Origin of the sequence: Streptomyces sp. NPDC056061, assembly GCF_042266885.1 — a bacterium.
Lineage (GTDB): Bacteria > Actinomycetota > Actinomycetes > Streptomycetales > Streptomycetaceae > Streptomyces.
This window is the reverse complement of the sequence record NZ_JBHJWQ010000026.1, coordinates 54,551-109,484: the sequence shown is the minus strand read 5'-3', so window position 1 is coordinate 109,484 and position 54,934 is coordinate 54,551. Positions and strand designations below refer to the sequence as shown.

Annotated in this window: 56 protein-coding genes, 1 tRNA gene and 5 pseudogenes (2 of these 62 cut by a window edge); 32 read left to right on the top strand and 30 right to left on the bottom strand. The window is 70.9% G+C overall.

What is annotated here, in order from left to right:
• On the bottom strand, positions 1–1,010 hold the 5' portion of the coding sequence (gene cdgB / locus ACFC79_RS29695) for a diguanylate cyclase CdgB (RefSeq protein ID WP_376246311.1). 634 nt of this gene lie to the left of the window's left edge; 1,010 of the gene's 1,644 nt are visible here — the first part of the coding sequence; its start codon is at positions 1,008–1,010; its stop codon lies beyond the left edge, outside the window.
• Positions 1,011–1,500: 490 nt separating this feature from the next.
• Here cdgB and ACFC79_RS29690 point away from each other — a divergent pair, with 490 nt between their 5' ends.
• A complete protein-coding gene (locus ACFC79_RS29690; protein ID WP_376246308.1) occupies positions 1,501–2,007 on the top strand; it encodes a flavin reductase family protein in 507 nt (168 codons plus the stop codon).
• Positions 2,008–2,216: 209 nt separating this feature from the next.
• On the opposite strand, the gene arfB is transcribed toward ACFC79_RS29690, so the two are convergent.
• A complete protein-coding gene (gene arfB / locus ACFC79_RS29685) occupies positions 2,217–2,651 on the bottom strand; it encodes an alternative ribosome rescue aminoacyl-tRNA hydrolase ArfB (protein ID WP_376246305.1) in 435 nt (144 codons plus the stop codon).
• Between the two features lie 198 nt (positions 2,652–2,849).
• Here arfB and ACFC79_RS29680 point away from each other — a divergent pair, with 198 nt between their 5' ends.
• Positions 2,850–3,425, top strand: a complete 576-nt coding sequence (locus tag ACFC79_RS29680) for a TerD family protein (protein ID WP_376246302.1) — start codon at positions 2,850–2,852, stop codon at positions 3,423–3,425.
• Between the two features lie 405 nt (positions 3,426–3,830).
• Complete coding sequence (locus ACFC79_RS29675; RefSeq protein WP_376246300.1) at positions 3,831–5,411, top strand: M4 family metallopeptidase; 1,581 nt, start codon at positions 3,831–3,833, stop codon at positions 5,409–5,411.
• Between the two features lie 86 nt (positions 5,412–5,497).
• Here the strand turns inward: ACFC79_RS29675 and ACFC79_RS29670 are convergent, their stop codons facing one another.
• On the bottom strand, positions 5,498–6,910 hold the full coding sequence (locus ACFC79_RS29670) for a M1 family metallopeptidase (protein WP_376246297.1): 1,413 nt from the start codon (positions 6,908–6,910) through the stop codon (positions 5,498–5,500).
• A gap of 245 nt (positions 6,911–7,155) precedes the next feature.
• Positions 7,156–7,227 (bottom strand): annotated as a pseudogene (locus ACFC79_RS29665) (heme-binding protein); the annotation flags it as partial.
• A 127-nt stretch (positions 7,228–7,354) separates the two neighbouring features.
• Here ACFC79_RS29665 and ACFC79_RS29660 point away from each other — a divergent pair.
• A pseudogene (locus ACFC79_RS29660) lies at positions 7,355–9,552 on the top strand (Tn3 family transposase).
• Complete coding sequence (locus ACFC79_RS29655) at positions 9,522–10,253, top strand: Tn3 family transposase (protein ID WP_376246294.1); 732 nt, start codon at positions 9,522–9,524, stop codon at positions 10,251–10,253. The pseudogene ACFC79_RS29660 and the gene ACFC79_RS29655 overlap by 31 nt, the downstream one beginning before the upstream one ends.
• Before the next feature lie 50 nt (positions 10,254–10,303).
• Here ACFC79_RS29655 and ACFC79_RS29650 read toward each other — a convergent pair whose 3' ends face one another.
• On the bottom strand, positions 10,304–10,933 hold the full coding sequence (locus ACFC79_RS29650) for a type III effector protein (RefSeq protein WP_376246291.1): 630 nt from the start codon (positions 10,931–10,933) through the stop codon (positions 10,304–10,306).
• A gap of 128 nt (positions 10,934–11,061) precedes the next feature.
• Here ACFC79_RS29650 and ACFC79_RS29645 point away from each other — a divergent pair, with 128 nt between their 5' ends.
• The 4 genes from ACFC79_RS29645 (at position 11,062) to ACFC79_RS29630 (ending at position 13,880) form a co-directional block, all read left to right on the top strand.
• The gene (locus ACFC79_RS29645) at positions 11,062–11,493 is read left to right on the top strand and encodes an Hsp20/alpha crystallin family protein (protein WP_216341952.1); all 432 of its coding nucleotides are present in this window, start codon (positions 11,062–11,064) and stop codon (positions 11,491–11,493) included.
• Positions 11,494–11,591: 98 nt separating this feature from the next.
• Complete coding sequence (locus ACFC79_RS29640) at positions 11,592–11,987, top strand: DUF2267 domain-containing protein (RefSeq protein WP_376246288.1); 396 nt, start codon at positions 11,592–11,594, stop codon at positions 11,985–11,987.
• 60 nt (positions 11,988–12,047) lie between these two features.
• A complete protein-coding gene (locus ACFC79_RS29635) occupies positions 12,048–12,491 on the top strand; it encodes a DUF2267 domain-containing protein (protein ID WP_376246285.1) in 444 nt (147 codons plus the stop codon).
• A 381-nt stretch (positions 12,492–12,872) separates the two neighbouring features.
• Positions 12,873–13,880 (top strand): recombinase family protein, encoded by a 1,008-nt coding sequence (locus ACFC79_RS29630; protein WP_376246283.1) that lies wholly within the window; start codon positions 12,873–12,875, stop codon positions 13,878–13,880.
• Here the strand turns inward: ACFC79_RS29630 and ACFC79_RS29625 are convergent.
• A pseudogene (locus ACFC79_RS29625) lies at positions 13,866–14,411 on the bottom strand (heme-binding protein). The gene ACFC79_RS29630 and the pseudogene ACFC79_RS29625 overlap by 15 nt on opposite strands.
• A gap of 568 nt (positions 14,412–14,979) precedes the next feature.
• On the opposite strand from ACFC79_RS29625, the gene ACFC79_RS29620 reads away from it, so the two are divergent.
• Both ACFC79_RS29620 and ACFC79_RS29615 read left to right on the top strand, forming a co-directional pair.
• Positions 14,980–16,311 (top strand): sensor histidine kinase, encoded by a 1,332-nt coding sequence (locus tag ACFC79_RS29620; protein ID WP_376246330.1) that lies wholly within the window; start codon positions 14,980–14,982, stop codon positions 16,309–16,311.
• A pseudogene (locus ACFC79_RS29615) lies at positions 16,308–16,937 on the top strand (response regulator). The gene ACFC79_RS29620 and the pseudogene ACFC79_RS29615 overlap by 4 nt, the downstream one beginning before the upstream one ends.
• Before the next feature lie 16 nt (positions 16,938–16,953).
• Here the strand turns inward: ACFC79_RS29615 and ACFC79_RS29610 are convergent.
• Both ACFC79_RS29610 and ACFC79_RS29605 read right to left on the bottom strand, forming a co-directional pair.
• Positions 16,954–17,322 carry a hypothetical protein gene (locus ACFC79_RS29610; RefSeq protein ID WP_376246280.1) on the bottom strand — a complete coding sequence of 123 codons (369 nt, stop codon included), beginning with the start codon at positions 17,320–17,322 and terminating at the stop codon, positions 16,954–16,956.
• Complete coding sequence (locus ACFC79_RS29605; protein WP_376246277.1) at positions 17,315–18,307, bottom strand: hypothetical protein; 993 nt, start codon at positions 18,305–18,307, stop codon at positions 17,315–17,317. Before ACFC79_RS29605 ends, ACFC79_RS29610 begins: the two co-directional genes overlap by 8 nt.
• Before the next feature lie 118 nt (positions 18,308–18,425).
• Between ACFC79_RS29605 and ACFC79_RS29600 the strand changes: the two genes are divergently transcribed.
• Positions 18,426–18,923: a hypothetical protein gene (locus ACFC79_RS29600; protein ID WP_376246275.1), complete on the top strand. Its 498-nt coding sequence runs from the start codon at positions 18,426–18,428 to the stop codon at positions 18,921–18,923.
• A 142-nt stretch (positions 18,924–19,065) separates the two neighbouring features.
• Here the strand turns inward: ACFC79_RS29600 and ACFC79_RS29595 are convergent, their stop codons facing one another.
• The 3 genes from ACFC79_RS29595 to ACFC79_RS29585 form a co-directional block, all read right to left on the bottom strand.
• Entirely contained in the window at positions 19,066–19,746 is a 681-nt protein-coding gene (locus tag ACFC79_RS29595; protein WP_376246272.1) for a pentapeptide repeat-containing protein, read from the bottom strand.
• 101 nt (positions 19,747–19,847) lie between these two features.
• The gene (locus ACFC79_RS29590) at positions 19,848–20,324 is read right to left on the bottom strand and encodes a GNAT family N-acetyltransferase (RefSeq protein WP_376246270.1); all 477 of its coding nucleotides are present in this window, start codon (positions 20,322–20,324) and stop codon (positions 19,848–19,850) included.
• Positions 20,325–20,397: 73 nt separating this feature from the next.
• Positions 20,398–21,357, bottom strand: a complete 960-nt coding sequence (locus ACFC79_RS29585; RefSeq protein ID WP_376246327.1) for an aminoglycoside phosphotransferase family protein — start codon at positions 21,355–21,357, stop codon at positions 20,398–20,400.
• 24 nt (positions 21,358–21,381) lie between these two features.
• Between ACFC79_RS29585 and ACFC79_RS29580 the strand changes: the two are divergent.
• Together ACFC79_RS29580 and ACFC79_RS29575 are read left to right on the top strand one after the other, a co-directional pair.
• Positions 21,382–22,023, top strand: a pseudogene (locus ACFC79_RS29580) (rhomboid-like protein); the annotation flags it as partial.
• A gap of 254 nt (positions 22,024–22,277) precedes the next feature.
• Positions 22,278–23,678, top strand: coding sequence for an NAD(P)/FAD-dependent oxidoreductase (locus ACFC79_RS29575; RefSeq protein WP_376246267.1), 1,401 nt, complete (start codon positions 22,278–22,280; stop codon positions 23,676–23,678).
• Between the two features lie 148 nt (positions 23,679–23,826).
• On the opposite strand, the gene ACFC79_RS29570 is transcribed toward ACFC79_RS29575, so the two are convergent.
• From ACFC79_RS29570 to ACFC79_RS29560, 3 genes are all read right to left on the bottom strand, one after another.
• The gene (locus ACFC79_RS29570) at positions 23,827–24,252 is read right to left on the bottom strand and encodes a hypothetical protein (protein ID WP_376246265.1); all 426 of its coding nucleotides are present in this window, start codon (positions 24,250–24,252) and stop codon (positions 23,827–23,829) included.
• A 40-nt stretch (positions 24,253–24,292) separates the two neighbouring features.
• Positions 24,293–25,639, bottom strand: a complete 1,347-nt coding sequence (locus tag ACFC79_RS29565) for a hypothetical protein (RefSeq protein ID WP_376246262.1) — start codon at positions 25,637–25,639, stop codon at positions 24,293–24,295.
• Between the two features lie 358 nt (positions 25,640–25,997).
• Positions 25,998–26,657, bottom strand: a complete 660-nt coding sequence (locus tag ACFC79_RS29560; protein ID WP_376246259.1) for a hypothetical protein — start codon at positions 26,655–26,657, stop codon at positions 25,998–26,000.
• Between the two features lie 170 nt (positions 26,658–26,827).
• Between ACFC79_RS29560 and ACFC79_RS29555 the strand changes: the two genes are divergently transcribed.
• The 8 genes from ACFC79_RS29555 to ACFC79_RS29520 all read left to right on the top strand — a co-directional run bounded on the left by ACFC79_RS29555 (position 26,828) and on the right by ACFC79_RS29520 (position 31,768).
• Positions 26,828–27,319, top strand: a complete 492-nt coding sequence (locus ACFC79_RS29555) for a hypothetical protein (RefSeq protein ID WP_376246256.1) — start codon at positions 26,828–26,830, stop codon at positions 27,317–27,319.
• 342 nt (positions 27,320–27,661) lie between these two features.
• Positions 27,662–28,180, top strand: coding sequence for an inorganic diphosphatase (locus tag ACFC79_RS29550; protein WP_376246253.1), 519 nt, complete (start codon positions 27,662–27,664; stop codon positions 28,178–28,180).
• Positions 28,181–28,470: 290 nt separating this feature from the next.
• Entirely contained in the window at positions 28,471–29,001 is a 531-nt protein-coding gene (crcB, locus tag ACFC79_RS29545; protein ID WP_376246324.1) for a fluoride efflux transporter CrcB, read from the top strand.
• The gene (locus ACFC79_RS29540; protein WP_376246251.1) at positions 28,998–29,345 is read left to right on the top strand and encodes a DUF190 domain-containing protein; all 348 of its coding nucleotides are present in this window, start codon (positions 28,998–29,000) and stop codon (positions 29,343–29,345) included. The genes crcB (ACFC79_RS29545) and ACFC79_RS29540 overlap by 4 nt, the downstream gene beginning before the upstream one ends.
• Positions 29,342–29,716: a fluoride efflux transporter CrcB gene (gene crcB / locus ACFC79_RS29535; protein ID WP_376246248.1), complete on the top strand. Its 375-nt coding sequence runs from the start codon at positions 29,342–29,344 to the stop codon at positions 29,714–29,716. The genes ACFC79_RS29540 and crcB (ACFC79_RS29535) overlap by 4 nt, the downstream gene beginning before the upstream one ends.
• A 107-nt stretch (positions 29,717–29,823) precedes the next feature.
• Entirely contained in the window at positions 29,824–30,162 is a 339-nt protein-coding gene (locus ACFC79_RS29530; protein ID WP_376246246.1) for a PadR family transcriptional regulator, read from the top strand.
• Positions 30,159–31,121: a hypothetical protein gene (locus ACFC79_RS29525; protein WP_376246243.1), complete on the top strand. Its 963-nt coding sequence runs from the start codon at positions 30,159–30,161 to the stop codon at positions 31,119–31,121. Before ACFC79_RS29530 ends, ACFC79_RS29525 begins: the two co-directional genes overlap by 4 nt.
• Positions 31,122–31,354: 233 nt before the next feature.
• Positions 31,355–31,768, top strand: coding sequence for an NUDIX hydrolase (locus ACFC79_RS29520; protein WP_376246241.1), 414 nt, complete (start codon positions 31,355–31,357; stop codon positions 31,766–31,768).
• A gap of 168 nt (positions 31,769–31,936) precedes the next feature.
• On the opposite strand, the gene ACFC79_RS29515 is transcribed toward ACFC79_RS29520, so the two are convergent.
• A tRNA-Thr gene (locus tag ACFC79_RS29515) sits at positions 31,937–32,010 on the bottom strand.
• Positions 32,011–32,193: 183 nt separating this feature from the next.
• Here ACFC79_RS29515 and ACFC79_RS29510 point away from each other — a divergent pair.
• The 3 genes from ACFC79_RS29510 to ACFC79_RS29500 all read left to right on the top strand — a co-directional run bounded on the left by ACFC79_RS29510 (position 32,194) and on the right by ACFC79_RS29500 (position 34,849).
• Positions 32,194–33,330, top strand: a complete 1,137-nt coding sequence (locus tag ACFC79_RS29510) for an ABC transporter ATP-binding protein (protein WP_376246238.1) — start codon at positions 32,194–32,196, stop codon at positions 33,328–33,330.
• A 237-nt stretch (positions 33,331–33,567) separates the two neighbouring features.
• Complete coding sequence (locus tag ACFC79_RS29505) at positions 33,568–33,981, top strand: hypothetical protein (RefSeq protein WP_376246235.1); 414 nt, start codon at positions 33,568–33,570, stop codon at positions 33,979–33,981.
• 157 nt (positions 33,982–34,138) lie between these two features.
• Complete coding sequence (locus tag ACFC79_RS29500; protein WP_376246232.1) at positions 34,139–34,849, top strand: NDP-sugar synthase; 711 nt, start codon at positions 34,139–34,141, stop codon at positions 34,847–34,849.
• Positions 34,850–34,998: 149 nt separating this feature from the next.
• Here the strand turns inward: ACFC79_RS29500 and ACFC79_RS29495 are convergent, their stop codons facing one another.
• From ACFC79_RS29495 to ACFC79_RS29465, 7 genes are all read right to left on the bottom strand, one after another.
• A complete protein-coding gene (locus ACFC79_RS29495; RefSeq protein ID WP_376246229.1) occupies positions 34,999–36,702 on the bottom strand; it encodes a DoxX family membrane protein in 1,704 nt (567 codons plus the stop codon).
• A gap of 114 nt (positions 36,703–36,816) precedes the next feature.
• Entirely contained in the window at positions 36,817–37,773 is a 957-nt protein-coding gene (rlmB, locus tag ACFC79_RS29490) for a 23S rRNA (guanosine(2251)-2'-O)-methyltransferase RlmB (protein WP_376246226.1), read from the bottom strand.
• 82 nt (positions 37,774–37,855) lie between these two features.
• Positions 37,856–39,259, bottom strand: coding sequence for a cysteine--tRNA ligase (cysS, locus tag ACFC79_RS29485; protein ID WP_376246223.1), 1,404 nt, complete (start codon positions 39,257–39,259; stop codon positions 37,856–37,858).
• 94 nt (positions 39,260–39,353) lie between these two features.
• Complete coding sequence (locus ACFC79_RS29480) at positions 39,354–39,758, bottom strand: PPOX class F420-dependent oxidoreductase (protein WP_376246221.1); 405 nt, start codon at positions 39,756–39,758, stop codon at positions 39,354–39,356.
• Between the two features lie 245 nt (positions 39,759–40,003).
• Entirely contained in the window at positions 40,004–40,552 is a 549-nt protein-coding gene (gene ispF, locus ACFC79_RS29475) for a 2-C-methyl-D-erythritol 2,4-cyclodiphosphate synthase (protein ID WP_376246218.1), read from the bottom strand.
• Positions 40,542–41,288 (bottom strand): 2-C-methyl-D-erythritol 4-phosphate cytidylyltransferase, encoded by a 747-nt coding sequence (ispD, locus tag ACFC79_RS29470; RefSeq protein WP_376246216.1) that lies wholly within the window; start codon positions 41,286–41,288, stop codon positions 40,542–40,544. Before ispD ends, ispF begins: the two co-directional genes overlap by 11 nt.
• A gap of 528 nt (positions 41,289–41,816) precedes the next feature.
• Positions 41,817–42,299 carry a CarD family transcriptional regulator gene (locus ACFC79_RS29465; protein WP_003953493.1) on the bottom strand — a complete coding sequence of 161 codons (483 nt, stop codon included), beginning with the start codon at positions 42,297–42,299 and terminating at the stop codon, positions 41,817–41,819.
• Between the two features lie 678 nt (positions 42,300–42,977).
• Here ACFC79_RS29465 and ACFC79_RS29460 point away from each other — a divergent pair.
• On the top strand, positions 42,978–43,634 hold the full coding sequence (locus ACFC79_RS29460; protein ID WP_376246213.1) for a DUF461 domain-containing protein: 657 nt from the start codon (positions 42,978–42,980) through the stop codon (positions 43,632–43,634).
• Between the two features lie 111 nt (positions 43,635–43,745).
• Here ACFC79_RS29460 and ACFC79_RS29455 read toward each other — a convergent pair whose 3' ends face one another.
• On the bottom strand, positions 43,746–44,426 hold the full coding sequence (locus tag ACFC79_RS29455) for a response regulator transcription factor (RefSeq protein WP_030977814.1): 681 nt from the start codon (positions 44,424–44,426) through the stop codon (positions 43,746–43,748).
• On the bottom strand, positions 44,423–45,697 hold the full coding sequence (locus ACFC79_RS29450; protein ID WP_376246210.1) for a sensor histidine kinase: 1,275 nt from the start codon (positions 45,695–45,697) through the stop codon (positions 44,423–44,425). The genes ACFC79_RS29455 and ACFC79_RS29450 overlap by 4 nt, the downstream gene beginning before the upstream one ends.
• A gap of 198 nt (positions 45,698–45,895) precedes the next feature.
• On the opposite strand from ACFC79_RS29450, the gene phoU reads away from it, so the two are divergent.
• Both phoU and ACFC79_RS29440 read left to right on the top strand, forming a co-directional pair.
• Positions 45,896–46,573: a phosphate signaling complex protein PhoU gene (phoU, locus tag ACFC79_RS29445; protein ID WP_376246207.1), complete on the top strand. Its 678-nt coding sequence runs from the start codon at positions 45,896–45,898 to the stop codon at positions 46,571–46,573.
• Positions 46,574–46,813: 240 nt separating this feature from the next.
• Entirely contained in the window at positions 46,814–46,963 is a 150-nt protein-coding gene (locus tag ACFC79_RS29440; RefSeq protein WP_187438691.1) for a hypothetical protein, read from the top strand.
• A 244-nt stretch (positions 46,964–47,207) separates the two neighbouring features.
• On the opposite strand, the gene ACFC79_RS29435 is transcribed toward ACFC79_RS29440, so the two are convergent.
• Entirely contained in the window at positions 47,208–48,581 is a 1,374-nt protein-coding gene (locus ACFC79_RS29435) for an MDR family MFS transporter (RefSeq protein WP_376246203.1), read from the bottom strand.
• A 196-nt stretch (positions 48,582–48,777) separates the two neighbouring features.
• On the opposite strand from ACFC79_RS29435, the gene ACFC79_RS29430 reads away from it, so the two are divergent.
• Positions 48,778–49,539: a phosphoglyceromutase gene (locus ACFC79_RS29430; protein WP_376246200.1), complete on the top strand. Its 762-nt coding sequence runs from the start codon at positions 48,778–48,780 to the stop codon at positions 49,537–49,539.
• 100 nt (positions 49,540–49,639) lie between these two features.
• Here ACFC79_RS29430 and ACFC79_RS29425 read toward each other — a convergent pair whose 3' ends face one another.
• A complete protein-coding gene (locus tag ACFC79_RS29425; protein WP_376246197.1) occupies positions 49,640–49,996 on the bottom strand; it encodes a hypothetical protein in 357 nt (118 codons plus the stop codon).
• Between the two features lie 190 nt (positions 49,997–50,186).
• Positions 50,187–50,783, bottom strand: a complete 597-nt coding sequence (locus ACFC79_RS29420) for an AAA family ATPase (RefSeq protein ID WP_376246194.1) — start codon at positions 50,781–50,783, stop codon at positions 50,187–50,189.
• Between the two features lie 189 nt (positions 50,784–50,972).
• On the opposite strand from ACFC79_RS29420, the gene ACFC79_RS29415 reads away from it, so the two are divergent.
• Positions 50,973–51,221 (top strand): hypothetical protein, encoded by a 249-nt coding sequence (locus ACFC79_RS29415; protein WP_376246191.1) that lies wholly within the window; start codon positions 50,973–50,975, stop codon positions 51,219–51,221.
• Positions 51,218–51,460 (top strand): hypothetical protein, encoded by a 243-nt coding sequence (locus tag ACFC79_RS29410; RefSeq protein WP_376246188.1) that lies wholly within the window; start codon positions 51,218–51,220, stop codon positions 51,458–51,460. The genes ACFC79_RS29415 and ACFC79_RS29410 overlap by 4 nt, the downstream gene beginning before the upstream one ends.
• A gap of 144 nt (positions 51,461–51,604) precedes the next feature.
• Here the strand turns inward: ACFC79_RS29410 and ACFC79_RS29405 are convergent, their stop codons facing one another.
• On the bottom strand, positions 51,605–52,393 hold the full coding sequence (locus tag ACFC79_RS29405) for a hypothetical protein (RefSeq protein ID WP_376246186.1): 789 nt from the start codon (positions 52,391–52,393) through the stop codon (positions 51,605–51,607).
• Positions 52,394–52,576: 183 nt separating this feature from the next.
• Here ACFC79_RS29405 and ACFC79_RS29400 point away from each other — a divergent pair, with 183 nt between their 5' ends.
• Positions 52,577–53,590: a phosphotransferase family protein gene (locus tag ACFC79_RS29400; RefSeq protein WP_376246183.1), complete on the top strand. Its 1,014-nt coding sequence runs from the start codon at positions 52,577–52,579 to the stop codon at positions 53,588–53,590.
• A 144-nt stretch (positions 53,591–53,734) separates the two neighbouring features.
• On the opposite strand, the gene ACFC79_RS29395 is transcribed toward ACFC79_RS29400, so the two are convergent.
• The gene (locus tag ACFC79_RS29395) at positions 53,735–54,208 is read right to left on the bottom strand and encodes a YbjN domain-containing protein (protein WP_376246322.1); all 474 of its coding nucleotides are present in this window, start codon (positions 54,206–54,208) and stop codon (positions 53,735–53,737) included.
• Positions 54,209–54,368: 160 nt separating this feature from the next.
• Positions 54,369–54,934: the 3' portion of a D-inositol-3-phosphate glycosyltransferase gene (mshA, locus tag ACFC79_RS29390; protein WP_376246181.1), read on the bottom strand. 775 nt of this gene lie beyond the right edge of the window; 566 of the gene's 1,341 nt are visible here — the last part of the coding sequence; its start codon lies off the right edge, out of view — the gene reads right to left on this strand; it ends in the stop codon at positions 54,369–54,371.

Here is a 54,934-nt window from a genome sequence, read left to right as displayed (position 1 = left end):
TGCGAGGCACGGTGCGCGAGATTCAGCTCGTGGCGCTTCCGCTCCTCTATGTCCTCGACGTGGGTGAGCAGGAAGCGCGGGCCGTCCCGGGTGTCCGCGACCACGGAATTGCGCAGCGACACCCACAGGTAGCTGCCGTCCCGCCGCCCCAGCCGCAGCTCGGCCCGGCCGCCCTCGGCCGAGGTCCGCAGCAGGGTGCCGATGTCCTCGGGGTGGACGAGATCGGCGAAGGAGTAGCGGCGGAGCACGGAGGCGGGGCGCCCGAGCAGCCTGCACAGGGCGTCGTTGGTCCGCAGCAGCCTGCCGTGCTGGTCGCCGCCCATCTCGGCGATGGCCATGCCGCTGGGCGCGTACTCGAAGGCCTGGCGGAAGGACTCCTCGCTGGCCCGCAGCGCCTGCTGCTCCCGCTCCAGACGGACCAGGGCGCGCTGCATGTTTGCTCTGAGGCGGGCGTTGCTTATCGCAATGGCCGCCTGCGACGCGTACATCTGGAGCGCCTCCCGACCCCAGGCGCCGGGACGGCGCCCGTTGCGCGGACGGTCGACGGATATGACGCCCAGCAGGTCGCGTCCGCCACCCGGGGCATACATCGGGGCGTAGAGACGGTCCTCGGGGTGCCACTCGTCCTCGAAGCGCGGCTCCGGCCCGTCGGTGTGCCACTGCGGCACGTCGTCGCCGAGGAGGACCCAGCCGTCCGTGTGCGGGATGAAGCGGAGCTCGCCCCATTCCTCGCCCATGGACAGCCTGCGCTCCCAGGACGAGCGCGAGCCGACGCGGCCGGTGATCAAGGCTTCTGCGGCACTGTTGCCGGCGAACGCGGCGACGACGAGGTCCCCGTCCTGACGGACCATGTTCACGCAGCCGAGTCCGTATCCGAGGCCGAAAACGATTCCGTCGGCCACGGTCTGCAGCGTGTCGGCCAGGCTCCGTGCCGTATTGAGGTCGGCCACGGCCTGGTGCAGTTGCCGCAGCGCCGCAAGACGGACGTACGGCTCCGACTCGGCCTCCATTGTTCGCACTCCCCGAGACCTCGACAGCACTCCAGGTTCAAATCGGCACACTTGATGACGTACGTGGATGACCCACTTGGATGACTTAGACGGCTTAGATGACTTACTTAATGAAGTGTCACGGCCACTGAATCACAGTGAGCTGTGCCGCCGGTACACAGGGTCAGCAATAATTGCTCTCTGTGACTCAAGTCACAACAGATGGTAAAGAGAGGGAAGTCAACATACCGGGCGGCCCGTTCTTTATTGAACGCAAATCCGCCGCGTCGGCGCCGCCCCGCCTCCGTCCGCCACCCACCCTCCGGCCACCGCGGCACGCACCCGGACCGCCACACCGAGTGACCGCGGCACCCCGTCGCGGCCAGAGGTCCTAGGACCAGGTTCGGCCCCTGGCCCGATGCCCGTACCCATCGGCCGCGACTAGCGTGCCTGTGTGTTGCAGACAAAGCCTCCCGCCCCGCGTACCGTTCCCGTCCCCCATGCTGAGGGGGTGAGCAACGATGAGTTCCGAGCCGCGCTGTCCCGGCTGGCCGCCGGAGTCGTGCTGGTCACGGCCGAGGAGCCGCCGCTGGACGAGAACGGACTCGGCGAGGACGTCGGGATGACGGCGACCGCCTTCATGTCGGTGTCGTTGGATCCGCCGCTGGTCATGGTGAGCCTGCGCAACGACTCGCGGATGGACGACCTGCTGGCGGAACAGCCGCTGTGGGCCGTCTCCGTGCTCGCCGAGAGCCAGCGGCACATCGCCGGTCGGTTCGCGATGAAGGGCCGGATCAGCGACCGGCTGCTGTTCGAGGACATCCCCTACCGGCGGGGCGAGTTCACCCGCGCACCCCTGGTCGGCGGTGCGTTGGCCACACTGGAGTGCCGCACCGAGCAGCGGGTCCCGGCGGGCGATCACATGCTGGTGATCGGCCGGGTGCTGAGCGCGGACCTGCCCAGCGGGGACGGTGCGCCGCTGATGTACTTCCGGGGGCGGTACCGGCGGCTGGGGTGAGACGGCGGGGGACGGTGCGGGGGCGGGACGGTGTGTGTGAGTGCGGTCCGGCACTCGCGCGGAGGCGGCCCGTCGCAGGCGGGAGCCGTCGCGTGCGGGGGGCGGTCCGTCGCCCGGACGGGGACGTGTGCGAGGGGTGCGGTCCGTCGCCCGGACGTGTGCGGGGACGGGGACGGGTACGACGTGTGCGGGGGCAGGGACGGGGACGGTCACCAATCGCGGCCGGAGCGGCCGCGCTTCGTCTCGCCGCGCTGCTTCTTCTCGCGCAGTCGGCGCTCGTTGATGCCGCGCGGGATCCTGGTCCTGCGGCGCGGCTTGGGGGGCGGCGCGGTGGCCTCGGCCAGCAGGGCGGCGAGCCGCACGAGAGCCGTCTCCCGGTTGCGCCACTGGGAACGGTGCTCGGACGCCCGTACCGCGACGACACCGTCCACGAGCCTGCTCTCCAGCCGCTGGAGCGCCCGCTCCTTCCACACCTCGGGGAGCGCCTCGGTCGCCGCGAGGTCGAAGCGGAGCTCCACCTGGGAGTCGCTGGTGTTGACGTGCTGTCCGCCGGGCCCGGAGGAGCGCGAGAAACGCCACATGAGCTCGGCCTCCGGCAGGGAGACCGAACCGCGGATGACATAGGGCCCGGACATGGCACCCATGTTCCCCGGCCCACCCGGTGTTCGTCACCTTCTTTTGCCGCACGGGTCCGCCCCGGGCGCCGTCCCGGGGCTGCCGCCCGAACTCGGTAAAGAAAGTAAAGGGAGCAGGAACCTCCCGGTCCCCTGCTCGCGTTATGACGAGTGACGGTAGCTTCGTGATGACATGAAGCCCGCACTCGACGATGAAAGGGACTTCCCATGGCTGTAAGCCTGTCCAAGGGCGGCAACGTCTCGCTCACCAAGGAGGCCCCGGGCCTGACCGCCGTCACGGTCGGCCTCGGCTGGGACGTCCGTACCACCACCGGCACCGACTTCGACCTCGACGCCTCGGCGATCGCGGTCGACGCGGCCGGCAAGGTCGTCTCCGACGGCCACTTCGTCTTCTTCAACAACAAGTCGACGCCGGACCAGACCATCGTCCACACCGGTGACAACGTCACGGGCCAGGGCGAGGGCGACGACGAGCAGATCAACGTCAACCTGGCGGGCCTGCCCGCCGAGGTCGACAAGATCGTCTTCCCGGTCTCGATCTACGACGCCGAGAGCCGCAGCCAGAACTTCGGCCAGGTGCGCAACGCGTTCATCCGCATCATCAACCAGGCCGGCGGCACGGAGATCGCCCGTTACGACCTGAGCGAGGACGCCGCCACCGAGACCGCCATGGTCTTCGGCGAGCTCTACCGCAACGGCGCGGAGTGGAAGTTCCGCGCGGTCGGCCAGGGTTACGCCTCGGGCCTTGCCGGTATCGCCCAGGACTTCGGCGTCAACATCTGACGCCTCCGGGCCCGGCGGGCCCGCGTCCATCCGGGAGCCCCCGGCCGTACGTCCTGCGGCCGGGGGCTCCCGTACGTCCACCGCCGGACGCCTGCGGCCCGTACCCCGCCCCACGCCCCCGTTCCTGACGTCCCTGTTCCTGACGCCCCCGTTCCCGGCGTCCCTGTTCCCGAAGTCCCCGCTCCCGGCGGGCGCGTTCCCGACGCCCCCCGTTCCCGGCGGGCGGAATGCACACACGCTCTACGCATCTTGCACGCTTCGCCGAATAGCGAACACAAACGAACCCCAGTCGGACAAGAAGTAGTCAAATAAATGTGAGGCATTTGTTAGCACACCGTCAATCTTGGTCATTCAATGGCACGCTCTCCGCTCGTAACCCCCCACGGAACGAGCAACGGAGAACACATGACCCCCCACATGAACACCCGTCGCGCCGCTGCCCTGGCCGCCGCGGCCGCGATGGTCGTCATAGGCGTCCAGACCGGCTCCGCAAGTGCCGCCCCCGACCAGGGACGTGACGCCACCTCCGCCACTCGCAGCGCCGTCGACCTCGGCGCGAACACTGCCTCACTGCGCACCGCCGCCATCAAGTCGGCCCAGGCCGACACCGCTTCGGCCGCCGCGTCGCTCGGCCTCGGCGGACAGGAGAAGCTGATCGTCCGTGACGTGATCAAGGACGCGAACGGCACCGTCCACACCCGCTACGAGCGCACCTACGCGGGCCTCCCGGTCCTCGGCGGCGACCTCGTCACGCACACCGCCGGCAACGGGAAGCTCAAGGGCGTCACCAAGGCGACCAAGGCCAAGATCTCCGTCCCGTCCACCACGGCGAAGATCAAGACCGCGGCGAGCGCCCGCAAGGTGATCTGGGCGAGCGACGGCAAGCCCGTCCTCGCCTTCGAGTCGGTGCGCAAGGGCGTGCAGAAGGACGGCACGCCGAGCCGGATGCACATCATCACCGACGCCACCACCGGCAAGGAGCTCCGCCGCTTCGAGTCCATCGAGACGGGTGTCGGCAACAGCCAGTACAGCGGCAAGGTCGACCTGACCACCACCAAGTCCGGTTCCGGCTACGAGCTGACCGACGGCGACCGCGGCGGCCACAAGACGTACGACCTCAACCAGGGCCAGAGCGGCACCGGTTCGCTGGTCACGGACGACGACGACACCTGGGGCGACGGCACCGGCAACGACCGCCAGACCGCGGCCGTCGACGCCGCCTACGGTGCCGCGCAGACCTGGGACTTCTACAAGTCGGCGTTCGGCCGCGACGGCATCGCCGGTGACGGCAAGGCCGCGTACTCGCGGGTGCACTACGGCAACGCCTACGTCAACGCGTTCTGGGACGACAGCTGCTTCTGCATGACGTACGGCGACGGCGCCGACAACAAGAGCGCCCTCACCGCACTCGACGTCGCCGGGCACGAGATGAGCCACGGCCTGACCGCGTCCACCGCCAACCTCAACTACTACGGCGAGTCCGGCGGTCTGAACGAGGCGACCAGCGACATCATCGGCACCGCCGTCGAGTTCGCCGCCGACAACAGCACCGACGTCGGCGACTACCTCATCGGCGAGGAGATCGACATCAACGGCGACGGCACGCCGCTGCGCTACATGGACAAGCCCAGCAAGGACGGCGCCTCCGCGGACTCCTGGGACAGCAGCGTCGGCGACCTCGACGTGCACTACTCCTCCGGTGTCGCCAACCACTTCTTCTACCTGCTGTCCGAGGGCAGCGGCGCGAAGACGATCAACGGCGTCGACTACGACTCCCCGACCGCCGACGGCTCCACCGTCACCGGCATAGGCCGGGACAAGGCCGTCCAGATCTGGTACAAGGCGCTCTCCGAGTACATGACGTCGAGCACCGACTACGCGGACGCCCGCTCGGCGACCGAGAAGGCGGCGACCGACCTGTACGGTGCCGACAGCGCCGAGCTCAAGGCCGTCGGCGCCGCCTGGGACGGTGTCAACGTGAAGTAACACCCCCGGAGCGAGCGGGACACGCAGCGCAGAACGCAGCGAGGAACGCAGCAGGGAAACGCAGTGCGGAACACCACGGGAGCCGGTCAGCCCTTCGAGGCGGGCCGGCTCCTCCCGTACAGCCAGGTGTCCCACAGCCCGGTCAGGTCCTTGCCGGTCGTCCGCTCCACGTAGGCGGTGAAGTCGGCGGTCGAGGCGTTGCCGTGCCGGTGGGCCTTCGTCCACCCCTGGACGAGCGCGAAGAAGCGCCGGTCGTCCCCGACGGCCTGCCGGATCTTGTGGACGACCATCGCACCGCGCCCGTACACCGGTGCCCGCGAGATGTCCGCGGCGGTGGGCGGATCTGAGGGCGGGAAGGCCCAGTTGGCGTCCTCGTCGAATGCCTCGTCGAACCGTTCCCCGACCGGGCGGTCCCTCTCGTCCTCCTCCCACAGCCACTCCGCGTAGGTCGCGAATCCCTCGTTGAGCCACATGTCCCGCCAACTCTTCGGCGTGACGGAGTTCCCGAACCACTGGTGCGCCATCTCGTGGACCAGCAGCCCGGCATCCGGCGGACCGGGGAAGAACGGGCGGTTCTGGGTCTCCAGCGCGTATCCGGCGTCCCCGTCCCGCCCGACGATCGCACCGGTGGCGGAGAACGGGTACGGGCCGAAGCGGTCCGCCTCCCACTTCACGATCTCGGGCACCCGGGCCAGGACCGGCGCGCTCTGCGCCGCCACCGTCGTGTCGGCGGCGGTGAACACCTCGATGCCGTCCGGGGTGGTCGACGTCTTCGTGTCGAAGCGGCCGACGGCCACCGTGGCGAGATAGCTCGCCATCGGTTCGGCGACGTGCCAGTGGTACGTGCCGGAGCCTCCCGCGCCGGTGGTGCGGGAGGCCAGCACTCCGTTGGAGACAGCCGTGAGGCCGCGGGGGACGGTGACGGTGATGTCGTACGTCGCCTTGTCGCTCGGGTGGTTGTTGCCGGGGAACCAGGCCATGGAACCGGCCGGCTCGCCGAGCCCGACGCCCCCGTCCTCCGTCCGGAGCCAGCCCTCCTCCGAGGAGTCGGGGTCGGTGAGGGTCCTGGGCGAACCGGAGTAGCGGACCACCGTACGGAACGTGTCGCCCTTGCGGAGCGGTTCGCCGTCCTCGGTCGCGGGTCGCAGCGTCAGCTCGTCACCGGCCCGGTTGACGGCGGCCCGTCGGCCGTCGACGGTCGCGCTCTGCACGGTGAGCCCGGACAGGTCCAGGTTGAAGGCGCTCAGATCCTGGGTGGCGCGTGCAGTGATCGTGGCGGTGCCGCGCAGCCGGTGCGCATGCGGGTCGATGTCGAGCACGAGGTCGTAGTGCGTGACGTCGTAGCCGCCGTTGCCGAGCTTCGGAAAGTACGGATCGCGCAGGCCGGACGCGCCTGGGGTGCCCCGGACCCCGCCCGAGCACCCCGTGGAGACCGCAAGAACCAGCAGGGCGAGGGCGGCGGAGCACACATTGCGACGTACGCGTGTTCGCTGATCCACACCCGCGATCGTAGGGGCTGCCGCGTGGCCCCGCCCTTTCGCGGACGAGCCGGTCCGGCCCCCGGGCGGCGCGGACATCTGGTCGGAGGACGGCTACGGGTCGGAGGGCGTTCCCGTCCACTCCTGGCGTGCTGGGGTCTGTCCGGCTGTCCGGCTGTCCGGCTGTCCGGCTGTCCGGTGGATCCTGTCGCGGTCGTGGGCCGGACAGACCCCCGAGGGTGTTCCGGTGTGCGGGGGTGTTGCGCCTACCGGGCCAGGGCGGCGACGCCGACCTGGGCGAACTTCTCGTCGAGGTCACCACTGGGGGCATCGGCAACGGCCCTGTTCTCCCGAAGCTGCCGCGAAGTGACAAGTAGCTCTCTGTAGCGGATCTGGCGTGTGCTTGTCCGCGTTTTCGATCTTCTGGGTTCATCGGGGGCCGTGCTCAGCGACGTTGGTCCGGTCATGACGACCGCCGAGGAGATCCCGGCGCCGGCGGTGGCGTACGTCGCCCAGCAGGTGAAGGTGCCCGCCGAGGAGTGGGCCGCGTACGACTGGGCGGGGCGGGCGATCAAGCGGCACCGGGTGGAGATCCGGGGCGCATTTGGCTTCCGCGAGTGCACGGAGGAGGACCAGGCCCAACTTGCCGAGTGGCTGGCGGTGGAGCTGTGCGGGGTGGAGCTGTCGAGGGACCGGCTGGCGGGGGCCGTGGTGGCCCGCTGCCGCAAGGACAGGCTGGAGCCGCCCACGCCGGGGCGTATCACCCGCCTGGTGGGGTCGGCGGTCAACACCTTCGAGGAACGGTTCTGCGCGAACACGGTGGGCCGGCTGTCGGCGGCGACCCGGTCCCAGCTGGATGACCTTATCGCCGAGGACGCCGACGCGAGCGAGGACAGCACGGGCGGCGGGGGCACGTTCTTCACCGAGCTGAAGGCCGACCCGGGCGCGCTGGGACTGGACAGCCTCCTGACGGAGGTGAACAAGCTCCAGCGGGTGCGCGCGCTGGAGCTGCCGCCGGAGCTGTTCGGGGACGTGTCGGAGAAGCTGGTGGCCGCCTGGCGGGCACGGGCGTCGAAGGAGTACCCCTCGGACCTGCGCGCGGCTGCCGGCCCGGTGCGCTACACGCTGCTGTCCACGCTGTGCCACGTGCGGGAGACGGAGATCACCGACTCGCTGGTGGAGCTGTTCATCCAGCTCGTGCAGAAGATCAACACACGGGCGGAGAAGAAGGTCGAGGGCGAGTTCAACAAGGAGATGAAGCGGGTCCGCGGCAAGGAGGGCATCTTGCTGCGGCTGGCGGAGGCGGCGGTCGCCGAGCCGGGCGGCACGGTCCGCAAGGTGATCTATCCGGTGGCCGGGGAGTCCATGCTGAAGGCCTTGGCGGCGGAGGCCGCGGCGAACGAGGCCCGTTACCGGGCCCGGGTGCGGACGGTGCTGCGCTCGTCGTATTCCAACCACTGGCGGCGGATGCTCTCGCCGCTGCTGAACGCGTTGGAGCTGAAGTGCAACAACACCGCCTACCGGCCGGTGATGGACGCGATCGACCTGCTCAAGCGGTACCTGGACCAACCCATCGCCAAGGAGGGCGCGTTCTTCGACGAGGCGGAGAAGATCCCGCTGGCGGGGGTGGTGCGCGATGCGTGGCGCAAGGCGGTGGTGGATGAGCGCGGACGGGTCGAGCGCATCCCGTACGAGCTGTGCGTGCTCGTCTCGCTGCGGGACGCGCTGCGGCGGCGGGAGATCTGGGTGCCGGGCGCGAACCGGTGGCAGAACCCGGAGGACGATCTGCCACCGGACTTCGAGGACAACCGCGATGTCCACTACGACGCGATCCGCCAGCCGCAGGACCCGGAGAAGTTCATCGGGGCCCTTCAGAAGCGGCTGCGCGAGGCCCTGACTCGCTTCGACACGGCGCCGGAACTGGGCACTACGGGCGGGGTGGACATCGTCCGCCGGAACGGCGAGCCGTGGATCAAGGTCTCGCCTCTGGGCAAGCAGGAGGAGCCGGAGAACCTGGTTGCGCTGAAGGCGGAGATCGAACGCCGCTGGGGCACCATCGACCTGATCGACATCCTTAATGAGGCCGAGTTCGCCACCGGCTTCACCGGCGAATTCACCTCGGTTGCCACACGCGAGGCGGTACCGAAGGCGGTGCTGCGGCGCCGGCTGCTGCTGGTGCTGTTCGCCCTGGGTACGAACATGGGCATCAAGCGGGTCGCGGTCACCGGCAAGCACGGCGAGAGCGAGGCCGTACTGCGGCGGGTCGGCACCTGTTCGTCAACCGGGCCAACCTGCGCTCCGCGCTGGTGCGGCTCGTCAACTCCACCTTCGCCGCCCGCGATGCGGCGTGGTGGGGCGAGGGCACCGCCTGCGCGAGCGACTCCAAGAAGTTCGGCTCCTGGTCCTCGAACTTCATGACCGAGTGGCACCAGCGCTACCGCGGCCCCGGGGTGATGATCTACTGGCACGTCGAGAAGAAGTCGCTGTGCGTCTACAGCCAGCTCAAATCCTGCTCGGCCTCCGAGGTCGCCGCGATGATCGAGGGCGTGCTGCGGCACTGCACGGACGTGGAGATCGACCGGCAGTACACCGACACGCACGGCGCCTCCATCGTCGGGTTTACCTCGCCCACATGCTCGGCTTCAACCTGCTGCCCAGGCTGAAGAACGTCGGATCGGCGCGGCTGTACCGGCCGGCGGCCGGGGAGGACGACACCTGGTCGAACCTGGCGCCGGTGCTGTCGGCCAAGACGATCGACTGGGACCTGATCCGCCAGCAGTACGACCAGATCGTGAAGTACACCACCGCCCTGCGCCTGGGCACCGCTGAGGCCGAGCAGGTCCTGCGACGCTTCACCCGCGGCGGACCCAAGCACCCCACCTACCGGGCGATCGAGGAACTCGGGCGGGCGGCACGTACGGCGTTCATCTGCGACTACCTCGCGGACGCTGACCTGCGCCGCGAGATCAACGACGGGCTCCAGGTCGTGGAGAACTGGAACAGCGCCAACCACGACCTGTTCTACGGCAAGGACGGCGACCTGACCGGCTCCGACAAGGAGTCGCAGGAGGTCTCCATGCTCGCCCTGCACCTGCTCCAGTCCGCGCTGGTGCACGTCAACACCCTGCTCCTCCAGGACATCCTGAGCGAGGAGAAGTGGCAGAAGCGGCTCACCGACGCCGACCGGCGGGCCCTGTCCCCGCTGTTCTGGACGCACGTGAACCCCTACGGCCGGTTCGAGCTGGACATGAACTCCCACCTCGACCTTGCCGCCGCGGTGGCCACGCTGCCGGGCCCCCGCACCCCGCCCGAGGCGGAAACCGCACGGTCGGCGGCGGCCGGTGCGGCCGGGTCGGCATCCTGAAGACCCACAGGCCCGGCGCTGTCGGCGGGCGGCTGGACCGTTGACCCGTACTACGGGGCTGTGAGCGTGTCGAGCCGGGCGGCGAGATCGGGGTGGGCGGCGGCCAGGTGGGGGCGGGCGGCGGCCAGGGGGGCGATGAGGTCGGCAGGATCGTCGTGGGCGAGGGCCGCGTGAAGCTCGCTGAACGAGCGGCGGGCGGCGGCGGGCAGGTCGGTGAGTGCGGTGATCTGGCCGGCGATACGGCGCAGGTCGGCCGCGTTGCGGCGGGCCCAGGCGGCGGTGGTGCGGTCGGCGGCCCGGGCCTGGCGGGTGGCCGTCACGCGCTGTTCACCGGTGCTCCCCACCGGGCCGGGGCGGCCGCGCAGGTAGCGGCGCTCGGCGGCCTGGCGGCTGGCGACGCCGAGGGGCGGGGCGAGGTCGGCCCAGCTGGCGCCCGCGTCGCGGGCGGTTTCGATCAGGCCGGTTTCCCATCCGGCGAGCTGCTCGCGGACCTGCCGCAGCAGCATCAGCGAGGCCAGGGCCTGCTCCGGGCCCGGCCCGGCATCGGAAGTGTTCGGAGCCTCCTGCTGGGCTTCGCGCAAGGCGTCGTCTATGGCGTTGAGGGCCGCCGCGGCGGCGAGGAACGACGCCGGGCTGTGGGCGTCGGTGCCGGTCGTGGACGGCTGCTCGGCCGGGGTCACGGACACCTCCCTGGGTTTGTCATCGAGCTGACGACATCGTGTTTGTCATCCATTGGATGACATGTTACAACGGTGTCAGTGAGGCGCATTGGCAGTAACTGCCTGAACCTGCTGGAGGTGTTTTCCCGATGTTGATGCGCACTGACCCCTTCCGTGAGCTGGACCGGCTGACGCAGCAGCTGCTGGGCCCGGGGACCTGGTCGAGGCCGTCGGCGATGCCGATGGACGCCTACCGCGAGGGCGACGAGTACGTGGTGGCCTTCGACCTTCCCGGCGTCAGCGCCGACGCGATCGACATCGACGTCGAACGGAACATGCTCACCGTCAAGGCCGAGCGTCGGCCGGTGGCGAAGGCCGACGACGTGCAGATGGAACTGTCCGAGCGGCCGCTGGGCGTCTTCTCCCGCCAGATCGTGCTCGCCGACACCCTCGACACCGAGCACATCAAGGCCGACTACGACGCGGGCGTGCTCACCCTGCGCATCCCGATCGCCGAGCGCGCCAAGCCCCGCAAGATCTCCATCGGCGTCGGGACCGGCCACAAGGAGATCTCCGGCTGACACCGGCCGGACAGGTGCGGAGGACGGGCACCTGATCTCCCCCTCACCCGCCCTCCGCACCCCTACGGGCATCCGAACCAGAAGGGGTGGCGGCCGGGATGACTCTGCGACACGAAGCGTTCCTCGACCACGTCAAGGAACGCGGCGAGTACGGCACTGTAGAGGAAGCCGAGCGCGCGGCCCGCGTAGTGCTCGCCCTGCTCGGCGCACACCTGGTCGGCGAGGTCCGCGCCCAGCTCGCGGCACGCCTGCCGGAGGAATTCGCTCTCATCCTGCTCAACCCGCTCCAGAGTGCCGAGCCGCTGCCGCCGGAGCGGTTCGTGCGGGCGACTGCGGCCTGGATCGAGGGCGCCACCGAGCAGACCGCGACCTGGGACGTCAGCGCCGTGCTGTCCACGGTCGCCGACACCGCGGGCGACGACCTGCTGGGGCAGATCCTGCTCCAGCTCCCGGTCGGCTACGACCTCCTCTTCGGCCGCCCCCAGCCCACCTGACCACCGGTGCCGTACACCGGCACCCCCCCGACCCCGGCTTGACGAAAGGCATGCACCGCAGTGATCACCGACGTGCGCGTACCGCTTGAGCACCAGCAGCCGTACTCGACGGCGTATGAGCAGATGCTGGAGAAGGTCCGCTACGAAGGCGCCTACCCCACCCGCGAGCGAGCTGAGGAAGCCGTCCGCCTGGTCCTTTCGGGGCTGGGACGCCAGCTGACCGGCGACGAACGCGTCGACCTGGCCGCCTGCCTGCCCCTGGAGGCCGCACGCGTCCTGACCGCACAGATTCCCGACACCCAGCCGCTGACCGGCTGGGCCTTCGTCAAGGACCTCGCCGCCCGCTCCGGCGCCTCCCTGGCCACCACCCGCTGGGACACCGGCTCCGTCTTCGCCGCTGTCACCGCCCACGCTGGCCCCGACCTCATCACCCGCATCCTCCACCAGCTCCCCACCGGCTGGGCCCTGCTGTTCGGCCAAGCCGAACTCAACCCGGCCGCGTAAAAACGGGCACCCGGCACCCGGAGCCGCAACATGAGCCGCTCCGGGCCGGCGCTTGGTGAAGTCCCCCGATCCGCGCGATCGGGGGACTTCCGCCTTTGCTGGTCACCATCCCGGCCCGTCGGCCGCTCCGTCGCCCCCGGACGAGCCGGGCGCACTGATGCGCGAGCCCAGGGAAGATCGCTCACTGCCCCTCGCCCGACGTGTAACTGTGCGTGGCGACCGGCACGGACCGTGATTCTCATAAACGGTCCTTTGCGCGAGCAAGATCAATCACGGGGCGCCGAACCCTCATCGCACCCGGATTCGTTCGCAGAACCCGTTCTCACTTAAAAGTGGGACAGACTCCCTTCTGAGACTTGCATTGTGCGAAAATCCGGGCCCATGACGGACCCTCAGCGGCCTTCCCCGACCGACCGGTCGGACGCCGACGACGTCGAACAGCACACCTGCCCGAAGTGTGACGCCCAGCCCGGCTCGCCCTGCCGCTCGCGCGGCGGCGCGGTCGCCTCCGCCTACCACACCCGCCGCTTCACCATGGTGCCCCGGCTGAAGAAGGCGCTGCGGGTGCCGACCCCGGCGGACCGCGGTCCGGGGCGGCCGTGGCGGCCGGGCACCCCGCCGTCGGCGCCGGCCGACCCGGACCTACCGAGCGCGGACATCCGCATCGGATACGCGCGGTGCTCGCCCCTCGGGCAGGAACTCGACTCCCAGCTCGACGCGCTTAGCAAGCACGGCATCCCGAGGGACAAGATCTTCAGCGAGAAGATCAGCACCCGCGTCCGCGTCCGCCCCCGGTTCGAGGAGGCGCTGAGGATGGTGCGGGAGGTCAAGGCGCACGCCCCGCACTGCCGGGTCATCTTCACCGTGTACGAGATGAAGCGGCTCGGACGTGACGCCGCCGAGCTCACCGCGCTCGCCGACCACCTCACCGCGCATGGCCTGGTGCTGGAGATGCTGGCCGGGCCCCTGCCCGGCATCTACGACCCCACCGGGCCTGGCAAGCTACTGTTCGCGTTCTTCGCCGCGATGGCGGAGACCGAGAGGGAGAACATTCGGGAGTCGACGCTGGAGGGGCTCGACACCGCGGCCCGCAAGGGCAAGCACGGCGGCCGGCCGCCGGTCATCACCGAGGACATGCTGCATACCGTGCTGCGGCGCCGCGCGGGCGGCGAGTCCGTCGAGCAGATCCAGCCCGATCTGATCATCCCCACCGGCAAGCGCAAGGGTCAGAACCCCTCCGTCGCCAGCATCTACCGGGCACTCGCCGAGCACGAGAAACGGGCGGCGTACCCCGAAGCCGTCGCCCAGGCGCACGACGACTTCGCCGCCCTCACCGGCAGCGAGGTTCCTGAACCTCACACAGAAGCCAAGGCCCTAACGACACGCTGAGTTACTTGTCACTTCGCGGAAGCTTCGGGAGAACAGGGCCGCAACGCCGATGGCCGCCACCGGGGCGCCCTTGACCTGGACCGGGGCGCCGCCCGCGAGGAACAGGGTGCCGGGGATGTCCTTGAGCGTCGGGGCCTGCTCCAGCCGCTCGGCCAGTTCGGAGGTGGGAGCGTTTCAGGAGACCGCCGTGAACGCCTTCTTCGCCGCGGCCTCGTAGGACTGCGGGCCCGCGCCGTCGCCGCGCAGCGTGACGATGGTGTTGCCGTTGCGGTCGACGACGGCGACGGAGACCCGCTGGTTCTCCTTCTTCGCGGCGTCGAGGGTTGCCTGCGCGGCCCTGGTGGCGGCGGCCACCGTCAGGTGGGTGGTCTGCTGGAGGTTGCGGTTCGAGGTGTCGGCCTTGACGGCGGCCGCGGGCGCGGCGGCCGGGCTGGAGGCACTGGCGGACATCGCACCGAAGGTTCCGGCGCCGACGGCGGCCACGGCGACGGCACCGGTCAGGACACGAGCACGCAGCGACAGCTTCTTCATGGTGGACTCCTTCTACGAATTCGTGATTCGGTGAACTCGGATTTCGACGCATTCGGGATTCGACGAAGAATCCGGACTCGACGAGGAATCGAGACTCGGCGGAGAGCCGGGTTTCGGCGGAAAGCCGGGTTTCGGCGAATTCGACGGCAGTGGACGAGCTCCTTGCGCTCTGCCATCGATCCTCCGGCCGGTTCCGCCCCTGCGCGGTCGACGAACCGGCTCGATCCGACGCGCGGATCGGCCGACGGCGCCATCGGCCGATCGGTTGATGCGGGTGTGGCCGTCCCGGGTGACCATGGGTGTGTCTGTGCAGGTCAACAGCATCGACATGAAAGTGAGCAGCGAGGGGCGCGAGGTGAAGGAGCACCAAACCCGGTCGGCACCCGGCCCCGATGAGGGGCGGACGGGCGACGGAACCGCGGGGTGGCCGGACCACGGTGCCGCGGGAAGGCCCGACACCGTGTCCGACCGCCATTCCGGCGTCGCGGCCGACAGGTGTGCCGCAGATGCCGATACGCACAGGGCGGACACGATCACCGCTACGCACGGGACGGACGGCTTCAGCGGCATGCACGGGGCGGATGCCTTCGCCGATACGCACGGGACGGACGACTCCGACGACCCGGATGCCCGACGGCTCATGTTCCTGATGCACGCCGCGTTCTTCATGCTCCTCGGCGCCTCGCTGGCCCGCTTCCTGCTGCGGCACCCGGGCGAGGCACGTACCCCGTGGATCATCGCGCTGTCGGTCGCCCTGGCCGTGCTCTACGTGCTCGGGCCGGTGCTCGGATCGCGTCCGACACCGCGCAGCCTGGTGTGGCTGGGGGTGCTGGTCGCCGTGTGGATGGTGGTGGTCGTCCTCGCGCCGAGCTTCGCCTGGTGTGCGGTCCCGCTCTTCTACACCGGGCTGCGGATTCTCCCGCCACGGGCCGCGCTCGCACTCGTCGCCCTGCTCACGCTCCTCGTCGTCGCCGCACAACTGCGCCTGGCCGGCGGCTTCGACCCGAACCTGGTGCTCGCCCCGCCCGCCGTGGCAGCCGTCGCAACGGCGGTCTTTGTCCATATGCAGCGCCAGGCCGTGCGCCAGCGCGAACTGTCCGAGCGGCAGCGCGAACTGTCCGAGCGGCAGCGCGAACTGATCGACGACCTGCTGCGCACCCGCCGCGAACTCGCCGCCACCGAACGTCGCGAAGGCACCCTCGCCGAACGTCAGCGGCTCTCGATGGAGATCCACGACACCCTCGCCCAGGGCCTGTCCAGTCAGCAGATGCTGCTCCAGGCCGCCGACCGGACCTGGGACGCCGATCCGGCCACCGCCCGTCGCCACATCCGTACGGCGACGGGCATCGCGGAGTGCAATCTCGCCGAGGCCCGCCGCTTCGTCCACGACCTGGCACCGGCCGACCTGGCTGAGGGCGGCGGGCTGGAGGCGGCCCTGCGCACGCTGGCCGCCCGTGAGACGGCACAGGCGCAGGGGCGGCTCAGCGTCCGCTGCCATGTGGAGGGGGAACAGGTGGAGGGGGAACAGCACGCCGTGCTGCCCGACCGCGTGCAGTCCGCCCTGTTGCGCATCGCCCAAGGGGCGCTTGCCAACGTCAAGGAGCACGCACACGCGACGGAGGCTGCCCTGACGCTGACCCATCTCGACGACCAAATCGTCCTGGACGTCGCCGACGACGGCCAGGGCTTCGTGCCGGCCGGCAGCACCGAACGCACCGCGGGCGTACGCGGCCACGGACTGCCCGCGATGCGGGCCAGGCTGCGGCAGCTCGGCGGCACGCTGACGATCGAGTCGGCCCCGGGCGAGGGTACGGTGCTGTCCGCCGCCGTCCCGCTCACCCCGGCACCCGCCCCTGCCCCCGCACCCACTCCCGCTCCGGCCCCGGAGGACCTCGCATGAACGCGCCGCCGCCCGTCCGCATCCTGCTCTGCGACGACCACGCGGTGGTACGTGCCGAACTGCTCGCCCTCCTCGGCAGCGAACCGGACATCGAGGTCGTCGGGGAGGCGGGCAGCGGGTAGGAGGCCGTCGCCCTTGCCGCCAGGCTCGGCCCCGACGTCGTTCTGATGGATCTCCAGCTCGGCGAGGGCATCGACGGTGTCGAAGCCACCCGCCGGATCTCCGCCACCGGCGTCCACGTGCTGGTCCTCACCACGTACGACACGGATGCCGACATCACCCGTGCCATCGAGGCGGGCGCCACCGGCTACCTGCTGAAGGCCGAACGGCCGGAGGAACTCTTCGCCGCCATCCGCTCGGCCGCCCAGGGCCGCACCACCCTCTCCCCGCCCGTGGCCAGTCGCGTCATGGCCCGGATGCGCAGCCCCCGGCCCACTCTCACCGAGCGCGAACTCGACATCCTGGCCCAGCTCTCCCAGGGCCTGGGCAACCGGGACATCGCCCGCGCCCTGTTCATCAGCGAGGCCACGGTCAAGACCCACCTGGGCCGCATCTACGACAAACTCGGCATCGATACCCGCGCGGGCGCCGTCGCCGTGGCGAAGGAACAGCGGCTGTTGCCGTGACCGGTCTCCCGGCGGCTCAGTCGCGGTGCTCGAAGAGTTCATCGACGGCCGACGCGGTGATCGCACGGTCGAACCATGTGCCCAGCACCTCCAGGTCCCGGCACGCATCGATCCGTTCCCGGGCCTCTTCCGTAACGGCCACGCCACGCCACGCCAGGATGTACGACACGAGCCGCGCCCGCTCGGCCACCTGAGCCTCCGCCATGACCTCCGCCATGACCTCCGCCCGCCCCTCCCGCCGTCCTTCCTCGCGGAAGCTCTCGGCGACGTAGCCGCGGAAGTGGCTGAGACACCTGCAGACCGAGCCCTCCGGGGGCGCCACCGGCTGAGAGGGCAGGGGCGCCGGCCCCGACGGGACCGGCGGGACCAGCGGCAGGTCAGTCACGGCCCAGGAGTTCATCGGTCGTCTTCGCCGTGAACGCCCGGTCGACCCAGAGGTCGAGCGTCCGCAGGTCACGGCACGAACCGATCCGCTCCCGGACGGCGTCGCTCACGTCCACACCCCGGTGGTCCAGCAGTCGCAGCACACTCTGGGCACGCTCCTTCGCGACGCCTTCCTCACGTCCTTCCTCACGTCCCTCCTCACGCCCCACTTGACGTCCTTCTTCGCGCCCCTCCTCACGCCCCTCTTCACGCCCCTCTTCACGCCCTTCTTCGCGTCCTTCTTCACGCCCCTCGTTGCGGAAGCTCTCGGCGACGATGCCGCGGAAGTGGCTGAGGCTCGTGCTCATCAAATTCCTCCAGATCTCGCGGGCCGGAGTGTCACCCAGACCAGCCTCGGTGAATTCGGCGAAGACCGCCGCAGCATCGGCGTCCGTGGTCTCAAGCGCCACGGCCAGGGCTTTCAGTATGGCAGCGATGTCCCGATCATTACCATGTGTGATCGCCGAGAACACGGCCATCGGGATGTCCTCGGCGGCCTGCACGGCATCCGTCACGAAAGGTACGTTGTGCGGCCCCAGGACCAGCGGGAAGACAGCGAGGCTCGGGTGCTTCTCCAGCCCGATACGAATCGGTTCGGCCGCCCATTCGGCGGTCGACTTGTCCCGGCAGACGACCAGCAGCACCGGCGGATACCGGAACTTCGCGTACAGGTGAGCCAGGTAATACGCCCAGCTGCTCCGCTTCTCCGGGTCCTTCCTGCCCTGTGCTTCGATCGCCAGTAAGTAGCAACTGCCGCCCACGACGTCGATCCGCAGCAGCGTGTCCACATGCCGTTCGATCGGACGCATCTCGGTCAGGTCCGTGTCCATGAGAGAGACAGCGACCGGTTCCGGGAAGGGAACGCCCAGCGCCCGGAAAGCACTGGTGAACAGCGTCGGATTCTCCTGGAAAATCCGATGCTGCGCTTCATGAGGTGAACTGACCATGGACAAAAAACTATGCACTCGGCATATGCCAAAGCCGCTTTTTCGCCTGCCTACCACCCGATCGAGATCACCGGCCGCCCCGTCGTTGACGGCCCCGTGGGCGTGGGACCATCGAACCGTGCTCGACATCGGCTACTCCCTCTCCAGGCGCTTCCCCGATCCGCCGCAGACCGACTACCGCCGCGCGGACGTCCACGCCCTGCGGCACGACCTGTTCTCCGGGGACGTCTACCTCGCGGACACCAAGGCGGACCGCGAACTGTCCACAGCCTGGGGATGGGTGCCGGTGCTCGACTTCGCGTGGGCGCTGTGCGACATCGTCGAGCGGATCGACCAGGATCCGCGCGGCAGCCGCTCGCACCGGCGGCAGTACGCCGAGCTGGACTTCACCGAGTCGTCCGACGTGATGTACTTCGAGCGCCGCTTCGGCTGGGTGGACATCGAGGCCGACTGGATGCCGGGCGACGAGCCCCCGCTCACCTTCAGCCACTCGCTGCTGCGCCGCGAGGCCCGCGATTTCCTGCACGACCTGATCGCGGACCTGGCCGACCTGCACGACGGCCTCGCCGACAACCCCGCGATCTGGGACCTCCAGGCTCGTTTCCCCCGCATCTGACCTGCTTCCGTGCCCGAGCCGTACCCACCCCGTACCCGAGCCGTACCCACCCCGGGCGCGCCCCGTACCCACCCCGGGCACGGGGCGAATCGCCCGTGCCCGCACCTGCGCGTGCACCCCACGCCCCGCCCCGCTCCCTCGGTTACGCCTCCACCCGCACCCCGATCTGCGCGGCGAACGCCGGCGCCAGCTCCATCAGCTGGGACGGACTGATCACCGCCCCCGACAGCCGCTCCACGCCCCGGGCGATGTCCAGCTCGGCAACCGCCCGCAGGTCCACCGACTCCATCCGGGCGGAGCTGAAGTCGGCCCGTCTCAGCACGCAGTCACGGAACTCCACCCGCACGAGCTGCGCCCCCGCGAAATCCGGCTCGGACAGCACGCAGCCCTCGAACACCACGTCCTTGAGCCGTGCCTTCCGCAGGTTCAGATAATCGATCTTCCCGCCGCGCACCAACACCCGCTCCAGCACCGCGCCGTGCAACTGCACCCCGCCCAACCGCGCGTCCACCACCTCCACGTCGCGCAGCGACGCGCCCGCGAGGTCCGTACCCACTCCCCGCACACCGGTCAGCACCGAGTCGATGAAGCGGGCGTTGCCCAGATCCGCTCGGTCCAGGGCACAGCCGTCCAGCGCGCAGTCCATGAACCGGGCCCCCGGGCCCGACTCGTCCGCGAGGTCCGTCCCGCCGAAGCGCAGGCCGTCGTAGTCCCCGTCCGGCGCCAGGCCCTCACCGCCGTACGGCACCAGCGGGGGCAGCCGCACCTCGGGCCGCCGGGCCGCCGCCACGGTGTCCTGCTTCTTCCTGCTGTTCTGCGCCATGGGGTCCATCGTGGCCCACGGCACCGACAACGAACGGCGGCACCGACACACGGCTCCGCAGGCCGAGCCGGTCCGCGGCCCACCGTGCGCCGGTCCGCGACCTACCGCGCGCCGAGTTCCGCCAACGCCTTGTCCGTCAACCGGTACACCGTCCACCCGTCCTGCGGGCGCGCGCCCAGGGACTCGTAGAACGCGATGGAGGGGGCGTTCCAGTTCAGCACCGACCACTCCAGGCGCTGGTAGCCGCGCTCCGCGCAGATCCGCGCCAGCTCCGTCAGAAGCGCCTTTCCGTGCCCGCCGCCCCGCCGCTCCGGCCGTACGTACAGGTCTTCCAGATAGATTCCGTGCACCCCGCGCCAGGTGGAGAAGTTCAGGAACCACAGTGCGAAGCCGATCACCTCGCCGTCGTCGTCCGACTCGGCGATGTGCGCGTACGCGGCGGGCCGGTCGCCGAACAACGCCTCGCGCAGCTGCTCCTCGGTGGCGTTCGCCTCGTGCAGGGCCTTCTCGTAGTCGGCCAGCTCACGGATCATCGCGTGGATGGCAGGAACGTCGGCCGGTGTGGCGGTACGAATCATGAGGGCAGCGTAACGACCTGGGGAGCAACGGGGATCGGGCTCCCTCCTGCTCCCCGGGTCGTAGGCGCGCCCCTCACCGACCCCGTCCCCGCCCTCGTCCCCGCCCCAGCAACTGCCGCGCGATCTCCGCCTGTTCCGGTGCCAGCTGCCGATCCCCGTCCTCAACCGCCCACAGCCCGTTCTGCAGCAGTCGGCCCAGCGTCCAGGCCCGCGCCCGCTCCCGGTCCAGGCCCAGCACGTCGGTCATCAGGTCGAACCGCCACCGCACCGCCACCACGTCGAACCGATTGACCAGCGCCGGAAGCAGTTCGAACGCCGGATCGCCCACCAGCGGCTTCGGATCGATGGCCACCCACCGGCCCCGGCCCGCCCCGCCCCTCTCCCCTTCCTCCTCGCCGGCCAGCACGTTCCCGTAGTGCAGGTCCCAGTGCAGCAGCCGGTCCCCCGGCTCCGCCGCGACCTCCCGCACCGCCGCCGCGCAGTCCGCCAGCAGCCGCCGCTCCTCCGCGTCCGCCAGCGCGGACACCGCCTGCGGCGTCCGGGCCACCATCCGCACCGCGACGTCCCCGAGCCGCCGCAGCCCGCATCCTGCCGGAGCCGGTACGGACGACAGCCCGGCGAGCACCCCGGCCAGAACCCGCACCGCCTCCCGCCCGTCCGCCACCTCCGCCAGCGATCGCCGCCCGTCCAGCCGCTCCAGCAACAGCGTCCCCGTCGCCGCGTCGTGGTCGAGCAGGGCCACGGCCCCCGCGCCCGCCTCGCCCCACACCCGCAGCGCGACCGGCTCCCCCGCCGTCTCCTCGTCCACCGGCTGGAGCTTCAGAGCCGCCCGGCGGCCGTCCGCCACCCGCACCACCGGAAGCACCAGCGCGCACACCCCGTGGAACGCCGCGCCGTCGCGCCGGAGCCCCCACCGTTCCAGGAACTCGGCCGCCCGCCCCGGCAACGCCGCGAGAAACGCCCGCCCGGCCGCCCCGTTGTACTTGGACTGGGTGGCGATCAGTTCGTCCGGAATGTCGATCACGCGGACGATCCCAGAACCGTGCGTCAATCGGATATGCCCCCCAGCAGCCCCGCCCCGCCCGCCCGGTCGGCCGACAGCATCGGCTCGCGGCTCCGCGGCATCGGCTCATGGATCCGCCGCGCGCCCGGCACGTACCTCTGGCTGGCCGCGCTCTTCGTCACCACCGTGATCGTCCACCAGATGTCGCCGGACTTCGAGGAGGAGTTCCTGCGGCAGCGGTCCACCAACATCCACGAGCTCTCCCAGGACCCGGTGCGCGTTCTGATCGCCAGCGCCTTCTGGATCGACGGCGGCCGGTGGCTCCCCTCCGCCGTGCTCTACACCGTCTTCCACGCCCGCGCCGAACACTGGCTCGGCACCTTGCGCTGGCTCGCCGTGGCCCTCTCCGCGCACGTCCTCGCCTCCCTCTTCAGCGAGGGCGCCCTGGCCTGGGCGATCCGGCACGGACACGTACCGCAGTCCGCGGCCAACACGCTCGACATCGGCATCAGCTACGCGCTCGCGGGAGTCGTCGCCGTCCTCACCTACCGGGTGCCGGCGCCCTGGCGGCACGTGTACCTCTTCGCCGTCCTCGTCTTCTACGGCGTCCCGCTCATCGCCGGCCGCTCCTTCACCGACCTCGGGCACTTCATCGCCGTGCTCATCGGCCTCGCCTGCTACCCCCTGACCCGCAACAGGCCCGACCCCGGAACCGGCCCGCAGCCGTCCGGTCGCGGCCCGTGCACCGGAGCCGACACGGGACGAAAACCCCTCCGGCGCAGTAACCTCCCGCTCCGGAGAAAGCTGGGGAGGTCGGGAAGCCGGGGAAGATCGGAACAAGCCGGAGAACTCCGGAACACCGGGGGAACCGGAGGAACCGGCGGCACGCACGTCAGCACGCATCCGCACACACCATCGCAGGTCTTCACACCGGACGAAGCAGGGGCAGCATGAGCACCGTCAGCACCGTCAACGGCGGCATATCCTTCTGGTACGCGGACCAGGGCACGCCGCCCGCCCGGGAGCCCCTGCCCGGCGACAGCAGCGCCGATGTCTGCATCGTGGGCGGCGGCTATACCGGGCTGTGGACGGCGTACTACCTCAAGAAGGCCGTCCCCTTCCTCAACATCACCGTCCTCGAAGCCAAGTTCTGCGGCTACGGTGCCTCCGGGCGCAACGGCGGCTGGCTCTACAACGGCATCGCCGGGCGCGACCGCTACGCGAAGCTGCACGGCCACGAGGCCGCCGTCCGGCTCCAGCAGGCGATGAACGACACCGTCGACGAGGTTGTGCGCATCGCCGCCGAGGAGGACATCGACGCCGATGTCCACCAGGGCGGGGTACTCGAAGTCGCTTACACACCGGCACAGTTGGCCCGGCTCAAGGACTTCCACTCAGTCGAGGTCGCCTTCGGCGAGACGGACCGCGTACTGCACGGCGCTCGCGAGACCTGCGCGCGCGTCAACGTCACCGGTGCCGTCGGCTCCACCTGGACCCCGCACGGTGCGCGGCTGCACCCGGTCAAACTCGTCAAGGGCCTGGCCTCGACGGTCGAGGCGCTCGGCGTCACCATCCACGAGTCGACGCCCGTCACCGCCATCGAGCCCAAGCACGCCCGCACCCCGTACGGCACCGTCCGCGCCCCGTACGTCCTGCGGTGCACCGAGGGCTTCACCGCGAACCTCAAGGGCCAGAGACGCACCTGGCTCCCCATGAACTCCTCGATGATCGCCACCGAGCCGCTTCCCCCGACCCTCTGGGACGCCATCGGCTGGGAGGGCCGCGAGACCCTCGGTGACATGGCCCATGCCTACATGTACGCCCAGCGCACCGCCGACGACCGCATCGCGCTCGGCGGACGCGGCGTCCCGTACCACTTCGGCTCGGCCACCGACAACGACGGCCGCACCCAGCGCGCGACCATCGAGGCGCTGCGCGACATCCTCGTCCGCCTCTTCCCCGTCACCGCGGGTGTCCGCATCGACCACGCGTGGTCGGGGGTCCTCGGCGTCCCCCGCGACTGGTGCGCCACGGTGGCCCTCGACCGCTCCACCGGCCTCGGCTGGGCCGGCGGCTACGTCGGCTCCGGCGTCGCCACCACCAACCTCGCCGCCCGTACCCTGCGCGACCTGATCCAGCAGGACTCCGGTCAGTCCGGCCCCACCGAACTGACCACGCTGCCCTGGGTCGGCCACAAGGTCCGCAAATGGGAACCCGAACCCTTCCGCTGGCTCGGCGTGCACGGCATGTACGCCGCCTACCGGGCCGCCGACCGCAGGGAACTCAGCTCGCCCCGCCCCGGCACCGACCCGGTCGCGAAGGCGGCGGACCGGCTGGCCGGACGGCACTGAACCCCGCGCCACGAGCCCCGGCAGAAACCCACGGCCCCGGCAGAGACGCACGGACCCGACGGAGCCCCACGGCCCCCGACGGACGAACGGTCCTCCGCCACCGGAGGGGTGGCGGAGGACCGGGTGGGTCAACGGGGCGGGAACCGCGTCACTGCACGCTGCAGGCGCTCTTCCCGTGGCAGGACTCGGGCTTGGGCTTCGGCTCGGAGCAGTGCTTGCCATGGCACGGCTTCTTCTTCTGGACGTCGATGCGGGCCTGGTCCTGGGGAGACCGGACGGTGCCGCCCTCGGCCGTGGCCACCGCGGTGTTGGTCACCCTGCCGCGTTCCGCGTCGGCGCGGGTGACGGTGTAGGTACCGGTGCAGGTGGTGCTGTCACCGGGCTGCCCGGCCGGCGCGAGGGTGGTCGCCTCGCAGGTCACCCCCGTCACGTGGTCGTCGTTGATGGCTAGCGCAGTCAGTTCCTGGGGGCCGGTGTTGGTGACGGTGTACGTGTACGTCACCTCGTCGCCGGGCACGTACACGCGGCTGTCGTCGGCCGACTTCTCCAGGCGGAGCCCGGGGCCGGACTGCACGGGAAGGGTGACGTCGTCCGGGGGCGATTCGACCGGTGTCTCACCGGCCTGCCCGTGCGCGACGGCGGTGTTCGTGACCGAGCCCCGTTGTGCGTCGGCCTCGGTGACGGTGCACCTGCCGGTGCAGGTACACCGTCTCGCCGACGCCGAGCGTGGTCCGTGGGCAGGTGATGCCGGTGACCCGGTCGTCGGTGACCCGCACGTTCGTCAGCGGAACGCTGCCGCTGTTGGTCACCACGTACTGGTAGGGCACCTCCGTGCCCGGCGTCAGCGGGGTCGGCAGCGGCGGTTCCGCCGCGACCTGCTTGACCAGGTTGAGCTGGGGCAGCGGGGCCGCCGGATGGACGCTGACGTTCCGGATGAGGTGGACGTCGGTGAACAGGCCGGTCGACGCGGCGAAGCCGAACTTGTAGCTGGAGGGCACTGGTTGGGGCGCCGGGGTCGACAGGACCTGCTGGACGCCGCGACCGTCGTGGAAGTCGATCGAGACCGTGACCACCGGGTCGGGCGACGGGGACACCTCGACGGTCACCGTGCGGCGCGACGGCTCCAGCAGCGCCTCGGCCTCCTCGGGGGTGGACCCGGGCGGCAGGGACGTCGTGGGTCCCTGCAACTGCCCCGGCAGTGTGGAGGGCCAGGGTCCCGTCGTCGAGAAGTTGCTGGTCGTCGCGGTGAGGAAGCAGTAGCCCTCGGTGCCGTTGCCCGGGCCCCGAAGGGTCACCATGTTCGGTCCGGGCGCCGGGACGTGGAAGGACGTACCGGCCGGGGAACGGGTGGCGCAGCCGTTGCCGCGGTGTTCCCAGTCGCCGAAGTAGTTGCCGAGCACGTCCAGGCCGACACCCAGGTAGCCGTGGTCGACGCCCGGCAGGAGGGTGGCGTTCGGGTCGTCGTCGGGAAGCTTCTGCGCGTAGCCGAGACTGCCGCCGAAGGCGCCGGGCGCGGTCAGCGACGCGGCGCCGTCGATGAGGAAGAACGAGATGCCGTCGGCCGGCGGATTGGTCGTACCGCCGTACTGCCACTGGTCGAAGGTGGTGACCAGCCCCTGGTTGGCGGGGACCGCGTGGTTGTACAGCACCGCCGCCGACTGGTCGTTGGACGCGTCGGTCAGCCGCAGGTAGCCGTGCGGCGCGGCGTTGTCCGGCGGGACCGGACCGGTGGCGCCGGCCGGGCAGCCGGTGAGCGGATGCGTGCCGGGGCCGGGAGCGGGGGCCTGGGGCGCACCCGTCAGGCAGGCGGGGCCGAATGCCTCGAATTCCGCGTCCGCCTCGGCCCCGGTGAACGTCTCGTCCACCAGTGGCACGCCCGCGGGCTGAGCGGCCGCCGTCTGCCCCGGCAGCCCCAGCCCGGCGGCCACCATGGCGAGGACGCCGATCCCGCCCGCCGTCAACCGACTCAGTCTGCTGGGCCCACGGCTTCTGCCTCTGCCCGGGGCACGGAAATGTCTCGGTCTCATGCCGGGAAAGACAGGGACGCATCGCGGCGACCGGACATGACACGTCCCGTGTCCGGCCACCGCCCTACGTCCGGCGTACGCATCCGAATGACGGCCCGCACCAACAGGGCGATCACGCGGATAACTCGACTTTTACGCCCGGCAGTTGGCCGTCGACACCACCGCCGACCCGGGGGACGACCTCCGCCCGCCGGATCGACGCCCCTCCTCCTGACGCGCCGTCATACTCCTCACCACGCCCCCCTCCGGCCCCCTCCGGCCCCCGTCCGGCGTTCATCGGCCGGCGCGCGAATCAGGCCTTGGTGGTGCAGATCGCGTTGTACGGCCGACCGGGGCTCGGGAACAGCTCGATCGGGTTGTCGGTGCCCGAGGGGCACTCCTCGGGCTTCTTCGTCAGGGCGAGCACCTTGAACACGCCGCTCTTCCCGCTGCCGCAGGGCACTTCCTTCGCCTGGTCGTTCACGCAGTCGCCCTTCACCAGCTGGCCACCACCCGCCCCGGCATCACCGGGGTGGGCGCCGGTCAGGTTCCGGCCGCAGACGGTCTTGCTGGGTATACCGGCGCTCGCGCTGGAACCGAAGGAGACCTTCACCGAGATGATCACGTCCGTGCCGGCCGGACACTGGATCGAATCGGCGAAGATGGCCCCGTCCTTGATCTCCAGGGCCTTGATCGTGGCCTTGGAGTCGTCGCAGTCGAGCGCCTGGTAGGCGTCCTTCGACTCCTTCTCGTCGGGCCCGGCACAGTCGCCGACCTTCCAGTCCTTGGGCTTGTGGTCGGCGGACGCCGAGGAGTCGGTCCCGTTGCAGGCCGTGGCGGCCCCGAGGACGAGTGCGACGAGCAACGCCGCCTTCGAGCACTCCCGGAGAGTCCGGCGAGGGCCGCGTCGCCGCGCGGAGACATCGCCTTCCGGGCCGGCGCTCAGGGGGTGCGTGCTGCCATGGACTCTCATGCTGCTCCTTGGATCCGGGATGCGACAGGGCCCGCGTGGCGCTCGGTACGGCCTCGCGCGGCGACCCGCGCGCGTAAGGACGACATAAAAGTGCACGGCGGTTCCGGCACCCGGGAGACTGGGTCGCCCAACCGCCGAAGGAAGAAAGCAGAGAAGAGAGTGGGGGGCGCATGACGACCTGGGGACTGGTCATGGAGACGACCGTGGGCTCCGCCGAGCGCAAGCACACCGAGGCGTGCGTGCTCGCGCACGTGGACGGAACGCGCGAGGAGGCCCTGCTGGAGCTGGAGCGACGCGCCCGGAGCCATACGCCGGATCACCCCTGGAGCCCGAAGCGGCGTCGGCTCTTCCGGGAGAACGACGGCTTCCTCCTGGTGCTCGACGGCGCCTGGCGTTCGTTCAGCACCCGGTTCACCGTGGCGGAGCTCCTGGAGGACAGCGACGCGCCCGAACCGGAACCCGAACCGGAGCCCGAGCCGGAACCGGAACCGGAACCTCGAACCTATTTCGCCGACGCGACGACACCCACCCCCTCACCGGCGAGATCCGCCCGACGGAGCGCCGGACGGGCGGCCGAGCCCCCGGCCGAGCAGCATGTGGAACGGGACGCGGACGGAGTGCCCGTACGACCGGCCTGGCTGGGACGCGCCGACCTGTCGTGACGCCACCGGGCCGGGCGGCGACCCTCGCCCCCGGAGCCGCCGCATCCCTTCGCCCTCACGAATTCATCCGCGTTTCCCCGCTTTTCCCTACATTCCCCTACATATGCCCCGATCGGGCGTACCGAGCCCCTGCCGTGCTGCCGGGAGCCGGGGAGGAGACCGACGATGTACGGGAGGCGCGCAGGGAGACGTGCGCCTCGCGGGCCGGCGACGGCGCTCGCCCGGCAGCGTCCCGGACCACAGGTCCCGTCGGCCCCGGCCGTCACGCCGCCCGCGTGACAACCGCCGCGCGCGTCCGGCGCACCCCGCACGATCACGGCCGGCACGGCCCAGGAGGCGGTCATGGAGTTCGACGTGATGGTGGAGATCCCCCGGGGATCCCGCAACAAGTACGAGATGGACCACACGCTGCACCGCATCCGACTGGACCGGATGCTGTTCACCTCCACCAAGTACCCCGCGGACTACGGCTACATCGAGGGAACGCTGGGCCGCGACGGCGATCCGCTCGACGCCCTCGTGCTGGTCGGCGAACCGACGTTCCCCGGCTGCGTCATCGAGTGCCGGGCCGTCGGCATGTACCTCATGCGGGACGAGAAGGGCCCCGACGAGAAGGTCCTCTGCGTCCCCGCCCACGATCCGCGCCACGCCGCCGTGCGGGACATCGACGACATCCCGACGTTCGACAAGCTGGAGATCACCCACTTCTTCGACGTCTACAAGGACCTCGAACCCGGCAAGTCCGTCGAGGGATCCCATTGGGAGGGACGGGACTCCGCCTACGCGGAGATCGAGGCGTCGCGCGTCCGCGCCCGGGAAGCGCACGCCGCGGGAACCGGACCGGCCGCACCCCGGCCCTGAACCCCGCCGCCGCCTCGCCGTGACTCCGCCGTACGGCCCGGGAGGTTACGGCCCGAGGAGCAAGAGGGAGCTGGCGCCGTCTTGCTTCCCCGGTCGTTACCGGTTGCGGCACCCGGTAGCCTGGTCGCAGCGGTGGCCTCGCGGCCGTCGCACGGCGGTGGGGCCCGCCGTACCCGAACCGCGGCGACGGCGCCGCCAACGGTCCCTACTTGCGAAGCGCACCGTACGTGTTCCCGTACGGTCCCGTGCCCGGCGAGTAGGAGACCCCCGTGGAAGAGCCCCGGACCCCGATGCTGAACGACCCCGCCGACCCCGCGGACCCCTCAGATCGCGCGGATCCCGCAGACCCCGCGAACCCCACGGCTCCCGACCCGGCCCCCGACGCCGGTGTCCGGGCCCCCGACCGGCGCGGGCCGACGCAACCCCGCCAGGGACCCGTGATCGCCGTCGTCTCGCTCGGCGGCGCGATCGGGGCGTCCGCGCGCTACGGGGCATCGCTGCTGTGGCCCACGGCGCCCGACGCCTTCCCCTGGACGACCCTGATCGTCAACATCGTCGGCTGCGCGGTCATCGGCGTCTTCATGGTGGTGATCACCGACGTCCGGGCGGCGCACCGGCTGGTGCGCCCCTTCTTCGGCACCGGCGTCCTCGGCGGATTCACCACCTTCTCCACCTACGCCGTCGACGTCCAGCGCCTGGTGGACGGACGGGAAGCCGGTACCGGCCTGGCCTACCTGGCCCTCACCGTGTTCGCCGCCCTGGCCGCCGTCTGGCTCGCGGTCGCCGCGACGCGCCGCGTCCTCACCTGGAGGCAGCCGTGAGACTCACCGGCTCTGCACTGCGTGTGACCGTCTTCGTCGGCGAGACGGACATGTGGCACCACAAGCCCGTCTACACCGAGATCGTCCACCGTGCCCGCCGCGCCGGCCTGGCCGGCGCCTCCGTCTTCCGCGGCATCGAGGGGTTCGGGGCGTCCTCCCTCATCCACACGGTCCGGCTGCTGTCCCTGAGCGAGGACCTGCCGGTCGCCGTCGTGATCGTGGACACCGAGGAACGCGTCCGGGCCTTCCTCCCGCAACTCGACGAACTCGTCGCGCAGGGCCTGGTCATCCTCGACGCCTGCGAGGTCATCCGCTACACCGGCCGCGACAAGGGGGAACAGTGAACTGGCTGCTCGTGATCGCGGGGGCCATGGTCGGCGCCCCGCTGCGCTACCTCACCGACCGCACCGTCCAGTCCCGCCACGACAGCCTCTTCCCGTGGGGCACCTTCACCATCAACGTCGCGGGCTCCCTGATCCTCGGACTGGTCACCGGAGCCGCCGCGGCCGGGGCGGCCTCCGCCCACGTACAGCTCCTGCTCGGCACCGGCCTGTGCGGCGCCCTGACGACGTACTCGACCTTCTCCTACGAGACGCTGCGCCTCGCCGAGGACGGGGCGCGCTTCTACGCGGTGGCCAATGTCGTGGCGAGCGTGGCGGCCGGGCTCGGGGCCGCGTTCACCGGCGCGGCCCTCGCCCGCGCCCTCTGGCCCTGACCGCCCCGCACCTGCACCCGTGCCCGGGTGCTCCACGCCGGTGTACTCCACGCCGGTGTGCTCCACGCTCGTGACATTGGTGTGCGGCGCACAGTATTGTGCGGTGCGTGCCCACCGAGGAACCACCCCTGAGCCAGGCCCAGGAACTGCGCCGCGGCACGGTCGTGCTGGCCTGTCTGACACTGCTCCGGACACCGCAGTACGGCTACGCGCTCCTGGTGACGTTGAACGACGCCGGGGTCACCGTCGACGGCAACACGCTCTATCCGCTGCTGCGCCGGCTAGAGAAGCAGGGCCTGCTCACCAGCGAATGGAACACCGATGAGTCGCGGCCCCGGAAGTTCTACCGGGTGAGCCCCGAAGGCGCCCGGGTGCAGACCGGGCTCGTCCGCGAGTGGCAGGACCTCGTCGCCTCGATCGCACGACTCACCAAGGAGAACGGATGAGTACGACCTCGCTGACCGAGCGCTATGTGCAGGAGGTCGTCCGGCGCATTCCGGCCGGCCAACGTGACGACATGGCCGAGGAATTACGCACCACGATCGCCGACACCGTCGAAGCACGGGACGCCACCGATGCCGCAGCCGCGGAGCGCGAGGTGCTGACGGAGATGGGCGACCCGATCCGCCAGGCCGCCCGGTACGCGGGCCGGCCGATGGCACTGATCGGGCCGGAGTTCTACCCGGCGTACGTACGGCTGGTGACGCTTCTGCTGACGACCGTGCTGCCCGCGGTCACCGGCATCACCGTGGCGCTCGACATCCTCGACGACAACGGCCTCGGCTCGGCGATCGGCACCGGCATCGGCACGGTGTTCGCGGTCGGCGGCCAGATGATCGCCTGGCCGACCCTGGTGTTCGCCCTGGTCGAACGGGGCCGGAGCAAGGACGGACGGGCTGCGGCGAAGGCCAGGCCGTGGACCCCCGACGACCTGCCCGAACCCCGGCAGCGGGACACCACCGGCACGGCGGCGGCCTGCGCCTCGGTGGTCTGGCACGCCCTGCTGGCCGGGACGATCGTCTGGCAGCACGTCGCCGAGCCGTACCGGGCGAGCGGCACCGGCCGGGAGGCCGAGCACCTGCAGATCCTCGACCCCGGTCTGTGGTCCGGCTGGATCTGGCCGGTCCTGGCTGGACTCGTCGGGCTCGTGACCGTCGAGCTGGTCCGGATCGCCACACGCGGCTGGACAATCCGGACGGCCGGCTGGTACACCGCAGCCCAGGCCGCTGTCACGCTGCCCCTCGCCTCGCTGCTCCACCACCAGGCGTTCTTCAACCAGGACTTCCTGACCGACTTCAACAAGGACTGGACGACTCCGAACGCGTTCTACGACGCCGTCGCACTCGTCGTCCTCGCCTCCGGCGCGGCCTCGGTGGTCAGGCGCTTCCGTTCCGCCCGGGGCTGAGTGCGCCCCGGGCCCGAGTGCCACTCCGACGACCGAGTTCACCGAGCGCGCACGCATCGGTCGGCTCCCGGACCGCACCCACCGCATGAACCCGCTCCTCGCAGCCCGAATATCCGCCCTCCCCCGTACGGGAAGCAGGCCCCATGAAGCCCGAGTAGCCTGAAATCCGGCACTTCGCTCCCTGCCGTCGAGACGTCCTCCCCACCGGTCCTGGCAGTCCAGGAGGCGTAGACGTGACCCCACAGAACGCAGAGCAGCAGTCAGGCATCGCCGTGGCCGTCGTCGTCCGGGAGGGGCGCGTGCTCATGGTGTGCCGCCGGGTCGGCGAGGGGCGGCTCTCATGGCAGTTCCCGGCCGGTGAGGTCGGGCCCGGCGAGACCCCCGAGGACACCGCCGTGCGGGAGACCCGGGAGGAGACCGGCCTGGACGTGGCCGCCGTGAAGTCGCTCGGCGGGCGGGCCCATCCGGTGTCGGACCGTCTGATGTCGTACACGGCGTGCGAGGTGGTGGGCGGTACCGCCCACGTCGCGGACACCGAGGAACTGGCCGAGCTCGCCTGGGTCGCCCACGGCGAGATCCCGCAGTACGTGCCCCACGAGCTGTTCGGGCCGGTACAGGAGTACCTGGACGCGGCCCTGCAATCCTGACCGGCCCTGCGAGTTCTTCGTACCGTCCCCACGGGCCCCGGCCGAAGCCCCAGCTGAGACCGGAACCGAGACCGCAGACACCCGCGCGGCCCGCTCCCGACGCCGCCGCCGCGTCCGCTGAACGAAAGAAGCCCAGCTCGGAGCGCATCCGATCTGGGCTTCTCGCCGAGCCCCCTGTCGGATTCGAACCGACGACCTACGCATTACAAGTGCGTTGCTCTGGCCAGCTGAGCTAAGGAGGCGTGCCGGAGCAGTGTAACCAACACCGCCGCGTGCCAGGTTCCGGATTTTCCCTCCCTTCGAACTGCTGACAGATTCCACATGTCCAGGTAGCGTCGCTGGGGATTCGCCCAAGTGGACCAGACCACTCCACTCCCTACTCGGATCGTCCGGCACGTTCCTGCCGGTGGAGGAGAAGATTCAGCATGGCCAGTGTCACGTTCGACAAGGCGTCCCGCGTCTACCCCGGCTCCACGAAGCCGGCCGTGGACCAGCTGGAGATCGACATCGCAGACGGTGAGTTCCTCGTCCTCGTCGGTCCTTCCGGTTGTGGCAAGTCGACCTCCCTGCGCATGCTCGCGGGGCTTGAGGACGTCAACGGCGGCGCCATCCGCATCGGCGACCGCGACGTCACGCACCTGCCGCCGAAGGACCGGGACATCGCCATGGTGTTCCAGAACTACGCGCTCTACCCGCACATGACCGTCGCGGACAACATGGGCTTCGCGCTCAAGATCGCCGGTGTCAACAAGACCGACATCCGGGCGAAGGTCGAAGAGGCCGCCAAGATGCTGGACCTCACCCAGTACCTGGACCGCAAGCCGAAGGCGCTCTCCGGTGGTCAGCGCCAGCGTGTCGCGATGGGCCGCGCCATCGTGCGTGAGCCGCAGGTCTTCCTCATGGACGAGCCGCTGTCGAACCTCGACGCCAAGCTCCGTGTCTCCACCCGTACGCAGATCGCCTCGCTCCAGCGCCGTCTGGGCATCACGACCGTGTACGTCACGCACGACCAGGTCGAGGCCCTCACCATGGGCGACCGGGTCGCGGTCCTCAAGGACGGTCTGCTCCAGCAGGTCGACTCGCCGCGCAACATGTACGACAAGCCGGCGAACCTCTTCGTGGCCGGCTTCATCGGCTCCCCGGCCATGAACCTGGTCGAGGTCCCGATCACCGACGGCGGCGTGAAGTTCGGCAACAGCGTCGTCCCGGTCTCCCGCGAGGCGCTCAAGGCCGCCGCGGACAAGGGCGACACGACCGTCACGGTCGGCATCCGCCCCGAGCACTTCGACATCGTCGAGCACGGCGGCGCCGCCGCGAAGTCGCTCACGAAGGACAGCTCCGACTCCCCGGCCGGCCTGGCCGTCTCGGTCAACGTCGTCGAGGAGCTCGGCGCCGACGGCTACGTCTACGGCTCCGCGAAGGTCGGCAGCGAGGACAAGGACCTGGTCGTCCGCGTCGGCGGCCGCGCCGTCCCGGAGAAGGGCACCAAGCTGCACGTCGTGCCGCGTCCGGACGAGCTGCACGTCTTCTCGACCTCGACGGGTGCGCGCCTCACCGACTGACGCCGACGCACGCACGCACGCCCCGGCTCCCACGGCGGCCCCGCACGTTTCCTCGTGCGGGGCCGTTCGCGCGCCACGGGCCGGCTCCGGGTTTGAATCCGCGTGGCACCGAATCCCCTTCCGCTCCGGGTGCTCCACCGCTCGGCGTCAACGAGGAAATCGAAAAACACCCCCGAACCATCCCCCGCAAGGGTGACAAGGTGTCGCCGTTCCATTACCGCCCGCTACGCTCGCTGCGTGACCCACACCGCTCGCCGCATCGGCCGATCCCTCGCCCTCGTACTGCCCGTCGTGATGGTCCTGTCCGGAACCCTCGCCGTCACCAGCGTGCCGTGGGCATCGCACGACTCCGAGCCGCAGGTCCTGGCCGCGTCGGCCCAGGACGTCTCGAAGCGCGCCGAGACGCGCGCCCCGCAGGACGTGCTCCGCGACCGCCTGCTCCTGGAGCTCCGGGAGGAGGACCCGGGCGTCGCCCTGACGGACCTCCAGCGCTCCGTCGAGGGCCGCCCCTCGCTCGCCCGGCACTGCATGTCGATCGCGAAGGCGCTGGGCCGTGCGGCGGTCGAGCACTACGGCCCGACGCGCGCCCACCGGTTCTCCCGCCCCGTCTGCGACACGTCGTTCGCCTCGGGCGTCGCACAGTTCAGCTGACCCGCCGACGGGCCCGTACCCGTCAGCCTGCGCGCCCGCGCGCCACCGGGCCGCGCACCACCGGGCCTCAGTCGCCGGGCCGCCCGGCGCCCCGGCACCGGCCGTACGGCGCCGGGGCCGGACACCACGACACCGGGCACCGCCTATCGTGCCTGGTATGCATACGTATCCGACGCAGGCCGTGATCCTGGCAGGTGGCCAGGGATCACGGCTGCGCCCGTACACAGATGACCGCCCCAAGCCGATGGTCGAGATCCCGGGCACCGGGACACCGATCATCGGCCATCAGCTTTCCTGGCTGGCCGCCGAGGGCGTGACCGATGTCGTGGTGTCGTGCGGTCATCTGGCCGAGGTGCTGCAGGAGTGGCTGGACTCGGCGGTGCTGCCGCTGCACGTGACGACCGTCGTGGAGACCGAGCCCCTGGGCCGCGGCGGCGGGCTGAAGTACGCCGCCGCCAGGCTGCCCGATCCGGCCCAGCCCTGGTACGCCACCAACGGCGACATCTGGACGCGCTTCTCGCTGCGCGAGATGGCCGCCTTCCACGCGGAACGCGACGCGAGCGCCACCCTGGCCCTGGCCCGTCCCCGTATCCCGTGGGGCGCGGTCGAGACGGACGCGTTCGGCCACATCACCGACTTCATCGAGGCGCCACCGTCGCCGTACCTGATCAACGCCGGTGTCTACGTCTTCTCCCCCGCCTTCACCACCATGCTGCCGGACCGCGGCGACCACGAGCGGACAACGTTCCCGAAGCTCGCCCGCGAGCGCAGGCTCGCCGGATATCCGCTGCCGCACGGGGCGTACTGGCGGGCCATCGACACGGCGAAGGACCTGACCGAGGCCGCCAAGGAACTCGACGGCCAGTAGACGGCCGGACACAGGCACGCGCACGCGAACGTGCACGAGAGCGGGCGCGCGAACAAACACGAGAACGCGCACGAGAGCGGGCGCGCCGAGGGGCGGTCGCCGGAGGGGATCCGGTGACCGCCCCTCGTCGTGAGCGGGCGACGGGCGGCTCAGCCGAGCAGGCCGCCGATCGGGTTCTGCCCGGCACCGGACGTGTCGCCGGGCGTGGAGTCGCCATCGTCCGAGGAACCACCCGTGGGGCCTCCGCCGGTGCCCGTGGAGCCCGAGGAGCTCGGGCCGGAGCTGGTGGACGGGGGCTGCTGCGGGGCCGTCTGCTGCGGGGCCTGCTGGACGGCGCCCTGGGTCTCGCTGGGCTGTCCGGCACCGGCGGCCGACCGGCCCTGCTCGCGCCCGGAACCGGCGGGCGGCGTGGACGCCCCCGCGGTCGGGGAGGCGGCGACGCCGCTGCGGGACGGCGAAGGGGTGCGCCCCTCGGGGGTGTGCGAGGCACTGCTGCGGGACTTCTCCGGCAGCGGGGAGCCGGGGAGCTGGTTCGTCGGGTTGCTGTGCGGCCCCGGCACGGTCACGACCCCGGACGAACGGACCGCGCCGCCGAGCATCGAACCCACAAGCAGGGTGAGGCCGACGACCACGGTGGCGACGGCGGAGCCCCGGCGCAGCACCCGGCGACGGAGGTCCCAGATCGGCGAGCGCGGGCCGAGCGTCCGCCACGCCTCACCGGCCAGCCGCCCGTCGAGGGAATAGACGGGGGCGCCCGCGATGATCAGCGGGCTCCAGGCGGCGAGGTAGATGATGTCGGGCGCGTCGTAGACGGCGACACTGCGCCAGCTGACGGTGACCAGCAGGGCGGCGGAGAGCAGCGCCCCGACGAAGGCGGCGACGCGCTGCCACAGGCCGAGGACGGTGAGGACGCCGACGACGACCTGGAGGAAGGCGACGGTGAGTCCGGCGCCCACGGGATGCGAGAGTGCGAAGTCGCGCAGCGGCTCGGCCATCGCCCACGGGTGCAGCGAGTTCAGCCACTTGACCATGGAGCCGCGCTCGCCGCCGTCGAAGTACAGCGGGTCGCACAGCTTGCCCATGCCGGCGTAGATCGAGATGAAACCGAGGAAGACCCGCAGGGGCAGCAGCACCACACCGAGGTTCATGCGGCGCCCGGGGTAGTAGGCGTGCCGTACGGCGTCGCCGCCCTGGCGCCGGTCCCGGGCCTCCGGGTCCTCGCGCCCGTCCTCCTCGTACGCGTTCCCGTACTCGGGGGCGTCGCCGTCGTACGGCCCGGGATCGACCGGGTCGTAGGCGCCGACCGCCCGGCGCATCGGCGGCAGCAGGGGGCCGTCGCCGAACCGGCCCGGCTGCTGGGGCGTGCCGACCACGGGGTTGGGCTGGGTCTCCTCCAGACACTCGATGAGCTGGGTACCGCCCGTGCCGAGCCCGCCGTCGAACTCGTGACCGGACGGGCCGGGGCGGCCCGCGTCGCCGGGCCTGTCACCGGACCGGTCGGCGTAGCGCTCGAAGGAGGCGTCGAAGGCGTCGTACGCGGTGGCCGGACGGCCGACGGTGGAGTCCCGCACCGCCTGGAGGAGTCCGGTGGCGCCGGGGTCACCGGGAGCGGACCTGCCGCTCCACACGACGGGCGCGCGCCTGCCGCGCCCCGCTCCGACGGGACGGCTCATGGCGGGGATCCTGGGCACGCCCGCGGGGGCCAGCCCGCGCAGCCGGGCGCGCTGGCCGGGCGCGAGCTGCACCCGGAAGCTGGCGTGGTTGACGATGACCTGCGCTGGGTCGCAGTCCACCTTGGTCATGCTCAGGGCGGGTAGTTCGTCGAACCGAGGCGTTCTGGTGTCCACACTCATCTAACCGAGTGATGGGTGGTTAGGACACTGCCTTGACGGGCCCGATGTGTCCGAGACCCGTCAATGCCGGCCGGGCGGGGCGGCGGGGCCGGGCGGCCCCGCCGGGACCGAACCTCAGGCCCGGCGCCGCGCGGCCTCGTAGAGCACGATCCCGGCCGCGACTCCGGCGTTCAGCGATTCGGCGCCGCCCGGCATCGTGATGCGGACCCGGTAGTCGCAGGTCTCGCCGACGAGCCTGCCCAGGCCCTTGCCCTCGCTGCCGATGACGACGACGACCGGGCCGCCGAGCGCCTCCAGGTCCTCGACGGTGTGCTCGCCGTCGGCGGCGAGGCCGACGACCGTGAGACCGGCCTTCTGGTAGCCCTCCAGGGCACGGGTCAGGTTGGTCACCCGGGAGACCGGCGTACGGGCGGCGGTACCCGCCGAGGACTTCCAGGCCCCTGCCGTCATCCCGGCCGCGCGCCGCTCCGGCACGACCACGCCGTGGCCGCCGAACGCCGAGACGGAACGGACGATGGCGCCCAGGTTGCGCGGGTCGGTGACGCCGTCGAGGGCGACGATCAGCGGCTCCTCGCCGTTGTCGTACGCGGCGGCGGTCAGGTCCTCCGGGTGCGCGTACTCGTACGGCGGGACCTGAAGGACGAGGCCCTGGTGGTTCAGGCCGTTCGTCATCCGGTCCAGCTCGGCGCGCGGGGCCTCCATCAGGTTGATGTTGCCGCGCTCGCCGGCGAGCCGGAGCGCGTCGCGGACCCGCTCGTCGTTGTCGATGTGCTGCTGGACGTAGAGGGTTGTCGCGGGGACGCCGTCGCGCAGGGCCTCGTAGACCGGGTTGCGGCCGACGACCATCTCGGAGGTGCCCTTGGCGCCGCCACGGCGCGGGGCGGGGCGGCGGCGGGCGGCCTGCTTGGCCTGGGCGTTGGCGATCCGGTTCTTCACGTGACCCTTGCGGGCGGAGGCGGGCGGCGTCGGGCCCTTGCCCTCCAGGCCACGGCGTCGCTGCCCACCGCTGCCGACCTGCGCGCCCTTCTTGTTGGACGTGCGGCGGTTCCTGCGCTGGCTGTTCCCGGCCATGACCTACCTGTTTCGTTGCTGCTCAGACATGCGTACGTATAAGAAGTGTGCCGCCCGGGACGCCGGACGGCACACGGGCGGCCTACTGGCGCGGGCCGAGAGTCCAGCGCGGGCCGGACGGGCTGTCCTCGATGACCAGCCCGGACTGGCCCAGTTGGTCCCGGATGGCGTCGGCGGCGGGCCAGTCCTTGCGGGCGCGGGCCGCCTCGCGCTGGTCCAGGACCAGGCGGACGAGCGTGTCCACGACCCCGTGCAGGTCCTCGCCGCGGTCGGCCTCACCGGCCCAGTGCGGTTCCAGCGGGTCGAGCCCGAGGACGCCGAGCATGGCCCGGACCTCCGCGAGCCGTGCGACGGCGGCCTCCTTGTCGTCGGCGGCCAGCGCGGAGTTGCCCTGCCGAACCGTGGTGTGGACGATCGCGAGCGCCTGCGGGACGCCCAGGTCGTCGTCCATCGCCTCGGCGAAGGCCGGCGGCACCTCGTCGGCCGGGGCGACCTCGCCGCCCGCCTTCTCGACGACGCGCTGCACGAAGCCCTCGATCCGCGCGAACGCGGACTCGGCCTCGCGCAGGGCCTCCTCGCTGTACTCGATCATCGACCGGTAGTGCGGGGTGCCGAGGTAGTAGCGCAGCACGATCGGGCGCCACGCCTTGACCATCTCGCCGACCAGCACCGAGTTGCCGAGCGACTTCGACATCTTCTCGCCGGACATGGTGACCCAGCCGTTGTGCACCCAGTACTTCGCGAACTCGTCGCCGAACGCCTTGGCCTGGGCGATCTCGTTCTCGTGGTGCGGGAAGACCAGGTCGATGCCGCCGCCGTGGATGTCGAAGGCGGTGCCGAGGTACTTGTGCGCCATCGCGGAGCACTCCAGGTGCCAGCCGGGCCTGCCGCGGCCCCAGGGGGTCTCCCAGCTCGGCTCGCCCGGCTTGGACGCCTTCCACATCGCGAAGTCGCGCGGGTCCCGCTTGCCGGTCTCGCCCTCGCCGGACGGCTGACGCAGATCGTCGAGGTCCTGGTTGGAGAGCTCCAGGTAGCCGGGGAAGGAGCGCACGTCGAAGTAGACGTTGCCGTCGGCCGCGTAGGCGTGACCGCGTTCGATCAGGCCCCGCATCATCTCGATCATCTCGGTGATGTGGCCGGTCGCGCGCGGTTCGTACGTGACCGGGAGGCAGCCCAGCGTGTCGTATCCGGCGTTGAACGCCCGCTCGTTCTCGTAACCGATGGCCCACCACGGGCGGCCCTGCTCGGCCGACTTCGCGATGATCTTGTCGTCGATGTCGGTGACGTTGCGGACGAACGTGACGTCGTAGCCGCGGTACTCGAACCAGCGGCGCATGATGTCGAAACTCAGCCCGGACCGGATGTGCCCGATGTGCGGGGCTGCCTGGACGGTCGCGCCACAGAGGTAGATCGAGACACAGCCCGCCGCGAGCGGGACGAAGTCACGAATCTGCCGGGCGCTGGTGTCGTACAGGCGAATAGTCACGCCACAAGGGTAGTGGGCGCGCACCAGTGCCCCGCGACCCCTCGGGGGATCGCGGGGACCACTTCGTGAGAAGCGATGCGCGCCGGTGGGTGCCTCAGACGCGTCCGACGACCTTGCGCGGGGTGATCCGGACGACCACGCGCTCGTCGTCGTCGGCGGCCGCCGTGTTGAACTCCGCGTACTTCTTGCCGGTGTACTTCACGGACAGCTCGTCGATCAGCTCCTCGCCTCCCTCGGTGGTGAGCGTGGCGCTGCCGCGGATCTCGGCGTAGGTGTACGGCGCGGCGAAGGGCTGCACGACGACGGAGACGCGGGGGTCACGGCGCAGGTTGCGCTCCTTGCGGCGGCCGACGGTCGTGGAGACGAGGACGTCGTCGCCGTCGCGCTTCACCCACACCGGGGAGAGCTGCGGGCTGCCGTCCGGCTGGATCGTGGCGATGGTGACGAAGACCGGCGTGTCGAGAAGCGCCTTGAGTTCGTCGGGGAGTGCGGCGGTCATGGCGTTGCGTCCTCCGGGTGCGGGTCGGTGGTGCTCCTGTGCGTATCCCAACTCACTTTCGCTCCTCCTGCTTCCTGCTGCGGCCCGTACGGAGGAACTGCTTCTCGCCCCGGCCGGTACGGGCACGCCCGGCAGCACCCCGGTGGCGGCGCTCTCCCCGCGCCGGGCTCGACGACCGACACGGTGCAAGCGGTACGCAAAAAAGGGGGACGGCGAGTGTCCCCGGTCCGGGGGCGTACGACGGGTCAGCCGACGCGGTAGACCAATGCCGTCGCGATACCGGCGAGACCCTCGCCGCGCCCCGTGAAACCGAGCCCGTCGGAGGTGGCCGCGGAGAGCGAGACGGGAGCTCCCACGGCCGCCGTCAGCACCCGCTGCGCCTCGTCCCGCCGCTTGCCGATCTTCGGCCGTACGCCGACGACCTGGACGGCGACGTTCCCGATCTCGAAGCCCTCGGCCCGCACGATCCGCGCCGCCTCGGTCAGCAGAGTCACCCCGGCGGCACCCGACCACTCGGGCCGCCCGGTCCCGAAGTGCTGCCCGAGGTCACCGAGGCCCGCCGCGGAGAACAGCGCGTTGCACGCGGCGTGCGCGACGACATCGGCGTCGGAGTGCCCCGCCAGGCCCGACCCCTCGCCCTCCCAGAGCAGTCCCGCGCACCACAGTTCGCGCCCCTCCTCGAAGGCGTGGATGTCGGTGCCGATCCCGACGAGCGGGATCACCGGACCGGTCCGCGCCCCGGCGGCCGTCCCGTCCCCGGCCGTCCGCTCGGGAACCGTTTCCTCAGAAGCCATCGTTCGCCCTCCTGCGCGCGAGTACCGCCTCGGCCAGCACCAGATCCAGCGGCCGGGTCACCTTGAACGCCTCCTCGTGCCCGGGGACGACCACGACGGGCTCCCCGAGCCGCTCCACCATGCCCGCGTCGTCCGTGGCCCCCTCGCCTCCGACGGCGACGGTGTCGTGTGCGCGCACGAGCGTGCCGCGGTCGAAGCCCTGCGGGGTCTGCACCGCGCGCAGCCGGGCCCGCTCGGGCGTACCGAGCACCGGCTCCGGCTCCCCCGGCGCCCCGGGTTCGACCTCCTTGACCGTGTCGGCGAGCGGCAGCGCCGGAACGACGGCGGGCGCGCCCTCGCGCACCGCCGCGATCACCGCGTCCACGGTGTCGACCGGCACCAGCGGGCGGGCCGCGTCGTGGACGAGGACGACGGAGACGTCGTCGGGCAGGACGTCGAGGCCGAGGCGCACCGACTCCTGCCGGGTGTCACCACCGGGCACGACGGCGTAGTCGGTGTGCTCGGGCAGCGCGTGCTCGTTCAGCAGGTTCTTCACCTCGGCGGCACCGTCCGGCGGCGCCACGACGACGACCAGCGAGACGGAACGGGACGCCGCCATGGCCCGTACCGCGTGGATGAGCATCGGCGTCCCGCCCAGCGCGCGGAGCGCCTTGGGGGCGCCCGGGCCGAGCCGGACCCCGCGGCCGGCCGCGGGGATCACGGCGGCAGTGCGGTTCGGACGCGATTGATCAGACATCGATTGCACTCCGGAGCTTCGGCATGTTTGTCTCCACGACCGACGTGGGTATGGCCAGAAGCGAGCCGGGCGCCACACCTGGACTCGACCGGGCCCTTTCCGTGACACCCGGTCGAGGCCGGACAACCCGCCCCGGCCGCTCGGATCGGCTGGACAAGATCGCGAGCAAAGTATCGGGGGGATCGCCGCTGAAGCCAACGCACGGGTGAGCCGGGCCGCTGTCGTCGCGTTCAGGCCACAGCATGGCCGAATTCGGACGACGCCGGCTCCACGCCGCTCCGTCCGCCGAACGCGCCGCCGCACGCCTGTCGATCGCGTGCCCGTCGACTCGACCGGAGTGCGACACCCGGAATACCGGCACCCGGGACGGCGGCCATTCGCGCATCCCGTCGCATCCGACTGCCATTTCCGGACACGGCGATTCCGGGCGCACCGATTCCGGACATGCCGCAGCGCCCGACCGACATACCGTGAATACGGCTGTCAGCGGGCACCGCAGTACATTTTTCATGACCGGCACGAGCCGGTTCAGGACGCGAGTACCTCGTCGAGCAGAGCCTCGGCCTTGTCCTCGTTCGTGTTCTCCGCGAGAGCGAGTTCGCTCACCAGAATCTGGCGGGCCTTGGCCAGCATTCGCTTCTCACCCGCGGAGAGTCCGCGCTCACGCTCACGACGCCACAGGTCGCGAACCACTTCGGCGACCTTGATGACATCGCCGGAGGCGAGCTTTTCCAGATTTGCCTTGTAACGACGGGACCAGTTCGTCGGCTCCTCGGCATACGGTGCACGCAGCACCTCGAAGACCCGGTCCAGCCCGTCCTGCCCGACCACGTCGCGCACACCCACGAACTCCGCATTGTCCGCCGGCACACGAACCGTCAAGTCGCCCTGGGCGACCTTGAGCACCAAGTAGGTCTTGTCCACGCCTTTGATCTGGCGAGTTTCGATAGCCTCGATCAGCGCGGCCCCGTGATGGGGATAGACCACGGTGTCGCCAACCTTGAACGTCATGTGACAGGTACCCCTTCCGTGGCTATCAAGGGTAACACGAGAACAGCCACTCCTGAATGGCGTTTTCGCAGGTCAGGGCATATCTCGGGGCTTGACAACAGCAACACGTACGTGCTGCGGACAGTTGATGCGGGGCGGTATTCGCAGGTCGGAGCGGCTGCGCGGGCACGGCGAAACACGCACGTCGCACGCCCCCGAACCCCCCTCCGAAGCGACTTGATGTCCCATTTTGCCGGGTTCTCGGTGATTGACTTTCCTCACTCCGTTCGAGCGTCGATCACCCGTACGGATGCACGTGCGGGTGATCAATGAAATTGATCAACTCCGCGCCGCGCGCAACTAATGCGCACGGAATACGCCATGCCCCGTACCGCGCTCCCGGCACACTTCATGAATTGATCACCGGCGATATGTGAACGGCACGTGACGGCCGTTTCGGAGTACGTCGGAGTTCGCCGGTCCGCTAAACCCCGCCCGGCCGCGAGCGGCGGGCGGGGCCTTCGCACGAGGCGCCCCCGGAAGCGTCTTCGGGGAGTGCGTCGGCCCATAGAGGCGGGTCGGGTGCGGGGCGGGAGGGACGGCTCGGTAGCCTAAGGCCGCTGACACTCGCTTAGGGCGGCTTTACAGTCGCCCGTTCCCCCGTCCGCAGACCGACACGTTCAAGGAGTTGCCGCCGCCGTGAGCCGCAGCCTTCGACACGGCGCCCTCGCCGCCACCGCCATCGTGTTCTCGATCGCCTCGCTCGCCGCGTGCGGTGCGGGCAATGACGCAGCGACGCTCCAGGTCAGGCCGGACAGCGCCGCCACCACCTCGGGTGACATCAGCGTCCAGAACGCCAACCTGATCACACAGCCCGAGCGCGACGCGGAGGGCCCCGCCGTCGTCTCCGCGACGCTCTTCAACAACGGGACCCAGAAGCAGACCCTGGACACCGTCTCGCTGCCGGGCACGAGCGCCTCGGTGAAGCTGCACGCGGCCAAGGGCAGCGGGCCCATCGAGGTCCCCGCCGGCGGCAGTGTGGTGCTCGGCGGCAAGGGCAACGCCTCGGCCGTGATCGAGAACGGCCGCGAGGCCGCCAAGAACGGCAGCGTGCAGAACGTCGTCTTCAAGTTCAGCACCACCGGCGAGGTCCCGCTCGGCGTGCTCGTCGTCCCGGCGACCAGCTTCTTCACGGGCTTCGGCCCGAGCTCGCTGCCGACGGCCCCGTCGAAGCCGGCCACGTCGCCGTCCAACACGCCCTCCGGCTCGGCGACCGCGGGGGCGGGCCAGCCCGGCTCCGAGAGCGACACGGACGTCCCGGGCGACGGCGAGTCCGGCGTCCCGTCGCAGGACTGAGTCCGGCCCGCGCGGACCGGAGGCCCGGAGCGCCGCGCGTTTACCACATCACGGCGGAGGGCGCCCTCCCTTTCGGGGGGGCGCCCTCCGCCGTCGCATGTGCGGGCCGGTCTACGGCTCGAACTTGTACCCCAGGCCCCGCACCGTCACCAGGAAGCGCGGCGCCCCCGGGTCGGGCTCGATCTTGGCCCGCAGGCGCTTGACGTGCACGTCGAGGGTCTTGGTGTCGCCCACGTAGTCGGCGCCCCAGACCCGGTCGATGAGCTGCATGCGGGTCAGGACCCGGCCCGCGTTGCGCAGCAGCATCTCCAGCAGGTCGAACTCCTTGAGCGGGAGGTCGACCTTGCCGCCGGAGACCGTGACGACGTGGCGGTCCACGTCCATCCGGACCGGACCCGCCTCCAGGGCGGCCGGCGTGACCTCCTCCGGCTCGCCGCGGCGGCGCAGCACCGCGCGGATGCGGGCCACCAGCTCCCGCGAGGAGAACGGCTTGGTGACGTAGTCGTCGGCTCCTATTTCCAGGCCGACGACCTTGTCGATCTCGCTGTCCTTGGCCGTGACCATGATGACGGGGACGTTGGACCTGCTGCGCAGCTGACGGCAGACCTCGGTGCCGGGCAGGCCCGGCAGCATCAGGTCGAGCAGGACGAGATCGGCGCCGTTGCGCTCGAACTCGTCAAGGCCGTCCGGTCCCGTGGCCGCGATGGCGACTTCGAAACCCTCCTTGCGGAGCATGTAGGACAGGGCGTCGCTGAAGGATTCCTCGTCCTCGACGACGAGCACTCGGGTCACGGAAGGACCTCCGGGGCAGGGAATGGTTCAAGGGTGTCGGGGTGAGCGGGCCCGTGCGGGCCCTCGTCGCCATTGACGATGAGCGGTCCGCCCGAGCTGCGGTCCCGTTCCCGTGCGGCGATCGCCTCGGGCAGCCGCAGGGTGAAGGTGGAGCCCTGGCCCTCCGAGCTCCAGACCGTGACCTCCCCGCCGTGCGAGGCGGCCACATGCTTGACGATGGCGAGGCCGAGGCCGGTGCCACCGGTGGCCCGTGAGCGGGCCGGGTCGACGCGGTAGAAGCGTTCGAAGACCCGCTCGCGGTCCTTCTCCGAGATGCCGATGCCCTGGTCGGTCACCGCTATCTCGATCTGGTCCCCGCCGGGTACGGACACGCGCCGGGCGGCGATGCCCACTCGGGTACGGGCGGGGCTGTAGTTGACGGCGTTCTCGACGAGGTTGCCGAGCGCCGCGGCGAGCTGACCGCGGTTGCCCCAGATGCGGAGCTCCGCGGTACCGCCCGCCGCCATGGTGATCTGCTTCGAGCCGGCCTGCTGACGGCAGCGGTCGATGGCCTCGGCCACCAGCTCGTCCACCCGTACCGGCTCGGCATCCTCCAGCGGGTCGTCGTTCTGCACCCGGGAGAGGTCGATGATCTCCTGCACGAGGTTGGTCAGCCGGGTCGCCTCGATCTGCATCCGCCCCGCGAACCGCTCCACCGCCTCCGGGTCGTCGGCGGCGTCCATCACGGCCTCGGACAGCAGCGAGAGCGCGCCGACCGGGGTCTTGAGCTCGTGGCTGACGTTGGCGACGAAGTCGCGCCGTACCGCTTCTATGCGGCGGGCCTCGGTGAGGTCCTCCACAAGCAGCAGCACCAGCCGGGAGCCCAGCGGGGCGACCCGGGCGGAGACCGCCAGGGCCTCGCCGCGACCCGTGCCGCGCCGGGGAAGGTCCAGTTCGACCTGCCGTATCTCACCGTCGCGGCGGGTGTCCCTGGCCATGTTCAGCATCGCGTCGACGGCGAGCCGCCCGCCCCTGACCAGTCCCAGCGCGTAGGCGGCGGAGCTGGCCTTGACCACGCTGTCGCTCTCGTCGAGCACGACCGCGGAGGAGCTGAGCACGGACAGCACCGTGTCCACGCCCGGGGGAAGGGCCGCGTTGCCGTCGGGTCGCAGGGAGGTGCGCGTCGGCTTCTTCTGGTCGCGCTCGCTCCAGCGGAACGCGAGCATGGCGATCACGCCGGTACACGCACCGCCGATCGCCGCAGCTGCGGCGACTGCCGCGTTCACGTCCATACGTCAAGGTTATGCGGGTCCGGGAGGACTCTCCCAGCCATCCGAGTGCCTGTCCGAACACTCGTCGCCCAGAGTTCACCGAGGAGCAAGAAGCGGTTCACTTGCGCGGCCGGAAGGCGACGCGTACGCCGCCCATGGTGGCAGCGTGGGGTTCACAGCAGGCCCCGGCATTGCACAGAGGACTGGAGAGGGACTTCCATGCGTGACGCCTACCACGAGGAACTCGACTCGATCGGTGAGGGGCTGGTCGAGATGGCCCGGCTCGTCGGGTCGGCCATCGGCCGGGCGACGACGTCCATGCTCGATGCCGATCTCAAGCTCGCGGAGAGCGTGATCGCCGCGGACCAGAAGGTCGACGACCTCCAGCACGACCTGGAGGCGCGGGCCATCGCCCTGCTCGCCCGGCAGCAGCCGGTGGCGACCGATCTGCGGATCGTGGTCACCTCGCTGCGGATGAGTGCCGACCTGGAGCGCTCGGGCGACCTCGCCCAGCACGTGGCCAAGCTCGCCCGGCTGCGGTTCCCGGCGTCCGCGGTGCCGGGCGACCTGCACGCGACCATCCTGGAGATGGGGCAGCTGGCCCAGCGCCTGATGGCCAAGGCGGCCGAGGTGATCATCACCAAGGACGTCGACCTCGCGCTCCAGCTGGAGCAGGACGACGACGAGATGGACCTGCTGCACCGCACGCTGTTCCAGCACCTGATGGACGACCGCTGGAAGCACGGGATCGAGACCGCCGTCGACGTGACCCTGCTCGGCCGCTACTACGAGCGCTTCGCGGACCACGCGGTGTCGGTCGCCAAGCGCGTGGTCTACCTGGTCACGGGCGAGCACGCGGACGAGATCCAGCAGCAGACTCCGGTGGAGGGCGCGTAAGCGGGAGCGGAGGGCTCCCGGGCGAGTCCCGGGCGACTTGACTCCCGGCGAGGGGTGACGGGGGTGACGGGCGCACGCGGTCGCGCGAATGTCGCACATGCGTTCTGCGCGTGTGCGCCGTTGATGCGCCCGCCCGGTTGGGCATCCAATGGGGTGGGGCGGAACGCCTTGGCCGTACGCCCCGGCCGTGCGCGCGTCGTAGTCGGCGCACGGCCCTGTCGTACGCCTTGAGGAGGACCCATGGCCGATTCCCCCACGACCGACCCGCGGCAGGAGGCCCCCGCCGACGCGGTGCACCTGCCCCTGCTCGGCGCCTGCGGCTGCGGCTCGGGCTGCGGCTGCGGCTGCCAGTCCGGGGCCCCGTGCCAGTGCGGCGGTTGCTGCGGCTGACCGGCCGCCACGAAGCGGAACGGGTGCCCCGTGCGGAGACGATCCCCTCCGCACGGGGCACCGCCGTGTGCGGGGCACCGCCGTGTGCGGGGCACCGCCGTGTGCGGGGCGTGTGCCGGGGCGGGAGGCACGTGTCAGGTGCGGGACGCGTCCCGGGTGCGGGAGGCGTCCCGGGTGCGGGCTGACGATCCCGCACCGCCGTGCAGGGGCCGTCGTCGCATGCCGGCCGGATGCGAGATGCCGGTCAGCCAACCTTCGCGGACGCCTCCACGGACGCCTTCGCGGGAGGCTGCCCGGGGGTCGACTGCTTGGGGGGCGACTGCTCGGGGACGGGCTGCCGCCGCTCGCTCCGTGCGCCACCGCCCGTCTCCGCCACGCGGCCGGTTTCGGCCTTCGCCGCCGTCTCCCCCGGCAGGTTCCGCATCAGCAGCCAGTAGCCGAGCGCCGCCCCGGTGCCCAGGACCGCGCACGCCCCCCACAGCCACTCCGCCCCGAAGCGGTCGATGACCACGCCCGACATCAGCGGCGCGATCAGCGCGGCGGCGGACCAGGACATCGTGTACATGCCCTGGTACCGGCCCCGGCCCCGGGCGGGCGAGAGCCGGACCACCAGGCTGCTCTGGATCGGCGAATTGACGATCTCGGCGACCGTCCAGACGCAGATGGTCAGCGCGTACACGGCTACGGACCCGGCGAAGGCCGTGAGCCCGAAGCCGTATCCCGCCAGCAACGACGACACGACGAGCAGCCGACGCGGATCGCGGTGCTCGATGAAGCGGGTGACCGGGATCTGGAGCACCACGATCAGCACTCCGTTGACGGCGACGGCCGTACCGAAGTCGGAGCTGGAGAACCCGTCCGCCCCCATGGCCACCGGCAGTCCCACGTACCCCTGCTGGAAGATCAGCGCGATCACGAAGGACAGCCCGACGACACCCATGAAGCGTCCGTCGCGCAGCACGGTGGAGAGCCGGACCTCGTCCACGTCGCCGCGGGCGGCCCGGCCGGGCGCCGCCGTCTCCTCGGGCCGTGATTCGGGCACCTTGGCGAAGACGACGACCGCGCAGGCCAGCGTCATCGCGGCCTCACCGAGAAAACCGGCGAGATAGCTGTACTCGGCGACGAACCCGGCCCCGGCCGACGAGACCGCGAAGCCGAGGTTGATCGCCCAGTAGTTGAGCGAGAACGCCCGCACCCGGTCCTCGGGCCGGACGATGTCGGCCATCATGGCCTGCACCGCGGGCCGGGAGGCGTTGCTCGCCATGCCGACGAGGAACGCGACGGCAGCGATCGCCACCGGGTGGACCATGAACCCGAGCACGGCCACGGACACCGCGGTCGAGGTCTGCGCGATCAGCATCGTGGGACGGCGGCCGAGCCGGTCGGTCATCACCCCCGCCCCGAGCGAGGACACCACGCCTCCGAGCCCGTGCAGCGCGGCCACCAGACCGGCGTACGAGGCCGAGTAACCCCGGTCCAGGGTCAGGTAGAGCGCCATGAACGTCGCGACGAACGCGCCGAGACGGTTGACCAGCGTGCTGGTCCACAGCCACCAGAACTCCCTGGGGAGACCGGACACGGATTCACGTGCGGTCCGTCCGAGACCGGCGACAGACATACGGAATTCCCCCCGAGGACGTACGGAACGACGAACATCGCCGGTAAGAGGCCCGGCGACGATCCGAACATTACGAATGCCGGATTCCGGATCGCCAGTCAATTGACGCCGACCGTCAATCGACGCCCCCCTCCCCGCCTGTCCGCCCCTTGACCGGCCGCACGGCGCCCGAACGCCTTCGATTACGCTCGGAGCCATGGCCGACGCACCGTACAAGCTGATCCTCCTCCGCCACGGCGAGAGCGAGTGGAACGCGAAGAACCTGTTCACCGGATGGGTGGACGTCAACCTCACGGAGAAGGGTGAGAAGGAGGCGGTCCGCGGCGGTGAGCTGCTGAAGGACGCCGGCCTGCTCCCCGACGTCCTGCACACCTCCCTCCAGAAGCGCGCCATCCGCACCGCCCAGCTCGCGCTGGAGTCCGCCGACCGCCACTGGATCCCCGTCCACCGCTCCTGGCGGCTGAACGAGCGCCACTACGGCGCACTGCAGGGCAAGGACAAGGCGCAGACCCTTGCCGAGTTCGGCGAGGAGCAGTTCATGCTCTGGCGCCGTTCCTACGACACCCCGCCGCCCGCGCTGGAGGACGGCACCGAGTTCTCGCAGAGCGACGACCCGCGCTACGCGACGATCCCGCCGGAGCTGCGCCCGCGCACCGAGTGCCTGAAGGACGTCGTCGTCCGCATGCTGCCGTACTGGTACGACGGCATCGTCCCGGACCTGCTGGCCGGCCGCACGGTCCTGGTCGCCGCCCACGGCAACAGCCTGCGCGCCCTGGTCAAGCACCTGGACGGCATCTCCGACGCCGACATCGCGGGCCTGAACATCCCGACCGGCATCCCGCTCGTCTACGAGCTGGACGCCGACTTCCGCCCCGTGAAGCCGGGCGGCACCTACCTCGACCCGGATGCGGCGAAGGCCGCCATCGAGGCCGTGAAGAACCAGGGCAAGAAGAAGTAGTCACCGTGTTCCGACAGCCCCCGTCCGCGATGTGCCGCGGGCGGGGGCTCGTCGTTGCGTGCGGCCGGTCGTCCCCGGTGGGGGTGGGTTCGGCGGCGGGCTATGCGCCGGGCAGGCCCGGCAGGGTGTAGCCCTCGGTCTCGTCCCAGGGGACGTCGACGTCGTCCAGGTGCACGTGCCACTGCGCGTCGGCCACGGCGCGGCGCAGCTCGGTGACGGAGTCGAGCACATGGGCGATCGCCGGCATCCATCTGTCGGGATCGCTCGGCAGTTTGGTGGAGCCGGCGAGGATCTCGTCGTCCTGGTCGTCGCCGTCCGCGTCGTACAGGTGAAGGCTCTCCTCGTCGTCGTAGGGGAACGACGCCGTACGGGCGGTGACGACGCGTTCGATCGCGGCGGTCTCGGGGCCGGTCAACGGCTCCGAGCGGCGGGCGCTGTAGTAGACGGAAACGCTCATGGGCCGAGCGTACGACGGGGGTATGACAACGCCGGTCGGCCGAACGGACGGGGGCCGGGTGGCCGCACCGCGGTTCCATGAACGTGGCTGAGCGCGGCGGGGCCGCCGGATCCGGCCGGTGGCTGCGGGGGTTGCCCCTTCGACCGAAGGGTTCGTGGTCGCCCTCCGGCCGGTGGGGTCCTGTCCGTTCCTACCCCAACAACTGCCCCACGCGCGCCGCGAGGGTGTCCCAGGGGCGGCACTCGGCCACCGGCAGGCCGTGCCGGACCGCCGCGTCGGCGAGCCATCGCGAGTAATCGGCGCTGACCTGTGCGCGGTGTCGTTGTTCGCCGCTGCCGGGTTCCCGGGACGCGTAGTTGGCGGTGATCTGCTCCGGGTCGTCCTCGTGCAGGAACACCACCCGCACCCGGCGGCCGGAGCCGTTGCTCTCGCGGACGGCCATGGCGGCGGCGGCCGGGGTGAGGTAGTCGCCCTCGATGACGGCGGGCACGTCGACGGTAAGGCGGTTGCGGACCACGCCCAGCACCGCGGGCTCCAGGGCACGGGCAGTGGCGATCTGAAGGTCCAACACCTGGTCGGTGGGGAGCCGGGAGACGTCCGGAATGTCATCGAAGTGGTGGACGGCGGGGTGGTGTTCGGCAGTCGTCATCGCCTCGACCGCACTCACCACGTCGTCGAACTCGACCACGAACGCGTGCCGCTCGGCCGCCAGTTGCGCGGCGAGTCGGCTCTTGCCGATCCCCGACGCCCCACCGATCAACGCTATGTCCCATGATGTTCCTGCCATACGGCGAACGTATCGTGCGCGTTCCGCGTCCGCCGTGCCGCCTGGCGCTACCGTGAGCCGAGCACCGGGCCACGCACCGGCCGTACCCGTGCACGCGTACCGCTGCATGGGTGGGCGGGAGTCGACCGCACGAGCCGTGCAGGCCATGCGCGCCGTGCGTGGAGAGCAAGGAGAGCGGGGAGAGCAATCATGGGCGAAACCCTGAAGACCTTCGTCGGCGGCGCCGAAGTCGACGTGCCCAACAGCATTCCGGCCATCCGGGCCGCGCTGCCCGAGGAGAGACGCGAGGAGTTCGACCGCGCCATCAACGATGCCGGGGTGGGTGAGATCCAGGCGGTCATGCGGCACTGGATGCTGGAGGCCGTGCCCGACCCGGAAGCCGAGAAGATCCTCGACCGACTGGCCCAGGACGAGGCCGAGAGGCGGACCGTCGCTTGAGTTTCCGCATCTCCTACGCCCCGCCCGCCGACGACACCCTGGCCAAGATGCGCGAAAGCGAGGTCTTCCGGGACGAGATGGCCCGCACCCTGGGCCTGGACCCGTACGGGCACGGGTCCACGGCCGTCAAGAGCGAGCGCGACCGCCGGGAGGCGACGGTCGCCGGGGCGATCGTGCTCTATTACGTGTCCGGGTCGGTCCTGATCGTGACGGTGGTGAGGCTCGTCCCGCTGCCCTGACGCCGCTGCCCTGACGGGGGCGGGGCCGCTCGCGGCCCCGCACTCCGCACTCCGCACTCCCCCGGACCGTCCCCCGCGCCCGCACTCCCCCGGACCGGAGACGGGCGGGCCACGGGCAGCGGGCGACAGGCAGCGGGCTACCGGCTACGCCAGCTTGGCGGCCTGGGCCTCGACCACCGCGGTCGGCAGCTCGAAGTCGCCGCCGACGCCCGCCGCGGCCAGGTTCATCGCGGAGAACGAGGCGAAAGAGGCACCCTGACGCATCGCCACGAGCTTGACCTGGAGCTTGTCCTTGCCCTCGCCCAGCTCCACCGTCCAGGCGGCCGCGTCCTCGCCGGCCTCGACCTGCGCCTCGGTGATCTTGCCGACCTTCTGCTTCTCGCCGGCCGCCGTGAAGGTGAACCCGCCCGCGCACTCGGTGCCCGCGGTCCGCAGGGCGGTGACCGACTCCTCCGCGCCCTTGCCGTCGTACGTGCCGAGCGCGAGCTGCGTCGTCGTGATGTCGAACGCCGCCTTGAACGCCTTCTCGGTGTCCGCGCTGTCCTTGAGGCTGTCCTTCTTGGGCTCGCTGACGACCGTCCGCCGGGTGAACGCCGCAGGGTCACCGACCTCGGCCCCCATCAGCGCGTTCGCGAACGGGGCACAGACCTCCTTCTCGGCCTTGATGTCCTTCTTCGCGATGATGTCCTTGGCCGCGGCCTTGGCGATCTTGTGGCCCTTGACGTCTCCCTGTGCCAGAGCGGCCTTCTCCAGCTCGTCCGCGGTCAGCGCCTTGGCAGCCGGCTTCGCGGCGGCGGACTCCTTGCCCTTGGCATCCGCCCCCTTGTCACCGGAACCCGAACCGGAATCCGAGCCGCCGCAGGCGGTGGCGAGCAGCGCCACGCATGCCGCGGTGGCGGCAAGGGCAGTGCGGCGTATGGCGATGGAGCGCATGGTCCGTATCCGTATCTCTGAGCCGGGGTTGGGAATTCGGCTCACTTTAGAAGCGAAATTTGGTTCGCTGATCAACAAGGAGGAGCGTGCGGTGCGATCGTGATGGTGCCGTGATCATCCCGTGAACGCTCCTGCCGGCACCCCGATCCGCTGAAGTCATGACACGGAGGGACAAACCCACCCATGCGAGGAGAGGACATCACCTCGGCCGTGCTCCGGTCGGTCGGCCTGACCGAGAACCGGATCGTCGCGTGCGAGCGGCTCACCGGAGGCACGTTCAACACCGTCACCCGGGTCGTTCTCACCGACGGCGACGAATGGGTGGTAAAGGTCCCGCCACCCGCTGTCGCCGGGACGCTGATGAGCCACGAGCACGATCTGCTGGTCAACGAGGCAACGTTCTACGCCCATGCGGACGTCGCGGCGCCCGTGCCCCGTGTGCTCCACGCCGAATTCGCCCCGGACGCGCCGACCGGGCCGTACGTGATCATGTCGGCGTGCCCCGGGCGGCCGTGGCACGAGCTCGCCGCCGATCCCGCGATGCCGGCCGCCGAGACGCGTCGGCTCCGACGCGACCTGGGCCGGATCGTCGCCCGTGTCCACGACGTCACGGGGCCCGGCGGGTTCGGCTGTCCGGGCCTGGCGCTGGGGCCGTTGGCGCCGACCTGGCGGCAGGCGTTCACCGCGATGACCGACGCCGTCCTCGCCGACGCGGACACCTACCGCGCCCGTCTGCCGCGCCCGACGGCCGGAATCCGCGCGCTGTTCGCCGCCGCCTCGCCCGTCCTCGACGACGTCACCCGGCCCGCCCCGGTCCACTTCGACCTCTGGCAGGGCAACTTGCTCGTCGACGGGGAGTCCGACGCCCGTACCGTCGGCGGGATCGTCGACGGCGAGCGGATGTTCTGGGGCGACCCGGTGGCCGACTTCGTCTCGCTCGCCCTGTTCGCGAACGCGGAGGAGGACGACGACCTCCTCGCCGGGTATGCGGAGGGCGCCGGACGCGCACCTGAGTTCGACACGTCCATGCGCCTGCGGCTGGCGCTGTACCGCTGCTATCTCTACCTGATCACGCTGGTGGAGACCGTTCCCCGCCGCGCCCCGCGCGAGCAACGGGACTGGGCGTGGCGGGAGGTCGGCCCGCAGCTCGTCTCCGCCCTGGACGACGTGGAATCGGGGCTGCGGACGCGAGGCTGACGTCTCCGAGGTCCCGTCAGGGCCTCGGCCCGGTCTCGTCGGGGACTCGGTCCGGATCTCGTCAGGGACTCGGCCGGGCAGGCGGAACGGAACTCACCCAGCAGAGAAAACGAAGTTCACGGAACGAAGCGCGGGGAACGAAGCTCAGCGCTCGGGGCGCCGGGTCAGATGGGCGAAAGCATCCAGGTTCCGCGTGGACTCGCCGCGCGAGACCCGCCACGCGTACTCCTTGCGGATCGCGCTCGCGAAACCCAGCTCCAGCAAGGTGTTGAACGCGCCGTCGGCGGCCTCCAGGACCGTGCCGAGCAGCCGGTCCAGCTCCTGCGGCGTGACCACGGAGAGCGGCAGCTTGCCGACGAGATAGATGTCGCCGAGCCCGTCGATCGCGTATCCCACCCCGAAGAGGCGGAGGTTGCGCTCCAGCAGCCAGCGGTGGACCGCCGCCTCGTTCTCGTCCGGGTGGCGGATGACGAAGGCGTTGAGGGAGAGCGAGTGCTTGCCGACGCGCAGCGAGCAGGTGGTGGAGAGCTTGCGCGTGCCCGGCAGGGTGACGACGTAGTCGCCCGGTCCGGGGCTCTCCCATGCGAGCTCGGCGTCCTTGAGGCTCGCCTCGATGATCCGCGCGACCTGAGCGACCTGAGCGACCTGAGCGACCCGAGTGGCCTGAGCCGACGGTCCGGCCGTCGCCGTTCCGGCCGTTGCCGTTCCGGACGGAGCCGTTCCGGCCGGAGCCGTTCCGGACGGAGCAGTCTCGGACGGTGCCGCTTCGTCGGGTACGTCAGCCATGGTGCGAGCGTACGCGACGGCGGTGTTCGTGCATCGCGGCCGTGTAGACGTCGGCGGTCGCGGACGCAGCGGTGTCCCAGCCGAAGCCCTGCGCGTGCGCGGCAGCCGCCGCACCCATCCGGTCGACCAGTTCCGGCGCGTCCGCGAACCGGGCCAGTGCCTGCGCGTACGCCCGTGGCTCGTGCCCGGGGATCAGGAAGCCGCTCACCTCGTCCCGCACAGCGACTGGGAGTCCGCCCACGGCGGCCGCGACGACCGGGGTGCCCGCCGCCTGCGCCTCGATCGCGACCAGGCCGAAGGACTCACTGTGCGAGGGCATGACCAGCACCGACGCCGCCCGGAACCAGTCGGCGAGCTGGTCCTGGCCGACCGGTGGATGGAACCGTACGACGTCGGCGATGCCCAGGCGCGCCGCCAGCTTCTGCAGGCCCTCCGGCTTGGCGAGACCACTGCCGCTCGGACCGCCGACGATCGGTACGACCATGCGGGTGCGCAGTGAGGGTTCCTGGTCCAGCAGCACCGCGACGGCCCGCAGCAGCACGTCCGGGGCCTTCAGCG

Excerpts from the sequence above, each read along its gene's own strand:
- arfB (WP_376246305.1), bottom strand. The coding sequence starts at position 2,651 with ATGGGTGCCATGTCCGGGCCCTATGTCATCCGCGGTTCGGTCTCCCTG.
- ACFC79_RS29680 (WP_376246302.1), top strand. The coding sequence starts at position 2,850 with ATGGCTGTAAGCCTGTCCAAGGGCGGCAACGTCTCGCTCACCAAGGAG.
- ACFC79_RS29675 (WP_376246300.1), top strand. The coding sequence starts at position 3,831 with ATGACCCCCCACATGAACACCCGTCGCGCCGCTGCCCTGGCCGCCGCG.
- ACFC79_RS29655 (WP_376246294.1), top strand. The coding sequence starts at position 9,522 with ATGCTCGGCTTCAACCTGCTGCCCAGGCTGAAGAACGTCGGATCGGCG.
- ACFC79_RS29645 (WP_216341952.1), top strand. The coding sequence starts at position 11,062 with ATGTTGATGCGCACTGACCCCTTCCGTGAGCTGGACCGGCTGACGCAG.
- ACFC79_RS29640 (WP_376246288.1), top strand. The coding sequence starts at position 11,592 with ATGACTCTGCGACACGAAGCGTTCCTCGACCACGTCAAGGAACGCGGC.
- ACFC79_RS29630 (WP_376246283.1), top strand. The coding sequence starts at position 12,873 with ATGACGGACCCTCAGCGGCCTTCCCCGACCGACCGGTCGGACGCCGAC.
- ACFC79_RS29620 (WP_376246330.1), top strand. The coding sequence starts at position 14,980 with ATGCACGGGGCGGATGCCTTCGCCGATACGCACGGGACGGACGACTCC.
- ACFC79_RS29605 (WP_376246277.1), bottom strand. The coding sequence starts at position 18,307 with ATGGTCAGTTCACCTCATGAAGCGCAGCATCGGATTTTCCAGGAGAAT.
- ACFC79_RS29595 (WP_376246272.1), bottom strand. The coding sequence starts at position 19,746 with ATGGCGCAGAACAGCAGGAAGAAGCAGGACACCGTGGCGGCGGCCCGG.
- ACFC79_RS29590 (WP_376246270.1), bottom strand. The coding sequence starts at position 20,324 with ATGATTCGTACCGCCACACCGGCCGACGTTCCTGCCATCCACGCGATG.
- ACFC79_RS29575 (WP_376246267.1), top strand. The coding sequence starts at position 22,278 with ATGAGCACCGTCAGCACCGTCAACGGCGGCATATCCTTCTGGTACGCG.
- ACFC79_RS29560 (WP_376246259.1), bottom strand. The coding sequence starts at position 26,657 with ATGAGAGTCCATGGCAGCACGCACCCCCTGAGCGCCGGCCCGGAAGGC.
- ACFC79_RS29555 (WP_376246256.1), top strand. The coding sequence starts at position 26,828 with ATGACGACCTGGGGACTGGTCATGGAGACGACCGTGGGCTCCGCCGAG.
- ACFC79_RS29550 (WP_376246253.1), top strand. The coding sequence starts at position 27,662 with ATGGAGTTCGACGTGATGGTGGAGATCCCCCGGGGATCCCGCAACAAG.
- crcB (WP_376246324.1), top strand. The coding sequence starts at position 28,471 with ATGCTGAACGACCCCGCCGACCCCGCGGACCCCTCAGATCGCGCGGAT.
- ACFC79_RS29525 (WP_376246243.1), top strand. The coding sequence starts at position 30,159 with ATGAGTACGACCTCGCTGACCGAGCGCTATGTGCAGGAGGTCGTCCGG.
- ACFC79_RS29510 (WP_376246238.1), top strand. The coding sequence starts at position 32,194 with ATGGCCAGTGTCACGTTCGACAAGGCGTCCCGCGTCTACCCCGGCTCC.
- ACFC79_RS29500 (WP_376246232.1), top strand. The coding sequence starts at position 34,139 with ATGCATACGTATCCGACGCAGGCCGTGATCCTGGCAGGTGGCCAGGGA.
- ACFC79_RS29495 (WP_376246229.1), bottom strand. The coding sequence starts at position 36,702 with ATGAGTGTGGACACCAGAACGCCTCGGTTCGACGAACTACCCGCCCTG.
- rlmB (WP_376246226.1), bottom strand. The coding sequence starts at position 37,773 with ATGGCCGGGAACAGCCAGCGCAGGAACCGCCGCACGTCCAACAAGAAG.
- ACFC79_RS29480 (WP_376246221.1), bottom strand. The coding sequence starts at position 39,758 with ATGACCGCCGCACTCCCCGACGAACTCAAGGCGCTTCTCGACACGCCG.
- ispF (WP_376246218.1), bottom strand. The coding sequence starts at position 40,552 with ATGGCTTCTGAGGAAACGGTTCCCGAGCGGACGGCCGGGGACGGGACG.
- ispD (WP_376246216.1), bottom strand. The coding sequence starts at position 41,288 with ATGTCTGATCAATCGCGTCCGAACCGCACTGCCGCCGTGATCCCCGCG.
- ACFC79_RS29465 (WP_003953493.1), bottom strand. The coding sequence starts at position 42,299 with ATGACGTTCAAGGTTGGCGACACCGTGGTCTATCCCCATCACGGGGCC.
- ACFC79_RS29450 (WP_376246210.1), bottom strand. The coding sequence starts at position 45,697 with ATGGACGTGAACGCGGCAGTCGCCGCAGCTGCGGCGATCGGCGGTGCG.
- phoU (WP_376246207.1), top strand. The coding sequence starts at position 45,896 with ATGCGTGACGCCTACCACGAGGAACTCGACTCGATCGGTGAGGGGCTG.
- ACFC79_RS29440 (WP_187438691.1), top strand. The coding sequence starts at position 46,814 with ATGGCCGATTCCCCCACGACCGACCCGCGGCAGGAGGCCCCCGCCGAC.
- ACFC79_RS29435 (WP_376246203.1), bottom strand. The coding sequence starts at position 48,581 with ATGTCTGTCGCCGGTCTCGGACGGACCGCACGTGAATCCGTGTCCGGT.
- ACFC79_RS29430 (WP_376246200.1), top strand. The coding sequence starts at position 48,778 with ATGGCCGACGCACCGTACAAGCTGATCCTCCTCCGCCACGGCGAGAGC.
- ACFC79_RS29425 (WP_376246197.1), bottom strand. The coding sequence starts at position 49,996 with ATGAGCGTTTCCGTCTACTACAGCGCCCGCCGCTCGGAGCCGTTGACC.
- ACFC79_RS29420 (WP_376246194.1), bottom strand. The coding sequence starts at position 50,783 with ATGGCAGGAACATCATGGGACATAGCGTTGATCGGTGGGGCGTCGGGG.
- ACFC79_RS29415 (WP_376246191.1), top strand. The coding sequence starts at position 50,973 with ATGGGCGAAACCCTGAAGACCTTCGTCGGCGGCGCCGAAGTCGACGTG.
- ACFC79_RS29405 (WP_376246186.1), bottom strand. The coding sequence starts at position 52,393 with ATGCGCTCCATCGCCATACGCCGCACTGCCCTTGCCGCCACCGCGGCA.
- ACFC79_RS29400 (WP_376246183.1), top strand. The coding sequence starts at position 52,577 with ATGCGAGGAGAGGACATCACCTCGGCCGTGCTCCGGTCGGTCGGCCTG.